Origin of the sequence: Streptomyces sp. SLBN-31 (assembly GCF_006715395.1) — a bacterium.
Classification (GTDB): domain Bacteria; phylum Actinomycetota; class Actinomycetes; order Streptomycetales; family Streptomycetaceae; genus Streptomyces.
The window spans coordinates 3,460,582-3,518,252 of record NZ_VFNC01000002.1; the positions used below are offsets into that span (position 1 = coordinate 3,460,582).

At 70.6% G+C, this 57,671-nt stretch carries 47 protein-coding genes (2 of these 47 only partly in view); 24 read left to right on the plus strand and 23 right to left on the minus strand.

Annotation, left to right across the window (positions count from 1 at the left end; all coding sequences use genetic code 11):
• The 3 genes from FBY22_RS35680 to FBY22_RS35690 form a co-directional block, all read right to left on the minus strand.
• Positions 1–306, minus strand: partial view of a HEAT repeat domain-containing protein gene (locus tag FBY22_RS35680; RefSeq protein WP_142152090.1) — the beginning only. It extends 795 nt beyond the left edge of the window; the window shows 306 of its 1,101 coding nt (coding positions 1–306); its start codon is at positions 304–306; its stop codon lies beyond the left edge, outside the window.
• Positions 303–677, minus strand: a complete 375-nt coding sequence (locus tag FBY22_RS35685) for a response regulator transcription factor (protein ID WP_142152091.1) — start codon at positions 675–677, stop codon at positions 303–305. Before FBY22_RS35685 ends, FBY22_RS35680 begins: the two co-directional genes overlap by 4 nt.
• A gap of 167 nt (positions 678–844) precedes the next feature.
• Positions 845–2,035 carry an MFS transporter gene (locus FBY22_RS35690; RefSeq protein WP_142152092.1) on the minus strand — a complete coding sequence of 397 codons (1,191 nt, stop codon included), beginning with the start codon at positions 2,033–2,035 and terminating at the stop codon, positions 845–847.
• A gap of 387 nt (positions 2,036–2,422) precedes the next feature.
• Between FBY22_RS35690 and FBY22_RS35695 the strand changes: the two genes are divergently transcribed.
• The 3 genes from FBY22_RS35695 (at position 2,423) to FBY22_RS35705 (ending at position 9,742) form a co-directional block, all read left to right on the plus strand.
• On the plus strand, positions 2,423–5,599 hold the full coding sequence (locus FBY22_RS35695; protein ID WP_222127830.1) for a bifunctional diguanylate cyclase/phosphodiesterase: 3,177 nt from the start codon (positions 2,423–2,425) through the stop codon (positions 5,597–5,599).
• A gap of 70 nt (positions 5,600–5,669) precedes the next feature.
• Positions 5,670–8,963: an amino acid adenylation domain-containing protein gene (locus FBY22_RS35700; RefSeq protein WP_142152094.1), complete on the plus strand. Its 3,294-nt coding sequence runs from the start codon at positions 5,670–5,672 to the stop codon at positions 8,961–8,963.
• On the plus strand, positions 8,960–9,742 hold the full coding sequence (locus tag FBY22_RS35705) for a leucyl/phenylalanyl-tRNA--protein transferase (protein ID WP_260845272.1): 783 nt from the start codon (positions 8,960–8,962) through the stop codon (positions 9,740–9,742). Before FBY22_RS35700 ends, FBY22_RS35705 begins: the two co-directional genes overlap by 4 nt.
• Positions 9,743–10,297: 555 nt before the next feature.
• Here the strand turns inward: FBY22_RS35705 and FBY22_RS35710 are convergent.
• The 7 genes from FBY22_RS35710 to iolC all read right to left on the minus strand — a co-directional run bounded on the left by FBY22_RS35710 (position 10,298) and on the right by iolC (position 18,387).
• A complete protein-coding gene (locus FBY22_RS35710) occupies positions 10,298–10,498 on the minus strand; it encodes a hypothetical protein (protein WP_142152096.1) in 201 nt (66 codons plus the stop codon).
• Positions 10,499–10,611: 113 nt separating this feature from the next.
• Positions 10,612–12,012, minus strand: coding sequence for an APC family permease (locus FBY22_RS35715; RefSeq protein ID WP_142152097.1), 1,401 nt, complete (start codon positions 12,010–12,012; stop codon positions 10,612–10,614).
• Between the two features lie 242 nt (positions 12,013–12,254).
• Positions 12,255–13,757 (minus strand): CoA-acylating methylmalonate-semialdehyde dehydrogenase, encoded by a 1,503-nt coding sequence (gene mmsA / locus FBY22_RS35720; protein ID WP_142152098.1) that lies wholly within the window; start codon positions 13,755–13,757, stop codon positions 12,255–12,257.
• Positions 13,758–13,771: 14 nt separating this feature from the next.
• Positions 13,772–15,664, minus strand: coding sequence for a 3D-(3,5/4)-trihydroxycyclohexane-1,2-dione acylhydrolase (decyclizing) (gene iolD, locus FBY22_RS35725; RefSeq protein ID WP_142152099.1), 1,893 nt, complete (start codon positions 15,662–15,664; stop codon positions 13,772–13,774).
• Positions 15,661–16,476 (minus strand): 5-deoxy-glucuronate isomerase, encoded by an 816-nt coding sequence (iolB, locus tag FBY22_RS35730; RefSeq protein WP_142152100.1) that lies wholly within the window; start codon positions 16,474–16,476, stop codon positions 15,661–15,663. The genes iolD and iolB overlap by 4 nt, the downstream gene beginning before the upstream one ends.
• Before the next feature lie 7 nt (positions 16,477–16,483).
• Positions 16,484–17,395, minus strand: coding sequence for a deoxyribose-phosphate aldolase (locus tag FBY22_RS35735; RefSeq protein ID WP_142152630.1), 912 nt, complete (start codon positions 17,393–17,395; stop codon positions 16,484–16,486).
• A 41-nt stretch (positions 17,396–17,436) separates the two neighbouring features.
• On the minus strand, positions 17,437–18,387 hold the full coding sequence (gene iolC, locus FBY22_RS35740) for a 5-dehydro-2-deoxygluconokinase (protein ID WP_142152101.1): 951 nt from the start codon (positions 18,385–18,387) through the stop codon (positions 17,437–17,439).
• Positions 18,388–18,512: 125 nt separating this feature from the next.
• Between iolC and FBY22_RS35745 the strand changes: the two genes are divergently transcribed.
• Together FBY22_RS35745 and FBY22_RS35750 are read left to right on the plus strand one after the other, a co-directional pair.
• Positions 18,513–19,430, plus strand: a complete 918-nt coding sequence (locus FBY22_RS35745; RefSeq protein ID WP_142152102.1) for a sugar phosphate isomerase/epimerase — start codon at positions 18,513–18,515, stop codon at positions 19,428–19,430.
• Between the two features lie 275 nt (positions 19,431–19,705).
• Positions 19,706–19,906: an AlpA family transcriptional regulator gene (locus tag FBY22_RS35750; RefSeq protein ID WP_058925190.1), complete on the plus strand. Its 201-nt coding sequence runs from the start codon at positions 19,706–19,708 to the stop codon at positions 19,904–19,906.
• A 22-nt stretch (positions 19,907–19,928) separates the two neighbouring features.
• On the opposite strand, the gene FBY22_RS35755 is transcribed toward FBY22_RS35750, so the two are convergent.
• Entirely contained in the window at positions 19,929–20,981 is a 1,053-nt protein-coding gene (locus tag FBY22_RS35755) for a zinc-dependent alcohol dehydrogenase family protein (RefSeq protein WP_142152103.1), read from the minus strand.
• Positions 20,982–21,143: 162 nt separating this feature from the next.
• Here FBY22_RS35755 and FBY22_RS44055 point away from each other — a divergent pair, with 162 nt between their 5' ends.
• The 3 genes from FBY22_RS44055 (at position 21,144) to FBY22_RS35765 (ending at position 24,034) form a co-directional block, all read left to right on the plus strand.
• A complete protein-coding gene (locus FBY22_RS44055) occupies positions 21,144–21,311 on the plus strand; it encodes a hypothetical protein (protein ID WP_160159954.1) in 168 nt (55 codons plus the stop codon).
• A gap of 128 nt (positions 21,312–21,439) precedes the next feature.
• Entirely contained in the window at positions 21,440–21,679 is a 240-nt protein-coding gene (locus FBY22_RS35760) for a heavy-metal-associated domain-containing protein (protein WP_142152104.1), read from the plus strand.
• Positions 21,680–21,772: 93 nt separating this feature from the next.
• Positions 21,773–24,034, plus strand: coding sequence for a cation-translocating P-type ATPase (locus FBY22_RS35765; RefSeq protein WP_142152105.1), 2,262 nt, complete (start codon positions 21,773–21,775; stop codon positions 24,032–24,034).
• Between the two features lie 695 nt (positions 24,035–24,729).
• On the opposite strand, the gene FBY22_RS35770 is transcribed toward FBY22_RS35765, so the two are convergent.
• The 4 genes from FBY22_RS35770 to FBY22_RS35785 form a co-directional block, all read right to left on the minus strand.
• Entirely contained in the window at positions 24,730–26,019 is a 1,290-nt protein-coding gene (locus FBY22_RS35770) for a citrate synthase (protein ID WP_058925186.1), read from the minus strand.
• Positions 26,020–26,251: 232 nt separating this feature from the next.
• Positions 26,252–28,483, minus strand: a complete 2,232-nt coding sequence (locus tag FBY22_RS35775; RefSeq protein ID WP_142152106.1) for an ATP-dependent RecD-like DNA helicase — start codon at positions 28,481–28,483, stop codon at positions 26,252–26,254.
• A 29-nt stretch (positions 28,484–28,512) separates the two neighbouring features.
• A complete protein-coding gene (locus FBY22_RS35780) occupies positions 28,513–28,698 on the minus strand; it encodes a DUF397 domain-containing protein (protein WP_142152107.1) in 186 nt (61 codons plus the stop codon).
• Between the two features lie 8 nt (positions 28,699–28,706).
• Entirely contained in the window at positions 28,707–29,543 is an 837-nt protein-coding gene (locus tag FBY22_RS35785; protein ID WP_142152108.1) for a helix-turn-helix transcriptional regulator, read from the minus strand.
• A gap of 176 nt (positions 29,544–29,719) precedes the next feature.
• On the opposite strand from FBY22_RS35785, the gene FBY22_RS35790 reads away from it, so the two are divergent.
• The 8 genes from FBY22_RS35790 (at position 29,720) to rbsD (ending at position 37,496) form a co-directional block, all read left to right on the plus strand.
• Entirely contained in the window at positions 29,720–30,136 is a 417-nt protein-coding gene (locus tag FBY22_RS35790; RefSeq protein WP_142152109.1) for an ATP-binding protein, read from the plus strand.
• 32 nt (positions 30,137–30,168) lie between these two features.
• Positions 30,169–31,065 carry a hypothetical protein gene (locus tag FBY22_RS35795; RefSeq protein WP_142152110.1) on the plus strand — a complete coding sequence of 299 codons (897 nt, stop codon included), beginning with the start codon at positions 30,169–30,171 and terminating at the stop codon, positions 31,063–31,065.
• Between the two features lie 94 nt (positions 31,066–31,159).
• Positions 31,160–31,402 (plus strand): hypothetical protein, encoded by a 243-nt coding sequence (locus tag FBY22_RS35800; RefSeq protein ID WP_142152111.1) that lies wholly within the window; start codon positions 31,160–31,162, stop codon positions 31,400–31,402.
• 139 nt (positions 31,403–31,541) lie between these two features.
• A complete protein-coding gene (locus FBY22_RS35805; RefSeq protein WP_142152112.1) occupies positions 31,542–32,561 on the plus strand; it encodes a LacI family DNA-binding transcriptional regulator in 1,020 nt (339 codons plus the stop codon).
• Positions 32,558–34,087, plus strand: a complete 1,530-nt coding sequence (locus FBY22_RS35810; RefSeq protein WP_142152113.1) for a sugar ABC transporter ATP-binding protein — start codon at positions 32,558–32,560, stop codon at positions 34,085–34,087. The genes FBY22_RS35805 and FBY22_RS35810 overlap by 4 nt, the downstream gene beginning before the upstream one ends.
• A complete protein-coding gene (locus tag FBY22_RS35815) occupies positions 34,077–36,026 on the plus strand; it encodes a substrate-binding domain-containing protein (RefSeq protein ID WP_142152114.1) in 1,950 nt (649 codons plus the stop codon). Before FBY22_RS35810 ends, FBY22_RS35815 begins: the two co-directional genes overlap by 11 nt.
• A 94-nt stretch (positions 36,027–36,120) precedes the next feature.
• Positions 36,121–37,110, plus strand: coding sequence for a ribokinase (locus FBY22_RS35820; RefSeq protein WP_142152115.1), 990 nt, complete (start codon positions 36,121–36,123; stop codon positions 37,108–37,110).
• Positions 37,107–37,496: a D-ribose pyranase gene (gene rbsD, locus FBY22_RS35825; protein ID WP_142152116.1), complete on the plus strand. Its 390-nt coding sequence runs from the start codon at positions 37,107–37,109 to the stop codon at positions 37,494–37,496. The genes FBY22_RS35820 and rbsD overlap by 4 nt, the downstream gene beginning before the upstream one ends.
• Before the next feature lie 175 nt (positions 37,497–37,671).
• Here the strand turns inward: rbsD and FBY22_RS35830 are convergent, their stop codons facing one another.
• Entirely contained in the window at positions 37,672–38,745 is a 1,074-nt protein-coding gene (locus FBY22_RS35830) for an SEFIR domain-containing protein (RefSeq protein WP_160159955.1), read from the minus strand.
• Positions 38,746–39,099: 354 nt separating this feature from the next.
• Between FBY22_RS35830 and FBY22_RS35835 the strand changes: the two genes are divergently transcribed.
• The 4 genes from FBY22_RS35835 (at position 39,100) to FBY22_RS35850 (ending at position 46,756) form a co-directional block, all read left to right on the plus strand.
• A complete protein-coding gene (locus tag FBY22_RS35835; RefSeq protein WP_260845343.1) occupies positions 39,100–40,194 on the plus strand; it encodes an FxsB family cyclophane-forming radical SAM/SPASM peptide maturase in 1,095 nt (364 codons plus the stop codon).
• Positions 40,195–40,460: 266 nt separating this feature from the next.
• On the plus strand, positions 40,461–41,768 hold the full coding sequence (fsxC, locus tag FBY22_RS35840) for an FxsC protein (RefSeq protein WP_160159956.1): 1,308 nt from the start codon (positions 40,461–40,463) through the stop codon (positions 41,766–41,768).
• A 16-nt stretch (positions 41,769–41,784) separates the two neighbouring features.
• The gene (fxsT, locus tag FBY22_RS35845) at positions 41,785–45,765 is read left to right on the plus strand and encodes an FxSxx-COOH system tetratricopeptide repeat protein (protein ID WP_260845275.1); all 3,981 of its coding nucleotides are present in this window, start codon (positions 41,785–41,787) and stop codon (positions 45,763–45,765) included.
• Between the two features lie 46 nt (positions 45,766–45,811).
• Positions 45,812–46,756, plus strand: a complete 945-nt coding sequence (locus tag FBY22_RS35850) for a hypothetical protein (protein ID WP_142152121.1) — start codon at positions 45,812–45,814, stop codon at positions 46,754–46,756.
• A 117-nt stretch (positions 46,757–46,873) separates the two neighbouring features.
• Here the strand turns inward: FBY22_RS35850 and FBY22_RS35855 are convergent, their stop codons facing one another.
• The 3 genes from FBY22_RS35855 to FBY22_RS35865 are packed head-to-tail and all read right to left on the minus strand — an operon-like array spanning position 46,874 to position 50,015.
• A complete protein-coding gene (locus FBY22_RS35855; RefSeq protein ID WP_142152631.1) occupies positions 46,874–47,674 on the minus strand; it encodes a sugar phosphate isomerase/epimerase in 801 nt (266 codons plus the stop codon).
• A 35-nt stretch (positions 47,675–47,709) separates the two neighbouring features.
• A complete protein-coding gene (locus FBY22_RS35860; protein ID WP_142152122.1) occupies positions 47,710–48,861 on the minus strand; it encodes a dihydrodipicolinate synthase family protein in 1,152 nt (383 codons plus the stop codon).
• Positions 48,858–50,015 (minus strand): Gfo/Idh/MocA family protein, encoded by a 1,158-nt coding sequence (locus tag FBY22_RS35865; RefSeq protein WP_142152123.1) that lies wholly within the window; start codon positions 50,013–50,015, stop codon positions 48,858–48,860. The genes FBY22_RS35860 and FBY22_RS35865 overlap by 4 nt, the downstream gene beginning before the upstream one ends.
• Before the next feature lie 276 nt (positions 50,016–50,291).
• Here FBY22_RS35865 and FBY22_RS35870 point away from each other — a divergent pair, with 276 nt between their 5' ends.
• The 3 genes from FBY22_RS35870 to FBY22_RS35880 all read left to right on the plus strand — a co-directional run bounded on the left by FBY22_RS35870 (position 50,292) and on the right by FBY22_RS35880 (position 53,313).
• Positions 50,292–51,341 carry a LacI family DNA-binding transcriptional regulator gene (locus FBY22_RS35870; RefSeq protein ID WP_142152124.1) on the plus strand — a complete coding sequence of 350 codons (1,050 nt, stop codon included), beginning with the start codon at positions 50,292–50,294 and terminating at the stop codon, positions 51,339–51,341.
• Between the two features lie 192 nt (positions 51,342–51,533).
• Positions 51,534–52,469 (plus strand): helix-turn-helix domain-containing GNAT family N-acetyltransferase, encoded by a 936-nt coding sequence (locus tag FBY22_RS35875; protein ID WP_142152125.1) that lies wholly within the window; start codon positions 51,534–51,536, stop codon positions 52,467–52,469.
• 43 nt (positions 52,470–52,512) lie between these two features.
• A complete protein-coding gene (locus FBY22_RS35880) occupies positions 52,513–53,313 on the plus strand; it encodes a sugar phosphate isomerase/epimerase (protein ID WP_142152126.1) in 801 nt (266 codons plus the stop codon).
• Here FBY22_RS35880 and FBY22_RS35885 read toward each other — a convergent pair.
• From FBY22_RS35885 to FBY22_RS35900, 4 genes are all read right to left on the minus strand, one after another.
• Positions 53,297–53,878, minus strand: coding sequence for an alpha/beta hydrolase (locus tag FBY22_RS35885; protein WP_142152127.1), 582 nt, complete (start codon positions 53,876–53,878; stop codon positions 53,297–53,299). The two genes, FBY22_RS35880 and FBY22_RS35885, sit on opposite strands and share 17 nt — an antisense overlap.
• Positions 53,879–53,951: 73 nt before the next feature.
• Positions 53,952–54,581, minus strand: coding sequence for a GNAT family N-acetyltransferase (locus tag FBY22_RS35890; protein WP_142152128.1), 630 nt, complete (start codon positions 54,579–54,581; stop codon positions 53,952–53,954).
• Positions 54,582–54,625: 44 nt separating this feature from the next.
• Positions 54,626–55,879 carry a 3-phosphoshikimate 1-carboxyvinyltransferase gene (gene aroA, locus FBY22_RS35895; RefSeq protein ID WP_142152129.1) on the minus strand — a complete coding sequence of 418 codons (1,254 nt, stop codon included), beginning with the start codon at positions 55,877–55,879 and terminating at the stop codon, positions 54,626–54,628.
• Positions 55,880–55,882: 3 nt separating this feature from the next.
• A complete protein-coding gene (locus FBY22_RS35900; protein WP_142152130.1) occupies positions 55,883–56,797 on the minus strand; it encodes an EamA family transporter in 915 nt (304 codons plus the stop codon).
• Positions 56,798–56,888: 91 nt separating this feature from the next.
• Here FBY22_RS35900 and FBY22_RS35905 point away from each other — a divergent pair, with 91 nt between their 5' ends.
• On the plus strand, positions 56,889–57,671 hold the 5' portion of the coding sequence (locus FBY22_RS35905; protein WP_142152131.1) for a LysR family transcriptional regulator. It continues 135 nt past the right edge of the window; only the first 783 of its 918 coding nucleotides appear in the window; the start codon lies at positions 56,889–56,891; the stop codon falls past the right edge of the window.

Consider the following 57,671-nt stretch of genomic DNA (forward strand, 5'->3'; position numbering starts at 1 on the left):
GTACAGCCGGATCAGCGCGGTGCGGGCTCCTCCGGAGACCTTCTCCAGCAGCGCCGTCAAAGTCGGCTCCAGAGCGATCCAGGTCCTTTTGTCGATCCCCGCCAGCAGGTGCAGCAGCTCGGTCTGCTCGTCCTCCTCGGCGCACAGGAACTGCAGCAGGGGACCGCGCACAGGTGCCACGATCCGCTGGCGTCTGGCCTGCCGGTGCTTGCGGAAGCCGCGGGCACAGACGATCAGCAGGCACATCGTCAGGATGACGGCCGTGAGGCACAGCACCGCTCTGATGACGAAACCCGTGGGGATCATCGCTCAACCCGGCTGAGCACCGCGATGACCCGGCTGGACAGCTCCCGTGGGCTGAACGGCTTGATGATGTAGTCGTCGGCGCCCGCCGCGAATCCGACCTCGACGTCTCCCTCCTGGGACCGGGAGGTGATCATGATGACGGGGAGCGAGGCGGTCTCGGGCGTGGCGCGCAGTTCCCTGCAGACGTCCAGACCTGACATCCCCGGCATGCGTATGTCGAGCAGGGCCAGTTCAACCGGCTGTTCGCGCACCGCGCGGAGCGCGGCCATGCCGTCCTCCACGGCCGTGACCCGGTGACCGTTCTGCGTCAGCTTGAAGGCCACCAGATCCCGGATGTCCGCGTCGTCGTCGGCTATCAGGACATGCGCCATTGTTCTCCCTGGGGCTCCTGGGCCACGGAACTCCGGTACGACCCCCGGGGGGCGCACGGCGGCCGGCAGCCGGAAAGGGTTGGATCAGATCTCCATAGACAAATTAGAGTCAATTGTCCACTTCCACCACATATGCCACATCGTCCGAGCGGCAGTGCCCGGCCTGCTCACCGTGCGCCTGCGCGGGTCAGCCGTGGCAGGGCGAGACAGACCGTCGAGGCGGCGAGCAGAGCCGCCGCGCACGGCACCCGATAGCCCGCCGCCGCCCCCGCGGCGTCGACCACCCACCCGGCCGTGGCGTAGCCCAGCGCCACACCGACGGAGAGCCCGGAGACGATCCAGGTGATGCTCTCGGTGAGTTGGGCGGCAGACGCCAGGTGGTCCACCAGACCCATGGTGGTGATCAGGGTCGGTGCGACGGCCATGCCCGCCACGAAGAGCATCCCCGCCAGGGCCGCGAGACCCGGCGCGAACAGCAGCGGTGCCGTCGCCGCCACCATCGCGCCGACGCTGAGCAGCAGCCGCCGCGTGAGCGCTCCCCGCGGCCCGATCGCGCCGACGACCGCGCCTGCCAGGCCCGAGCCGAGTGCGTACAGGCCCAGCAACAGTCCGGAGAGCGCCTTGTGGTGGTGTGCGCCGGCGAACGCCACCGTCGCGACGTCCACCGCACCGTAGGACGCGCCCACCGATGTAAGCGTCAGCACCAGCAGGCCGAGGCCCGGAGTGCGCAGCGCCGAGCCTCTGGCGTGTCGCGGCCCTGAGCGCACCGGCGGTTCCGTACGCCCCTGGACGGCGAACAGCAGCACGCCGACGCCGAGCAGTACCGCGGCCGCCAGCGGCCCGGCCCCGGCACGGACCTTGGAGGACAGTGCGATCGCCAGGATCGGGCCGACGACGTAGATCAACTCGTCGAGAACCGACTCCAGCGAGTACGCGGTGTGCAGCAGCCACGGCGAGTCCCGGTGCATCTCCGCCCAGCGGGACCTGACGAGCGCGCCCATGCTGGGCATGCAGCCCGCCACCGCCGCCGCCACGAACAGCGTCCAGTCCGGGGCGGCGAAATGGGCGCACAGCAGGAGCGCACAGATGGCGGCGACCGTCACCGCCGTGGCCGGGAGGACGACGCGACGCTGACCATGCCGGTCGACGAGCCTGGAGATCTGAGGCCCGACAGCGGCGGCGGCGAGCGCCTGTGTGGCGGAGACGGAGCCGGCGAGCCAGTACTCACCGCCGAGTTGCGACAGCATGGTGACGATGCCGACGCCGATCATCGACAACGGAAGGCGTGAAATGAAGCCCGCGGCAGAGAAGAGAAGACTGCCCGCAGGAGAGAAGATCCGACGGTAATCGGAGAGCATGAGACTCCACGCTCCGTCAGGAGCCGATCGTCACTGTGGGATCCGGTGCGGTTTCTGCGTCCTCCATCTTCAGGCATGCGGCGGTGACTCGCGACGCGACCCGGAATCCGCCGTCCAGGTGCGTGAGAGTGCGTGAAATGGTGAGCCGGGTTAGCTTGATGGAAGACACGCACATGTGAAGACACGTCGATGTCCCGGCGAGAAGGAGCCCGCACCAACCGGCGCCCGCGATAGGCGCCCGCGATTTCGCAGGCGGCGCGTAGCGATTCCCGGACCCGGAGAATTCTCAATTACCAGCTGGCCCCACGGGTTTCTCCGTCGCAGCCGGGTGCTGTTCGCCCAGCTCCGTCCGCCCCGTCACGTTGCCCTACAGGGAGGTGAGTTGGGGTGAACCCGCGATTGCGAGGCCAGGCCGTGACGGCCGTGGTCTGCGCATCCATCGTCGCGCTGACCGCGTTCTACTACGCATTTCCTGAACAACGGATGATCTTCGTCGCCATTGGTGCGACCGGTGTCATCGGCATTATTCTTGGGATCGCCATCAACGGTCCAGCGCATCGACTCCCGTGGGTGCTGCTCGCCGTGGGAAATCTCGCATTCGCCGCCGGCGAGGCCGCCCAGATCATTCTCATCCAGCTCGAACAGACCGCATTCCCGTCGATCGCCGACGGCTTCTATCTTGCGGCATATCCGCTCTATGCGGCCGGGCTGCTGGGCTTCGTCCACTGGCGCACCGGGCGGCGCGACCGCGGGAGCCTCGTCGACGCGCTGACGCTGACCATCGGCCTGGCACTGCTGTCGTGGCTCTTCCTCATCGAGCCGTACGCCCACGCGGCCGGCCTCACCTGGGTGCAGAAGGCGTTCTCCATGGCCTACCCGCTGGGCGACATCCTCGTCCTGGCGATGCTGCTGCGCCTGCTCGCCAGCCGGGGCGGCAGGAGCCCCTCACTCATGCTCCTGACCGCGGGCACCGTCGGTCTGCTCACCGCGGACGTGCTGTACGGCCTGATTCAGCTGCACGGGACGTGGCGCACGGGTACCGCGGTCGAACTCGGCTGGGTCGTCCTGTACGGCGCCTGGGCGGCCGCCGCGCTCCACCCTTCCATGCGGTCGGTGACGCAGTTCGTGCCATGGCGGGCCGAGACGGGCGCGGGCGGCCGACTCAGCCTGCTCACGCTGGCATCGCTCATCGCGCCGGCCACCCTCATGGTCGAGGCGGTGCGCGAGGGGAGCGCCAACATCGGCGTCATCGGGGTGTTCTCCGCAGTGCTCTTCCTTCTCGTGCTCTACCGTCTGGCAGGCGTGGCGACGACCCACCGGCAGGCGGTCGGCCGGGAGAAGGTACTTCGTATCACGGTGTCGTCGCTGGGCGGCGCGAGCGATCTGGGGGAGGTGGCAGCCGTCGTCCACTCCGCGGTGACGGAACTGGTGCCGCACGGTCCGCCGCGTTCGGCGCTCCTCATCGTGCCGGACGACGCCCTCTGGGTGAACGGGGAGCACGGCGGCGCGGCCGGGCCCGTGTCCGAGCAGGTGACCGCGACCATACGGGAACTGACCGCGCCCGGCGAGAGCCGCCTGGTGGCCCTGGACGGCGTGGGGCCCGATCTCGCCGCCCGCCTCACGGATCTGGGCGAGGAGCCGCCCCACACGGTCCCCGCGCTCGTCTGCCCGCTCGTCTCGCAGGACCACCCTTCGGGAGATCCGCTGATCGGGGCGCTCGTACTGGCCGGGCCCGAGCAGAACCTGCTCATGGTCCGTGAGACGCTGGCCACTCTCGCCGCGCAGGCGGCACTCGCCGTGGCACGGATCTCCCTCGCCGACGAGGTCAACCATCGCAACAGTGAGGCGTACTTCCGCACGCTGGTGCAGAACGCCTCTGACGTCATCCTGATCCTCGACGACGACGACCGGGTCCGCTACGCCAGTCCTTCCGCCGACCAGCTGCTCGGCGTTCCGGAGCTGGAGGGCACCCACCTCATCGGCCTGGTGCCGCCGCAGGACAGCCGCAGGGTGGTCGAGACGCTCGGCCGGATACGCAGCGGCGATTACCAGACCAGGCGCGAGCACTGGCGCATGATCCGCGTCGACCGGGCGACCATCGAGGTCGAGGTGAGGTGGAGCGATCTGCGCGAGGAGGCGACCGTAGGCGGGGTGGTGCTCACCCTGCGGGACGTGACCGAACAGCGCAAACTCGAACGCCAGCTCACCCATCAGGCCTTCCATGACTCGCTCACCGGCCTGGCCAACCGCGTGCTCTTCCAGGAGCGGGTCAACCACGCCCTGGTACAGGCTCAGCGCGACGGCACGGTGGTCGGCGTACTCTTCCTCGACGTGGACGACTTCAAGGTCGTCAACGACATACACGGCCACGGTGTGGGCGACGAGCTCCTGGTCGCGCTGTCGCTCCGGCTGCAGACCGCCGTCCGTGCCTCCGACACCGCCGCACGCATCGGCGGAGACGAGTTCGCACTCCTGGTGGAGGGTTCCGCCACAAAGGACGGCGTGGAGCGGTTCACCGAAAACCTGATGTCCGTGTTCGTCGAGCCCTTCCGGCTCAGCGTGGGGCCGGTGAGCACCTACGCCAGCGTCGGCGTGGCGACGACGGAAGACAGCGTCGACTCGGTCGAACTGCTCACCCACGCCGATCTCGCGCTGTACGCGGCGAAGACAGCAGGCAAACGCCAGTGGCGTCACTACCGCCCTGAACTGCAGAGCGGCATGGCCGAGCGGGCCATGTTGCAGGAAGGGCTGGACAGTTCGTCGATCGAGACGTCGTTCATGGTGCTTTACCAGCCCATCGTGGAACTGACCAGCGGTCGGATCGCCGGCTTCGAGGCGCTCGTTCGCTGGCCGCACTCCCCGCACGGCATGATTTTGCCGGAGCAGTTCATCACGCTGGCCGAGGAGAGCGGGCAGATCGTCCCGCTGGGCGCCTGGGTGCTCGATCAGGCCGCGACCGAGGCTGTCCGGTGGCGGGGCTCCATGCAACGCCAACTGACAGCCGACCGCAAGGATCCCTACGTCAGTGTCAATGTGTCGCCGCGTCAGTTCCGGGACCAGGATTTCTACAACGTGGTCCGGCGCGCCCTGGATCTCTCCGGCATCGCACCGTCGTCCCTGGTACTGGAACTGACCGAGAGTGTGCTGCTGTACAACGACGAACGTATTCTGCGTGAGATGAGTTCGCTCACCGACCTCGGGATCCGCATCGCGATCGACGACTTCGGAACCGGGTACTCGTCGCTGAGCTATCTGCGTGAGTTCCCCATCTCGATCCTCAAGATCGACAAGTCGTTCGTGGACGAACTGGGGCACTCACCCGAACACTACGCCCTGGTCGAGGGCATCACGCATCTCGCGGACTCGCTCGGCCTGACGGTGATCGCCGAAGGAGTGGAGAACGTGAGACAGCAGGAGCTGTTGATCTCCATGGGCTGCCCGCTCGGCCAGGGGTACTTGTTCGCCGAGCCGATCAGCGCCGAGGAGGCGGAACAGCTCGTCCTCGCAGCGCCGCTCGGCCACCTGGCCGCGCTGCCTGCGGTGCCCGAGGAACGGAACCCGTGATGGCGGGGCCACTCCCGCGAGGGGTTCGGGTCGTGCTCAGCAGAACGCCGCGCGAGGCAGGAGACGCAAGGTGTTGAAACCTGAGGACCCGTCGGCAGAGCTGGCTGAGCTGTGCCTCGTGCTGCGCAACGACGAGGACCAGTACGCGATCTGGCCCGCCGGGCGTCGTATTCCGGCCGGATGGTGCCAGATCACCGGACCGGCGTCCACCGCGAGATGTGCGCGCCTGGTCGAGCGCCTGTGGACCGACATGCGGCCCGAAAGCGCCCGCACCGGGCGGCAGCCCCCGGGATCCGGGCCGGCTACGGTGCCCGAGCTGGTCCGGGAGCGGGCGCGACAGGCCCCGTCCGATCTCGCCGTGCTCTCGGACGAGGGTCGGCTCACCTACCTCGAACTGACCGACCGCGCCGACCGACTGGCCCACGAACTGCGGGAGTCCGGCGTCGAGGCGGAGTCCGTCGTCACCGTGTGCCTCGACCGCGTGCCCGAGCTGATCGTCGCGCTGCTGGCGGTGCTGAGCTCCGGCGGCGCGTTCCTGCCCCTCGACCCGGCGACTCCGCGGCAACGGATCGTCGGGCTGGTGGAGGAGACCGGTTCGCGTCTCATCGTCTCGAGCCACGAGCATGCCCCGATGTTCGCCGGCTGCGAGGCCCGGATCCTCGATCCCGGGGCCGCCGGGGAACCGGCCACGCGTACCCCGCCGCGGGGAACCCGAACGGCACACGGTTCCCGCCCGGACGACCTCGCCTACGTGATCTACACCTCCGGATCCACCGGCCCTCCCAAAGGTGTGATGATCACCCACCGGTCGCTTGCCCACTCCCTCACGGCGGTGGCCCGGGCATACCAACTGAGGCCCGGCGACCGGGTGCTGCACGCCGCGGCGCTCGGCTTCGACACCTCCCTGGAGCAGATCTTCGCCACGCTCATCAGCGGCGCGACGCTGGTCCTCGCGGGCACCCGGACGTGGGCGCCCACCGAACTGCTGCACCGCTTCCCGGAGTACGGGATCAGCGTCGCCGACCTCACCCCCGCCTACTGGCAGCAGACCGTCTCCGTGGCGGACCGTGGCGAGAGCCTCGCGTCGCTGAGGCTCGCCATCGTCGGCGGCGAGATCGTCACCGCGAAGGACTGCCGCGCCGTTCTGCGCCGGATCCCCGGCGTGCGGCTCGTCAACGCCTACGGGCTCACCGAGACCACCATCACCTCCACGCTCTGCGAACTGAACGAGGAGGTGCTCGCGGCGCCGGACAGCGCAGTCGCCCCGGTCGGCAGGCCCCTGGAGGGGACTCACATCCATCTGCTCGACGCCGAACTGCACCCTGTGCGGCTGGGCGAGCGCGCCGAGATCTACCTCGGCGGCCCGGGGCTGGCGCGCGGTGTCTGGCGGCAACCCGCCCTGACCGCACAGCAGTTCCTCCCCGACCCGCACGGCTCCGCGCCGGGCGACCGGATGTACAGGACCGGGGACCTGGGCCGCATGCGCTCGGACGGCAACCTGGAAATCCTGGGCCGGGTCGACGACCAGATGAAGATCCGCGGGTTCCGGGTCGACCCGGCCGAGATCGAGGCCGCGCTCGTCTCCCGCCCCGAGATCGGCCAGGCGATGGTGGTGGCCCGGGCGCGCGACCACGGCGAGCCGGAGCTCATCGCGTACTACACCCCGGCCTCGGCGTCGGCCGGCTGCGAGACGACGCTGCCCGCACGGCTGCGGTCGGCACTCGCCGAGGTCCTGCCGGGATACATGATCCCGACAGCCTTCCGCCTGATGGAACGGCTGCCCGTCGCGCCCAGCGGAAAGCTCGACCGCAGGGCCGTGCCGGAACCCGGAACCGCGGCGACCGCAGCCGCCGCGGACATCGAGACCAGCGAGCGTCCGGTGCCGCAGGGAATGGCCCAGTTGTGGTGTCAGATCCTGGGTGTGGACTACGTCCGTCCGCACGACGACTTCTTCGAACTGGGCGGCAACTCACTGCTGGCCATGGAGATGCTCGCCCGGACCCGCGTCATCTTCGGAATCGGCGTCACACAGATCCGCGACCTGACCCGGTCACTGCTACGGCAACCGATGCTCGCAGCGTTCGCCGAGTCGGTGCGCCAGGCGCGCGCCGGCACGCTGGCGCACCCGGACGGCGGGAGTGTCGACTTCGCGGCCGAGACCGATCGGCCCGTTTTGGCGGTCGGCAGCGACGCGCCGACTCCGCATCCTCAGCACCCCGGGGACGTGCTCCTCACGGGGGCGACGGGGTTCTGCGGCGCATACATGATCGACGAACTGCTGCGCACGACGACGGGACGGGTCCTTTGCCTGGTCAGGGCCTCCGACGAGCAGGAAGGAATGAAGAGGATCCGCGCGAGCCACCAGCGGTACGTCCTCAGCGACCTGTCCAGCCCGCGCGTCCAGGCGGTCGTCGGCGACCTGGCCAAGCCCCGACTGGGGCTGTCTGCGGACCGGTTCGAGGAGCTGGCAGCGACCATCGACGCTGTCTACCACTTCGGCGGCCAGGTCAACTTCATCTACCCGTACCACGACTTGCGCGCGTCCAATGTCGACGGCACATACGAGATCATCCGCCTCGCCGCCCGCCGGGCAGTCCCCGTCCATTTCACCTCCAGCATGGCCGTGCTCGCCGGCTTCGGGCCGGCTGGGGTGCGCGAGGTGACGGAGAGCACGCCGTTGCGCTTCCCGGAATACCTGTCGGTGGGATACGTGGAGACCAAATGGGTGGGCGAGGTGCTGCTCAAGAAGGCCTCCGATGCGGGCCTGCCGGTCACCGTCTACCGCTTGATGGACATCACGGGCAGCAGCGGTACCGGCGTGATGAACACCGGAAGCGAGATGGCCGCCCTCATCGACTTCATCGCGCGAACCGGGCTGTGTCCCGACATCCAGCTGCCGCTGGACTTCCTGCCGGCCGACTGCCTCGCCCGCGCCATCGGACACATCTCCACCCGGCATCCCGCGCGCGGCGAGGTCTACCACCTCACCAACCCCCGTCCCACGCTGCTGGCCTCGCTCGCCGAGCGCCTGCGCGGACGGGGTTACCCGATCCAGGAGATCCCGTATGCCGACTGGATCGCCATGCTGGTGAGGTACGCGGCGGGGCACCCCACCGACCCGATGACCGCGTTCGTCCCGCTCTTCGTCGACCGCTGCGCGCACGCCGACATGACCGTGAGCGAGATGTACTTCCATGACGTCTTCCCGAAGTTCACCCGCGACAACGCGGAACGGGAGCTGAAGGACGCCGGCATCTACATTCCTCCGGTGGACGCGGAGATGCTGGACCGCCACGTCGACTTCCTCCAACACGACGACCTCCAGCCGGTGCAGAGGCGAGAACGCGGAGCGCCACGGTGGTGAGCCGATGCGCTGACTGGGAGGCACTGGACATGCTGGAGGCAGCGCCCGAGGGTCCGGTGGCCTTCTCCGCCGACCTCAGTCCCACCGCCCTCCTGGCGGCCTACCGCGCCGGGGCCTATCCGTTCCCGGCGGCCGACGAATACACCCGCGCGCTCAACGAGGCGCTGTTCGACGATCAGGTCCAGGCGGGCCGTATCCGGCTCGTGGGGGCGGATTCGGCCGATCCCTACGCCGTCTCCTGGTGGTCTCCCGACCCCAGGCCACTGCTGCCCGTCTCGGCCACTCACCTCGGTCGCAGCCTCGCCCGACGGCTGCGCAACCGGCTGCCGTGGTCGACCAGCCTGGACCGGAGCTTCGAGCGGGTCGTCCGCGAGTGCCGGGCCGGCCGCGCCCCCCTGTGGCTCACCGACGAGCTGATCGATGGCCTGGTCCGCCTGCACGATCTGGGGCATGCTCACAGCGTCGAGGTGTGGGAGGACGGCGAGCTGATCGGCGGCGTCTTCGGCATCCAGATCGGGACGGTCTTCAGCATGGACTCGATGTTCTTCCACCGTTCCGATGCCTCGAAGGTCGCGGTGGCCGACCTCGCGGCGCGCTTTGCACAGGCCGGCGGTGTACTGCTCGACGCACAGCGGGACAGCCCGCACGTCCGCGACCTGGGCGGCATTCTCGTACCGCGACAGCAGTACGTGCGAAACCTGCGCGGTACGGGGCGCGACAGCCTCCCGATGTCCACGGCCACCTTGCCGGCTCGCCGCCTCGTCCAGCCGACGGAATGACGCTGACCGTCTTCGTCGAGCGGCACGGCGCGGCGCGGCGCGGCGCTTTGTCCGATAGCCGCATGGCCCCGAACGGGGGATGCAATCTCATCCAATACGGGCGATGCCCGTGTACAGGCGTACCACCGGCATACGACGGCGCGTTGCCGATGCATGGATTACACCGTCACCACCGAATGTCTCTTCTTCGAGTGGGAAGAACAGCCGCCGTACCGAGAGCGGCCCCGGGCGGCCCAGGAAGACCCACCCATCTACGCCGCCCTGGTCAGCGAGTGGCGGGCCCGCGGCCAGATGGTCCCGGGCACCTGGGACGCGCGATGGACCGCCCTGGTATCCGCGAGTTCACCGACCGGGCGGCACCGACGCTCGATCTGCGTTCCGCCTCCGGTCCTGTGGGAACGTGTCGCCAAACCACCCCTCGTGAGTCGCGACGAGATGGTGCCCGCTCCCAGAAGCGCACGGTGATGCGCGGACGCCGACGTCAAGCGCCTGCCGCGGGGCCGGTTTCACAGCCGCGGAAGCGAACAGGGTGCCGATGCCGTCGGACGGAACCAGTCAGTGCAGACGCCCCGCCATCCGATCGCGGACACCGTCGATCGCCATGATGCGGTCGGTCTCGTGCACCAGGGGCTTGCTGTCCGAGGCGACAGCCGTCCACGTTCCCGCGCCCGCGAGTACGACGACGGCGACCCCGGCGGCCGGCAGCCGTCGGGGCCTCCGCAGCAGCCCTCGCGGGCGGGGCAGTAGAAGATCCATGCGTCAACCGAAAAGGACACCGCCGGCAAAGGGGGCAGATCCCGGGGTGAACCTCCGGCCATCCCATGGACGTACGGTCCGCCCGGTCCGTACACCGGGTGCGGTAGGAAAAGCTATGCCCGGGCGTCCTCCGGGATCGACACCAGCCACCTCGTGTCCTTGCGGGGGCGGAGGTACAGGGCCCAGTACAGGGTCGCGGCCGCGGTGATGCCGCCCGTCCAGAGCAGGTAGGTCGTCTCCTGCTGGGTGAGGATGTAGGCCAGGACCGCGATGAGGAGGACCGGCATCGCGGGCCACAGGGGCATCCGCCAGGCCGGGGTGTGCTTGTGGGAGCCTCGGCGGGAGAGCAGGGCGGCCACCGCGACCAGGAGGTACATGCCGGTCACCGAGACACCCGTGACGCCGTACAGGGTGTCGAGGTTGACGAAGCAGAGCAGGGCACCGGGGACGCCGACGGCGAGCGTGGCGACCCAGGGGGAGCCGAAGCGGCCGAGCCGGGCGAAGGCGGTGTTGACCGGGGTGGGCCAGGCCTTGTCGCGGGCCGAGGCGAAGAGGACCCGCGAGTTCTGGATGACCATGACGATGCCCGCGTTGATGATCGCGAGGGCGACGCAGAGGCTGACGAAGGTGCCGACGGCGGAGTTCGACCAGGCGGTGACCATGGAGCTGATGTCGCCGCCGCTCAGTTCGGAGATGTTCGACGCGCCCATGGTGATGGCCGCGACCGGGACCAGGATGATCACCGTCGAGATGGCGAGGGTGGCGAGGACCGTGCGGGCGACGTTGCGGCGCGGGTGCTCCAGTTCCTCGGAGAGGTAGACCGCGGTCGAGAAGCCCTGGGTGACGAAGAGGGCGATCGCCAGGCCCGAGACGACCAGCATCGCCGTGACGGTGTCCGGGTGGCCGTGCGCGTCGGCCACCTGCATCGACATCAGGCTGTCCACACCGCGCTCGCTGTGGGCGAAGCCCAGGACCGCCACGACGGCCGCCGCGATGACCTCCAGGACCAGGAAGACGCCGGTGATCCAGGCGTTGGCGCGCAGGTCGAGCAGACCGGCGAGGGTGGCCAGCAGCATCACGCCGGCCCCCGCGATCGACGGGTCTAGGTGGACGACCGGGGCGAGGTAGTCCGCGGTGCCCATGGCGATCACCGGCGGGACGATCATGACCACCAGCAGCGACAGGACGAAGACCAGCCAGCCCGCGAGTCGGCCGGCCATCGTCGAGACCATCGCGTACTCGCCGCCCGCGCTGGGGATGAGGGTGCCCAGCTCGGAGTAGCAGAACGCCACGGCGATACAGAGGAGGGAGCCGATGGCGATCGTCAGGGCGGTGGCGGTGCCGAGGGTCCCGAACAGGTCGGGGACGACCACGAAGAGGGTGGAGGCGGGGGTGACGCAGGAGAGGGTGAGGAGGGTTCCGCCGACGATCCCGATGGAGCGTTTGAGCGCCTTGGGGTTGCTGTCCGTTGCCTCTGGGACGGCGGTGTCGACAGGGCGGAGCGTATCGGTCATGAAGCGGTTCCGATCGGCTGGTGCGGATTCCTCCGGCGGCTGGGGTTGCTGCATGGAACCCCGACGAAAACCAGCCCGTCAATACCCGTTTACCTACGGAATCCGTAGATCGGAAGGCCTTTCGATCCCGTATACGTCACTCCACTCCCCTATTTCTTCGATTTTCACCCGTACGGGAACCGCAGCGCGCTCGCACAAAAAAATGGGGCCGTCCGCAGTGCGGACGGCCCCGGGTGCCTCGGTCAGTGGTTGCGCGGGAAGCCGAGGTCGACGCCGGCGGGGGCGTCGGCCGGGTCGGGCCAGCGGGTGGTGACGACCTTGCCGCGGGTGTAGAAGTGCGTGCCGTCGTTGCCGTAGATGTGGTGGTCGCCGAAGAGGGAGTCCTTCCAGCCACCGAAGGAGTGGTAGCCGACGGGGACCGGGATCGGGACGTTCACGCCGACCATGCCGGCCTCGATCTCCAGCTGGAAGCGGCGGGCGGCGCCGCCGTCCCGGGTGAAGATCGCGGTGCCGTTGCCGAACGGCGAATTGTTGATGAGGGCCACGCCCTCGTCGTAGGTGTCCACGCGCAGGACGCACAGCACCGGGCCGAAGATCTCGTCCTGGTACGCCTTCGCCGAGGTGGGCACCTTGTCCAGCAGGGAGATGCCGATCCAGTGGCCGTCCTCGAAGCCGTCCACGGTGTGGCCGGTGCCGTCCAGGACGACCTCGCAGCCCTCGGCGGCGGCACCGGCGACGTAGGAGGCCACCTTGTCGCGGTGGACCTTGGTGATCAGCGGGCCCATCTCGGAGGCCGGGTCGTTGCCCGGGCCGATCTTGATCTTCTCGGCGCGCTCGCGGATCTTCCCGACGAGCTCGTCGCCGACGGAGCCGACCGCGACGACCGCGGAGATGGCCATGCAGCGCTCGCCCGCGGAGCCGTAGGCGGCGGAGACGGCGGCGTCGGCGGCGGCGTCGAGGTCGGCGTCCGGCAGGACCAGCATGTGGTTCTTGGCGCCGCCCAGGGCCTGGACGCGCTTGCCGTTGGCGGAGGCGGTGGTGTGGATGTAGCGGGCGATGGGGGTCGAGCCGACGAAGGAGACGGCCTTGACGTCCGGGTGCTCCAGGAGGCGGTCGACGGCCACCTTGTCGCCGTGGACGACGTTGAAGACGCCGTCGGGCAGGCCGGCCTCGGCCAGCAGCTCGGCGATCTTGACGGAGGCCGACGGGTCCTTCTCGCTCGGCTTGAGCACGAAGGTGTTGCCGCAGGCGATGGCGATGGGGAACATCCACATCGGCACCATCGCGGGGAAGTTGAACGGCGTGATGCCGGCGACCACGCCCAGCGGCTGGCGGATCGAGGAGACGTCCACGCGGCTGGCGACCTGCGTCGACAGTTCGCCCTTGAGCTGGACGTTGATACCGCACGCGAGGTCGACGATCTCCAGGCCGCGGGCGACCTCGCCGAGCGCGTCGGAGTGGACCTTGCCGTGCTCGGCGGTGATCAGCTCGGCGATCGCGTCCCGGTTGGCGTCCAGGAGCGCCCGGAAACGGAAGAGGATCTCGGTGCGCCTGGCCAGCGAGGACTGGCCCCAGGACAGGTAGGCGTCCTTGGCGGCGGCGACCGCCGCGTCCACCTCGTCGACCGACGCGAACGCGACCTTCGTCGTTACGGCGCCGGTCGCCGGGTCGGTGACCGGACCGTAGTTCCCCGACGTGCCCTCGGCGGACTTGCCGCCGATCCAGTGGTTGACGATCTTCGTCATGCCCAGATACTCCTTCACAGATGGCGGCGTCGGGTGGAGACGTGCCGTTCGTACAGCTCACGTGCCTTGACCGCCGACGGCCGGGTCGCGGTCTCGGCCACAGGAACATCCCACCAGGCCTGCGCCGGGGGCGCGCCCGACACTGTGTCTGCCGTTTCGGTCTCGACGTAGACACATGTGGGAGTGTCGGCGGCCCGGGCCTCGGCGAGCGCGTCCCGCAGGTCGCTCACGGTCTTGGCGCGCAGCACGCGCATGCCCAGGCTGGCCGCGTTGGCGGCGAGGTCGACGGGCAGCGGGGCGCCCGTGCAGGTGCCGTCGTCGGACCGGAAGCGGTAGGCCGTGCCGAAGCGCTCGCCGCCGACCGACTCGGACAGACCGCCGATGGAGGCGTAGCCGTGGTTCTGGATCAGCAGGACCTTGATCGCCACGCCTTCCTGCACGGCCGTCACGATCTCCGTCGGCATCATCAGGTAGGTGCCGTCGCCGACCAGGGCCCAGACGGGACGCTCGGGCGCCGCCATTTTCACGCCGATCGCGGCCGGGATCTCGTAGCCCATGCAGGAGTAGCCGTACTCCAGGTGGTACTGGTCGCTCGAGCGGGCCCGCCACAGTTTGTGCAGGTCGCCGGGGAGGGAGCCGGCCGCGTTGATGACGATGTCCGATTCGTCGACGATCGCGTCCAGCGCGCCCAGCACCTGCGGCTGGGTCGGCCGTACGTCCGGCTCGTCGGCCTCGTAGCAGGCGTCGACGCGCTGCTCCCAGCGCTCCTTGTCCTCGGTGTACTCGGCGACGTAGGAGGCGGCGACCCGGTGGCCGTGCATCTCAAGCGCGGCGGTCAGCTCCTGCAGGCCCGAACGGGCGTCCGCGATCAGCGGCAGGCCGGCGAGCTTGTGGCCGTCGAAGGGCGCGATGTTGAGGTTGAGGAAGCGGACGCCCTCGCCGGTGAAGAGGGTGCCGGAGGCCGTGGTGAAGTCGGTGTAGCGGGTGCCGACGCCGATCACCAGGTCGGCGGTGCGGGCGAGTTCGTCCGCGGTGGCGGTGCCGGTGTGGCCGATCCCGCCGACGTCCTGGGGGTGGTCGTGGCGCAGGGAGCCCTTGCCTGCCTGGGTGGAGGCGACCGGTATGCCGGTGGTCTCGGCGAACTCGGCGAGTGCCGCCTCGGCGCGGCTGTGGTGGACGCCGCCGCCGGCGATCACCAGCGGCCTGCGCGCGTTCCTGATCGCGGTCACGGCCTCGGCGAGCTCGGTGGGATCGGCGCCCGGGCGCCGTACGACCCAGGTGCGCTCGGCGAAGAACTCCTCGGGCCAGTCGTAGGCCTCGGCCTGGACGTCCTGCGGGAGGGCAAGGGTCACGGCGCCGGTCTCGACCGGGTCGGTCAGGACGCGCATGGCGTTCAGGGCCGACGGGATCAGCGCCTCGGGGCGGGTGATCCGGTCGAAGTACTTCGACACCGGGCGCAGGCAGTCGTTGACCGACACATCGCCCGCGTACGGGACTTCGAGCTGTTGCAGCACCGGGTCGGCGGGGCGGCCGGCGAAGACGTCGCCGGGCAGGAGCAGGACCGGGAGGTGGTTGATCGTGGCCAGGGCGGCGCCGGTGACCAGGTTGGTGGCGCCCGGGCCGATGGAGGTCGTCACCGCGTGGGTGGACAGCCGGCCCGACTGGCGGGCGTAGCCGACGGCCGCGTGCACCATGGCCTGTTCGTTGCGGCCCTGGTGGTACGGCATGTGGTCCGCGTACTCGACGAGCGCCTGGCCGATGCCGGCCACGTTTCCGTGGCCGAAGATGCCCCAGGTCGCGCCGATCAGCCGCTGTCGTACGCCGTCGCGCCGGGTGTACTGCGCGGACAGGAAGCGCACCAGCGCCTGGGCGACCGTCAGCCTCGTCGTCGAGGTGGTCGGAGTCATCGGTAACCCTCCGTGTGGTCCGGGTGGAAGCAGATCCGCCACTCCCGTGTCCCGCCCGGCCCCGCCATGACGTTGAGGTAGTACATGTCGTGGCCGGGCTGGGCGATGGACGGGCCGTGCCATCCGTCGGGGACGAGGACGGCGTCGCCGGAGCGGACCTCGGCGAGGACGTCGGATCCGCCCTCACGGGAGGGAGATACGCGCTGATAGCCGAATCCGTTCGGGCCGTCGATCTCGAAGTAGTAGATCTCCTCCAACTCCGCTTCGACGCCCGGCCGGTGCTCGTCGTGCTTGTGCGGCGGGTACGAGGACCAGTTGCCGCCGGGGGTGATCACCTCGACGGCGATGAGCTTGTCGCAGTCGAAGGCGTCGGCGGAGGCGAAGTTACGGACGTGCCGCAACCGGTTGCCGCTGCCGCGCTGTTCGACGGGGACCTCCGGCGCGGGGCCGTAGCGGGCGGGGAGTCGTCGCTCGCACTTCGCTCCTGCCAGGGCGAAGCGGCCTCCCGCGCCGGAGGCGATCTGGGCCCGGGCGTCACGGGGAACGTACGCGAAGTCGGTGACCGACGCGAAAACGCTTCCCCTGCCCAGGAGTTGGAACTGTTCGTCAGCCGTTCGCACGGTACATCCGCCTTCCAGCGGAAGCACGATCCACTCGCTGTCGCCGGTGGCGAACGTGTGTGTCTGCCCCGGCGCCAGTTCGACGACGCGCAGACTGCTGTACTCCCAGCCTGCCCGCTCGGGGCCGATGTCGAGCACGTGATCGGCGTCGGCGGTGGCGCCCCGCGGAACGTACAGCTCCTTGCTGCTCATGCGGCCCTCACAGCAGTCCTACGGCGGTGTCCACGGCGGCGGCCACATCGCCGTCCGCCGGGTACAGCAGTGAGCGGCCGACCACCAGGCCGCGCACGGTGGGCAGTTGCAGGGCGCCGCGCCACTTCTCGTACGCGCCGTCCTGGTCGTCGCCGACCTCGCCGCCCAGCAGCACGGCCGGGAGGGTGGAGGTCTGCATGACCTCGGCCATGTCGTCGGGGTTCTCGGTGACCGGCAGTTTCAGCCAGGTGTAGGCCGAGGTGCCGCCGAGCCCGGAGGCGATGGCGATGGACCTGGTGACCGCCTCGGCGGACAGGTCGTTCCTGAGCCGGCCCTCGTCCGTGCGGCGGCTGATGAACGGCTCGACGAACACGGGCAGCCGGCGCGCCGCCATGTCGTCGACGGCGCGGGCGGTGGACTCCAGGGTGGTCAGGGAGCCCGGGTCGGAGTAGTCGATGCGCAGCAGCAGCTTGCCGGCGTCGAAGCCGAGCCGCTCGATGTCCTCGGCGCGGTGGCCGGTGAAGCGGTCGTCGAGTTCGAAACTGGCGCCCTGCAGTCCGCCGCGGTTCATGGAGCCCATGACGACCTTGCCGTCCAGGGCGCCGAGGAGCAGCAGGTCGTCGAGGATGTCGGCGGTCGCGAGGACGCCGTCGACGCCGGGGCGGGACAGCGCAAGGCAGAGGCGTTCGAGCAGGTCGGCGCGGTTGGCCATGGCGAAGGCGCGGTCGCCGACGCCGAGCGCGCCGCGGGCCGGGTGGTCGGCTGCGACGATCATCAGCCGGCCGGAGTCGTTCAGCAGCGGGCGGCGGGTGCGGCGGGCGGCGGCCTCGGCGATCGCCTCGGGGCGCTGGGCGCGCAGCCGGACCAGTTCGCCGACGTCGACGCTGCGCACGGCCGCCGCCGCGCCGGTCGCGCCCACGTCCGTCGCCTCGCCCTCGGTCCCGCGGACCCGGCCGGCCCTCACAGCACCGCTCCGGCGGTGAGGGCGGCCTCGATCTCGTCCGCCGTCGGCATGGCCGACGAGCACTCCAGCCGGGAGGCGACGATCGCCCCGGCCGCGTTGGCGCGCCGCATGATGGTCTCCAGGTCCCGGCCCGCCAGCAGGCCGTCGCAGAGGGAGCCGCCGAACGCGTCGCCGGCGCCGAGGCCGTTGAGGACGTTCACCGGGAGCGGGGGCACCTCGGCCGAGTCGCCCTTGCTGTCGACGGCGAGGACGCCCTTGGGGCCCTGCTTGACGACCGCGAGTTCCACGCCCGCGTCCAGCAGCGCCTCGGCGGCCGCCCGGGGTTCGCGGACACCGGTGGCGACCTCCACCTCGTCGAGGTTGCCGACCGCGACGGTGGTGTGGCGCAGGGCCTCCTTGTAGAAGGGGCGGGCCGAGGCCGGGTCCGCCCAGAACATGGGGCGCCAGTCGAGGTCGAAGACGGTGGTGCCGGCCTTGGCGCGGTGGGCGAGCGCCGCCAGCGTCGCCGTACGGCTGGGTTCCTCGCTCAGGCCGGTGCCGGTGACCCAGAAGACGCGGGCCTCGCGGATGGCGTCGAGGTCCAGGTCGTGGGCGTCGATCTCCAGGTCGGGGGCCTTGGGCCGCCGGTAGAAGTACAGCGGGAAGTCGTCGGGCGGGAAGACCTCGCAGAAGGTGACCGGCGTGGGCAGGCCCGGCACGGGGGTGACCCAGCGGTCGTCGACGCCGAAGTCCCGCAGCGCTTGATGGAGGTAGGTGCCGAAGGGGTCGTCGCCGGTGCGGGTGATCACCGCGGTCCTGCGGCCGAGGCGGGCGGCGGCCACCGCGACGTTCGTCGCCGAGCCGCCGAGGAACTTGCCGAAGCTCGTCACCTGCGGCAGCGGGACGCCGGTCTGCAGTGGATACAGGTCCACTCCGATCCGCCCCATGGTGATCAGGTCGTACGCCATCGGCATCCCTTCGTCACGGCTCTCCCCGCGTTTGTAGCCCTGTCCGAGCGACCCTGTCAATGTTTTGTCCAGACATTCGGACGAGACCTTGACAGCGCTTACTCGGGCCGCTGAAGCTGACGGGCATGACGCCGTTGTCCTCCCAGTCCTCACTGTCCCGCATCCGGATCGGGTCGGCTCCCGACTCGTGGGGTGTGTGGTTCCCCGACGACCCCCGCCAGGTGCCCTGGCAGCGGTTCCTCGACGAGGTCGCCCAGTCCGGCTACGAGTGGATCGAGCTGGGCCCGTACGGGTACCTGCCGACCGACCCCGCGGTGCTCACCGAGGAGGTGGACCGGCGGGGGCTGAAGGTCTCCGCGGGCACCGTCTTCACCGGGCTGCACCACGGCGAGGCCGTCTGGGACAAGACCTGGGCGCACGTGGCCGACAACGCGGTCCTCGCGCAGGCCATGGGCGCGAGGCACCTGGTCGTGATCCCGTCCTTCTGGCGGGACGACAAGACCGGCGAGGTGCTGGAGTCCTCCGAGCTGACCCCCGAGCAGTGGGGCAACCTGACCTCACTGACCGAGCGGCTGGGGCAGCGGGTGCGGGAGGAGTACGGCCTGCAGATCGTCGTGCACCCCCACGCGGACACGCACATCGACAGCGAGGAGAACGTCGTCCGGTTCCTGGACGGCACCGACTCGTCCCTGGTCTCGCTGTGCCTGGACACCGGGCACTACGCCTACTGCGGCGGCGACAGCGTCAAGCTGATCGAGACCTACGGCGAGCGGATCGGGTACCTGCACCTGAAGCAGGTGGACCCGGAGATCCTGGCGGACGTGCGGGCCAAGGGGACGCCGTTCGGTCCGGCCGTGGCGCAGGGCGTGATGTGCGAGCCGCCGGCCGGAGTGCCCGAGCTGGGGCCCGTGCTGGAGGCGGCCCAGCGGCTGGACGTGGACCTGTTCGCGATCGTCGAGCAGGACATGTACCCCTGCGAGCCGGACAAGCCGCTGCCCATCGCCCAGCGGACCCGGGCGTTCCTGAGGTCCTGCGGGGCCTGAGCCCTGTCGCACCGGGGGCCGCCCTCCGGTCGATGTCAACGCACCGCGCCGAAGCGCCCGCATACGCCCGTGCACCACTCCTGTCACGAACGCCTCTGTCGTGTCACACATGTCGCGGGTACGCGGGTCTTGGGTCACACCCGGCGCACAGACCCTGACCGGCTTTCCTGCCACGTCGTTCACCGGGCGCAGGCTTTGTGATCGCCAGCGCAGCGCCCGGCTCCCCGACGGCCCTCCCCGGCCGCCCCCGCGGTGCGCGCAGGGAGGTGCGACTCGTGTCAGACCGACGGTTGTGGTCCTACAAGGAGATCGCCGCGCACATCCGGGTGCAGCCGGACACCGTGCGCTCCTACCGCAAGCACGGGCTGCTGCCGCCGCCCGACCACGTCGAGGGCGGCAAACCCTTCTGGTACGCCGACACGGTGCGGGCGTGGGTGGCCTCCCGGCCCGGCAACCGGGGCCGCAGGGACGAGTGAGCCGCGGGCGGGCCCGGTGGTCCTACGCGCGCCCGCTCCACGGCTCGATGACCGTCACCCCCGCTCCCGGCGCCGTGCCCAGCGCGGCCAGTGCGGCAGGGGCCGCGTCCAGGCCGATGGTGGCGGTGACGAGGAGGTCGGGGCGCAGGACGCCCGCGCGGACCAGTTCCAGCATCGGCGGGTAGGTGTGCGCCGCCATGCCGTGGCTGCCGAGGAGCTCCAGTTCCAGGGCGACGGCGCGGGCCATGGGAACGGGGGTGGTGCCGTCCGGTGACGGCAGCAGACCCACCTGGACGTGCCGGCCGCGCCGGCGCAGGCCGTTCACGGAGGCCGCGCAGGTGACGGGCGAGCCCAGGGCGTCGAGGGACAAGTGGGCGCCCCCGCCGGTGAGTTCCAGGACGGCGGCGGCCGTGTCCGGTGTACCCGACGCGTCCACGACCTGTGCCGCGCCGAGCCTCCGCGCCAGTTCCAGGGCAGCGGGCGACACGTCGACGGCGACCACGCGCGCCCCGGACGCCGCCGCGATCATCACCGCCGACAGGCCCACTCCCCCGCACCCGTGCACTGCGACCCACTCCCCCGCGGCCACCCGGCCCTGCTGCACCACCGCCCGGAACGCCGTGGCGAACCGGCAGCCCAGGGAGGCGGCCGTGGCGTACGACAGGTCGGCGGGGACGGCGACCAGGTTCACGTCGGCGTGGTCCAGGGCCACGTACTGCGCGAAGGAGCCCCAGTGGGTGAAGCCGGGCTGGGTCTGCCGCTCGCAGACCTGGTGGTCGCCCGCCGCGCAGGACGGGCAGCTCCCGCACGCGCACACGAAGGGCACGGTGACCCGGTCGCCGGGGCGCCAGGCCGTCACCCGGTCGCCGGCCGCCTCGACGACACCGGCGAGTTCATGGCCCGGCACGTGCGGCAGCGTGATGTCCGGGTCGTGGCCCTGCCAGCCGTGCCAGTCACTGCGGCACAGGCCGGTGGCCTCGACCCGGACGACGACCCCGTGGGGGGCCGGACGGGGGTCGGGCAGTTCGCGCACCTCGGCCGGCTCGCCGTACCGCTCGAACACCACAGCCCGCATGCCTGCTCCCGTCGTCGTCCGCGTGTGCGCGTACAGGATGCCCGGCGGGGGCACCCGCGTGGCGAGGGACGTGATCAGAACGGGCGCCCCGAACTGCGCGGCGGGCGGTATCTCAATAAAGTTCCCGTAAATCCGCCCTGTACGAGTATGAGGGGATCCGCCGTGACCCACTCCTCGCCGCCCAGCGCCCCGCGGGCCCGCATCCCCTCCCCACGGGAGCCCCGGCGGCCGGATCCGCGCATCCGCTCGCGACTGCGGGCCCTGTTCCTGTGGGGCGGGCTGACCGTGTCGGCCCTGGCCCTGCTGCTGGCGTACGCGGCGCGGCCGTGAACGTGACGCGGTCCACGTCCTCCGGCGGCGCCGACCCTTGGAGTCATACCCCCTAGGGGTATAGTGTGGAGAGTGCGGGGCCCACCGTGGGTTCCGGCAACCCCATACGCCTCCTTGAGGAGAACGACATGACCGCGCAGAGCGACACCCAGGGCACCGTCACCGCCGTCTACAAGGTGAGCGGGATGAGCTGCGGGCACTGCGAGGGGTCCGTCTCGAGCGAGATCTCCGAGATCGCCGGTGTCACCTCGGTGAAGGCCGTCGCCTCGACCGGCGAGGTCACGGTGGTCTCCGAGGCCCCCCTCGACGAGGCCGCGGTGCGCGCCGCGGTGGACGAGGCCGGCTTCGAGCTCGTCGGCCGGGCCTGAACGCCGGCACTCTCCGTTCCTGTTCTCCGACCGGCCGTACCGACCAGCTGATACTGGCTCCGTACGGACCGGTCCGATGTCTGGAGTCCGGACATGACCAGCACGACAAGCACGACCGACAGCGCAGAGACACCGATAGCCGACGCCTCCGAGGTCGAGCTGCAGATCGGCGGGATGACCTGCGCCTCCTGCGCCGCCCGTGTCGAGAAGAAGCTCAACCGCATGGACGGCGTCACCGCCACGGTGAACTTCGCGACGGAGAAGGCGAAGGTCACCTACCCCGCGGGCATCCAGGTCGCCGATCTGATCGCGACCGTGGTGAAGACGGGGTACACGGCCGAGGAGCCGCCCCCGCCGCAACCCCCCGCCGAGACGGCGCCCGCCACCGGGAAGGACGCGGAGGACCCCGAACTCACCGCCTACCGCGAGCGGTTCACCGTCTCCGCGCTGCTGGCACTCCCGGTCGTGCTGCTGTCGATGATCCCTGCGCTGCAGTTCGACAACTGGCAGTGGCTGTCGCTCACCCTTGCCTCACCCGTGGTCGTCTGGGGTGCGCTGCCCTTCCACCGGGCGGCCTGGACGAACGCCCGGCACGGCGCGGCCACCATGGACACGCTGGTCTCGGTGGGCACGCTGGCCGCGTTCGGCTGGTCGTTGTGGGCGCTGTTCTTCGGTGACGCGGGCATGACCGGCATGCACGACGAGTTCCGGCTGACCGTGTCGCGCATGGACGGCGCCTCCACGATCTACCTCGAAGTGGCCTCGGGAGTCGTGGCGTTCATCCTGCTGGGCCGCTATCTGGAGGCCCGCGCCAAGCGCCGCTCGGGAGCCGCGCTCCGGGCGCTGATGGAGCTGGGCGCCAAGGACGTCTCCGTCCTGCGGGGCGGGCGCGAGGTGCGCATCCCGGTGTCCGAACTGGCGGTCGGCGACCGATTCGTCGTACGCCCCGGGGAGAAGGTCGCCACCGACGGCACCGTCGTCGAGGGCGCGTCCGCTGTGGACGCGTCGATGCTGACCGGCGAGTCGGTGCCGGTGGACGTGGGCGTGGGCTCCGCCGTCACGGGCGCGACCGTGAACGCCGGCGGACGGCTGGTCGTCGAGGCCACGCGCGTGGGCGGCGACACCCAGCTTGCGCGGATGGCGAAGCTGGTGGAGGACGCGCAGAACGGCAAGGCCGAGGTCCAGCGGCTCGCCGACCGCATCTCGGCGGTCTTCGTGCCGGTCGTCATCCTGATCGCGCTCGGCACCTTCGGGGTCTGGCTCGGCGTCACCGGCGACACGGTCGCCGCGTTCACCGCGGCCGTCGCGGTCCTGATCATCGCCTGCCCGTGCGCCCTGGGCCTGGCCACGCCGACCGCGCTGATGGTCGGCACCGGCCGGGGCGCGCAGCTGGGCATCCTCATCAAGGGTCCCGAGGTGCTGGAGTCCACGCGCCGCGTCGACACCGTCGTCCTGGACAAGACCGGCACGGTCACCACCGGCCGGATGACCCTCCAGGAGGTGTACGTCGCCGACGGCACCGACGAGAAGGAGGTGCTGCGGCTGGCGGGTGCCGTCGAGCACGCCTCCGAGCACCCGGTGGCCCGGGCGGTCGCCGTGGGTGCCGAGGAGCGGGCCGGACGGCTGCCCGAGGTCGAGGGCTTCGAGAACGTACCCGGGCGGGGTGTGCGCGGGCGCGTGGAGGGCCGCGAGGTGGCGGTGGGACGGCTCTTCGACGAGCTGCCGCCGGAGCTGGCCCGTGCCAAGGACGAAGCCGAGCGGGGCGGCCGTACGGCCGTCGCGGTCGGCTGGGACGGTGCGGCACGCGGTGTCGTCGCCGTCGCGGACGCCGTGAAGGAGACCAGTGCGGAGGCGGTACGGCGGCTGCGGGCGCTCGGGCTGACGCCGGTGCTGCTGACCGGGGACAACCGGGCCGTGGCCGAGGCGGTGGCGCGGGAGGTCGGGATCGAGCAGGTGATCGCGGAGGTCCTGCCCGAGGACAAGGTGGACGCCGTACGACGGCTGCAGGACGAGGGTCGGGTCGTCGCCATGGTCGGCGACGGCGTGAACGACGCGGCGGCGCTGGCCACCGCCGACCTGGGGCTCGCCATGGGGACGGGGACCGACGCGGCGATCGAGGCCGGCGACCTGACGCTGGTGCGTGGCGACCTGCGGGTGGCCGCGGACGCGATCCGGCTGTCCCGGAAGACCCTGTCGACCATCAAGGGCAACCTCGTGTGGGCCTTCGGCTACAACGTGGCCGCGCTGCCGCTGGCCGCCGCGGGACTGCTGAACCCGATGATCGCCGGAGCCGCGATGGCGTTCTCGTCGGTCTTCGTGGTCACCAACAGTCTCAGGCTGCGGACATTCCGATGAACTCCTGAGAAGTTACTGGTGGTTACTCCGAAGTCGTGACCAGAGGACCTCTGGAGTCCGGCGCCGGGCTCACATAAGCTCTTCACAAGGCTCGCGCATCATCCTTACGCTTGAGTCCCGATCGCTGCATCGGGGCTCTTGCGTATCAAACGGACAAATGCAAGAGACGCAGATCACAGTGATGCGAACGTAACCATCGAAGGGGTTCGAAGGTCTAAGTTGGCGATGTCAGTAAGCGTCTTGGGGGGCGCGAACTGGCATCTGGGGATGTCTTGGGGGACTTCCTCAGAGATGCGTTGCCGGGGCACGCACTTCGGGAAGCTTTGAGCGGCCCTCCCGAGCGTGCGTTGTCCCGGCAGATCGCACACAGGAGTAGTACGGCGAGTTTTGCTCGTTCTGCTCAACGGCAGTACCAGCGGTACCGGAAGAACAGCGATTCAGGCGCTGTCCTCTCAGGCGCCCGGCCGGATCCCGTGGGGGGAATCCGCACCGGGACATGGGAAGGCGCCCTGGACGTCGGCCCGTGGGGGGACCGACGCCAGGGCGCCTTCCGCTTTCGTTCAGCTCTTGAGGGGGCTCAGTGCAACGCCCTCAAGGGGCGCGGGGAACTGCGCGACCAGCCACCACGGGCCCGCAGCCGCCCACCCCCTCCGGGGTACCGACCTACTAGACGATCGGCACCCCCGCCGGAGGCGTCAGCGCTGCTCGACGGGGACGAAGTCCCGCTCCACCACGCCCGTGTAGATCTGGCGCGGGCGCCCGATGCGCGAACCCGGCTCCTTGATCATCTCGTGCCACTGGGCGATCCAGCCCGGAAGGCGGCCGAGGGCGAACAGGACCGTGAACATCTCGGTCGGGAAGCCCATGGCCCGGTAGATCAGACCGGTGTAGAAGTCGACGTTCGGGTAGAGGCTGCGCGAGACGAAGTAGTCGTCGGAAAGCGCGTGCTCCTCCAGCTTCAGCGCGATGTCCAGCAGCTCGTCGGACTTGCCGAGAGCGGAGAGGACGTCGTGCGCGGCGGCCTTGATGATCTTGGCGCGCGGGTCGAAGTTCTTGTAGACCCGGTGGCCGAAGCCCATCAGACGGACGCCGTCCTCCTTGTTCTTCACCTTGCGGATGAAGGAGTCGACGTCGCCGCCGGAGGACTGGATGCCCTCGAGCATCTCCAGCACCGACTGGTTGGCGCCGCCGTGCAGGGGGCCCCACAGGGCGTTGATGCCGGCCGAGATCGACGCGAACATGTTCGCCTGGGACGAGCCCACCAGGCGGACCGTGGACGTCGAACAGTTCTGCTCGTGGTCCGCGTGCAGGATCAGCAGCTTGTCGAGGGCCGCCACGACGACCGGGTCGAGGTCGTACTCCTGCGCCGGCACCGAGAAGGTCATCCGCAGGAAGTTCTCGACGTAGCCGAGGTCGTTGCGCGGGTAGACGAACGGGTGGCCGATCGACTTCTTGTAGGCGTACGCCGCGATCGTCGGGAGCTTGGCGAGCAGGCGGATCGTCGAGAGGTTGCGCTGCTTCTCGTCGAAGGGGTTGTGGCTGTCCTGGTAGAAGGTGGACAGCGCGGAGACGACCGAGGACAGCATGGCCATCGGGTGGGCGTCGCGCGGGAAGCCCTTGTAGAAGTTCTTGACGTCCTCGTGCAGCAGGGTGTGCTGCGTGATGTCGTTCTTGAACACCGAGAGCTCGTCGACGGTCGGCAGCTCGCCGTTGATCAGCAGGTAGGCGACCTCCAGGAACGTCGAGCGCTCGGCCAGCTGCTCGATCGGGTAGCCGCGGTACCGGAGGATGCCCGCCTCGCCGTCGAGGTAGGTGATGGCGGATTTATATGCGGCCGTGTTGCCGTAGCCGCTGTCCAGGGTGACCAGCCCGGTCTGGGCGCGGAGCTTCCCGATGTCGAAGCCCTTGTCGCCGACGGTGCTGTCGATCACCGGGTAGGTGTACTCGCCGTCGCCGTACCGCAGTACTACAGAGTTGTCGCTCACGTCTTCCCTCACCGACGTAGTGCCTCATCTTCGAGGTTGCCCTGACTGTCTCTACCATCCCCCAATTGGCTCAGGAGACTGCACTCGGGGTCGACCATCGGGCCTACTGGCGGCACTGAGTGCCGCCAACTTGCACATCCTGCCCCCTCGGTTCCCCATCCGGAAGGGCTCTGTGACCTTCGCGACTCATTTGATCGATCATTTTTTGTGATGCCTGCCTCAGCGCCCGTTCTCACGGCTCCACGGGGCGGGGTGAGAGCCGGAAGTCGAGCGCGGTGCAGCGGCGTCCCGCCGAGACCGTGCGCACCGCCTGGCCGATCGCCTTGCGCGAGCCGACGAGGACGACCAGCCGCTTTGCCCTGGTCACGGCGGTGTACAGCAGGTTCCGCTGCAGCATCATCCAGGCACCGGTGGTGACCGGGATCACCACCGCGGGATATTCACTCCCCTGCGAGCGGTGAATGGTCACCGCGTACGCGTGTGCCAGCTCATCCAGTTCGTCGAACTCGTACGGCACCTCCTCGTCCTCGTCCGTCAGCACCGTCAGACGCTGGTCGACCGGGTCGAGCGCGGTGACGACGCCCACGGTGCCGTTGAAGACACCGTTCTTTCCCTTCTCGTAATTGTTGCGAATCTGGGTGACCTTGTCGCCGACCCGGAAGACCCTGCCGCCGAATCTCTTCTCCGGCAGGTCGGGACGGCCCGGGGTGATGGCCTGCTGGAGCAGACCGTTGAGGTTGCCGGCGCCCGCGGGGCCCCTGTGCATGGGCGCGAGCACCTGGACGTCCCGGCGCGGGTCGAGTCCGAACCTGGCCGGAATCCGCCGGGCCGCCACGTCCACGGTGAGCCGCCCCGCCTCCTCCGTGTCGTCCTCCACGAACAGGAAGAAGTCCTTCATGCCGTCGGTGACGGGATGCTGCCCGGCGTTGATCCGGTGCGCGTTCGTGACGACCCCCGACTGCTGGGCCTGCCGGAACACGCGGGTGAGGCGTACGGCGGGGATGGGACCGCCGTCGGCGAGCAGGTCACGGAGCACCTCGCCCGCGCCCACGGAGGGGAGCTGGTCCACGTCCCCGACGAAGAGCAGATGAGCACCCGGCGGTACGGCCTTCACCAGCTTGTTGGCGAGCAGCAGGTCCAGCATCGACGCCTCGTCGACGACGACCAGGTCGGCCTCCAGCGGGCGGTCCCGGTCGTACGCCGCGTCGCCACCCGGCTTCAGCTCCAGCAGGCGGTGCACGGTGGAGGCCTCGGCGCCGGTGAGCTCGGCGAGGCGCTTGGCGGCACGGCCGGTGGGGGCCGCGAGCAGGACCCTGGCCCTCTTGGCGCGGGCCAGTTCGACGATCGAGCGGACCGTGAAGGACTTTCCGCAGCCGGGGCCACCCGTCAGCACGGCGACCTTCTTCGTCAGCGCCAGCTTGACGGCGGCCTCCTGCTCGGGGGCGAGGTCGGCGCCGGTCCGGGCCTTGAGCCAGCCGAGCGCCTTGTCCCAGTCGACGTCCCCGAACCCCGGCATCCGGTCCTCCTCGCTGCGCAGCAGCCGCAACAGCTGGCCGGCGAGGGAGAGTTCGGCCCGGTGGAAGGGGACGAGATAGACGGCGGTGACCGGTTCGCCGTCCTCGCCGGGGACCTTCTCCCGTACGACACCGGGGTCCTCGCCCTCCTCGGGCGGCTGGGCCAGCTCCGCGAGGCACTCGATCACGAGGCCGGTGTCGACCTGGAGCAGCTTCACCGCGTCGGCGATCAACCGCTCCTCCGGGAGGTAGCAGTTGCCCTGGTCGGTGGCCTGCGACAGCGCGTACTGAAGGCCCGCCTTCACCCGCTCCGGGCTGTCGTGCGGGATGCCGACGGACTGGGCGATCTTGTCGGCGGTGAGGAAGCCGATGCCCCAGACGTCGGCAGCCAGCCGGTACGGCTGGTTCTTGACGACGGAGATGGAGGCGTCGCCGTACTTCTTGTAGATCCTGACGGCGATGGACGTCGACACCTCGACCGTCTGGAGAAACAGCATCACCTCCTTGATCGCCTTCTGCTCCTCCCAGGCGTCGGCGATCTTCTTCGTCCGCTTCGGACCGAGGCCGGGCACCTCGATCAGCCGCTTCGGCTCCTCCTCGATGATCTGCAGGGTGTCCAGGCCGAAGTGCTGCGTGATGCGGTCGGCGAAGACGGGACCGATGCCCTTGACGAGCCCCGAGCCGAGGTAACGCCGGATGCCCTGGACGGTGGCGGGCAGGACGGTCGTGTAGTTCTCGACGGTGAACTGCTTGCCGTACTGGGGGTGCGACCCCCAGCGCCCCTCCATCCGCAGGGACTCCCCCACCTGGGCGCCGAGCAGCCCGCCCACGACCGTGAGGAGATCGCCGGCGCCCCTGCCGGTGTCGACGCGGGCGACGGTGTAGCCGTTCTCCTCGTTGGCGTAGGTGATGCGTTCCAGGACGCCTTCGATCACCGCCTGATTGGACATGATCCGACGGTACTGGTGAGCACTGACAGTCAGCGAAGGGATGTGGATTTCAGGGCTTCGAGGAAGGTGGTGAAGGCGGGGGTGGGGAAGGTGAGGGTGGCCCGGGCGGGGGTTTTGCTGTCGCGGACGGCGGTGTGGGTGGGGGTGGTGGCTATCTCCACGCACTCGTTGCCGTCGCCGGGGCCCGAGTAGGAGGACTTGCGCCAGTTGTCCATGGGGGTCCTCACAGTTCCTTCATCAGCCTGTGGATGAACTCACGCGACTGTCCGGGGTCGAGTGACGCGTCCTCCACCTTACGAAAGCCCGTTCGGTACGTGTTGAGCTGGGCCTCTGAATCGAAGAACGCCGAGCCGTGCAGCGCGTCGCGCACCACCGTGTCCAGCTTGGGCACCGGGCCGCCCACGTACGTCATCGTGCTCGCGGCGCTGGCGAAGCCGTCCTGATCGAACGGGATGACGCGCACAGTGATGTGGTCCGCTTCGGAGAGCTCGATGAGCCGGGCCAGCTGAGCCCTTGAGGTGGCACGGTCGCTCACTCTGATCCGGAGTGCCGCCTCGTGGATCACCGCCTCGTACGGAACAGTGAACTGCTGGCGGGCCTTCCGATGCCGAATGCGCAACTCCACCTCTTCGGCGGTGAGTTCCGGGAGTCGGCACGAAAAGACGGCACGCGCGTAGTCCTCGGTCTGCAACAGACCCGGCACGTACAGGATCGCCACGTGGCGCTGGAATCGGGCGTGGTATTCCAGCTCGGAGAGGTCCAGGAACGGCGTGGGCAGCAGGCCGCGGTACTCCTCCCACCAGCCGCGTGTGCGATCGGTGGCCATCGCGACCAAGGCGTCGATGAACTCCTCGTCCGTACAGGCGTAGTGAGACGCGAGACGTCGGAGCCGCTGCTCGCTCACCCCCGCGAGCGCGGACTCGATATGAGTGATCTGAGCCGGGCTCACACCGAGAAGTGATGCTGCCTCGCGGGAGTTGAGCCCCGCGGCCTCACGGAGCCTGCGCAGCTCAGTGGCCAGACGCATCTGACGTGCCGTCGGTTCGCGCCGCTTCACCATCGAACGGTCCTCCCTTTCGGCGTCAGATTACGCGATCGGCTTGCCGCGTCCCTATATTTAGATCTACCGTCAGTGACGCGACGAACACTCTGCGGAAGTGCACCGCTCCGTCCTGCCTGCCCTGACGGCCGCGGCGAAGCCACCGCAACCCCCCACCACCGAAACGGAGTTGCCGCATGCCCGAAAACACCCCAGAAGCCTGGGAGTACTGCCTCTCCATCCCCAACGACCCACGCGCCGTCACCGTCAGCCGCCGCACCCTCCGCCTGATCCTCACCGCGCACGGCCTGATCGCCCTCGTCGACGTGGCCGAACTGCTCGCGACCGAGCTGATCACCAACGCCGTACGGCACACGAAGGGTCCCGCCGCCCTACGGGTCCGCTGGGCGCCGCCCGGCACGCTGCGGATCGGCGCGTGGGACGCGGACCCCGAACCTCCCGAGCCACCGGTGCCGTTGGCGCGGCTCGGCGAGGCGGAGGAGGGCCGGGGGTTGCTGCTGGTGCGGGCCTGCGCCCAGGTCTGGGGCTGGCACCCCCTGTCCCGGCACGGCAACCGGGGCAAGTACGTGTGGTGCGAACTCGCGGCGGCGTAGCTCGTTGATCAGCGCGATGGAAAGGAGAGCTGATGGTCGGCTCGTCGCATGAGGCGCTGCACCGGATCTTCCAGAAGGATCCGACGCTGCTGACGAAGGCGTTACAGAAGGTGCTGCACGTGCCCTTCCCAACGCCTCGGGAGATCGCCGCGCTGAACGTGGACCTCACCGAGATCGAACCGGTCGAGCGCCGCGTGGACACCCTGCTGCGGGCGGAGACGGACGAGGGCACATATCTGCTGGTGGTGGAGTCGCAGGGCAAGGTGGACGAGCGCAAGCGAGGCAGCTGGCCCTACTACCTCTCGTACTTGTACGAGAAATACCGCTGCGAGCCGGTGCTCATCGTCATCACCCAGAGCAGCAAGACGGCCGAGTGGGCGTCCAGGCCAATCCGGTTCGGCTTCCGTGACTGGCACTCGCTGACGGTACGACCCCTCGTGCTCGGCCCGGACAACGTGCCGATGATCGCGGACGAGCGGCAGGCCGAGAAGGACGTACCCCTTGCGGTGCTCTCGGCCATGACGCACGGCCGCGGCCCCCAGGCACCGGCCATACTGGAATCCCTGGCCGCCGCCCTGCGGACCATCGACCCGGACAGCGCCGCTGTCTTCGTGCAGTTCGTCGACTCCTGCCTGGCCGACCCCCAGGCAAAGCAGATGTGGAGGGACCTGATGACGGCGATCCAGTACTTCTGGCGACACCCGCTGGCGGAACAAGTGCGCGAGGAGGGGCGGGAGCAAGGCCGGGAGGAAGGCCGTATCGAGGAGCGCCGAGAGACAATCCTGCGCACTCTGGATTGGCGCGGCATCCCCGTGCCCGACTCCGTCCGTGAGCGCGTGGAAGAGTGCACGGACCTCGCCCGGCTGGAGACCTGGGCCCAACGCGCCCTGCGCGTCACGGAGCCGACGGAGCTGTTCAGCGACGAGTAAGCATCGCCGTTCCGCTGCCGGCGGCCATCTTCCCGCCGGCAGCGGGCTCGGCGCGCAAGCGGTTCGGACAGTTCCAAGGCACCGGAGGAACCCCTTGACGAGCATCCAGTACTTCTGGCGACACCCCCTCGCGGAACAGGTGCGCGCGGAGGGCCGGGAGCAGGGCCGACTCCAGGGCCGTCGGGAGATCATCCCGAAGATCCTCGAATGGCGAGGCGTCCCACCCGACTCCGTTCATGAGCGCGTCACGGCCTGTACCGACCTTGATCAGCTCGCTGCCTGGGCCCGGTGCGCCCTGAACGCCACGGACGCCGGAGAACTGTTCGCCGACGAGTAAGAGGCCGGCCTTCTCCGCGCCCGCCTCCATCACGATCCGGTCTCAAGGGCTTGCCAAGCCCTCGTGTAATCGATTCCAATCCATCCTGCACGAAGTCGTGTAATCGATTCCACGAATTCCACGAGGAGGTGGAGCGGCGATGGCGAGCATCAAGGACGTCGCTGCCGAGGCGGGGGTCTCCGTCGCCACGGTGTCGCGTGTCCTGAACGACCATCCGTCGGTCAGCGCCGACGCACGCACGCGCGTGCTGGCCGCCGTCGAGGCGCTGGGCTACCGCCCGAACGCCGTCGCCCGTTCGCTGCGCACCGACCAGACCCACACCCTCGGCCTGGTCATCAGCGACGTGATGAACCCCTACTTCACCGAGCTGGCCCGCTCCGTCGAGGAGGAGGCCCGCGCGCTCGGCTACAGCGTCATCATCGGCAACGCCGACGAGCGGCCCGATCTGCAGGATCATCACGTACGGACGCTGCTCGACCGGCGGATCGACGGTCTGCTCGTCTCCCCCACCGACGGCGGCTCCCCGCTCATGCTGGACGCCGCGCGCAGGGGCACGCCCATGGTGTTCGTCGACCGGTGGATCCCGGGCGTCGACGTGCCGGTGGTGCGGGCCGACGGCCGGGCGGCGGTACGGGACCTCGTCGCGCACCTGCACCGGCTGGGCCACCGGCGGCTCGCGATCATCGCGGGGCCGGCGGCCACCACGACCGGACGTGAGCGCATCGAGGTCTTCCGGGAGGCGCTCGCCGAGTACGGGCTGGAGCTCCCCGACGTCTACATCGGGCAGGGCGACTTCCAGGCCGAGAGCGGGCGGCGGGTCACCGAGGGGTTCCTCGACCTGCCCGTGCCGCCCGAGGTCGTCTTCGCCGCCGACAACCTGATGGCGCTGGGCGCCCTGGACGCCGTACGCGCGCGTGGGCTGCGCGTTCCGCAGGACATCGCGCTGGCCGCGTTCGACGACATCCCGTGGTTCGTGCACACAGATCCGCCGATCACCGCGATCGCCCAGCCCACGGGCGAGCTGGGCCGGGCCGCCGTACGGGCCCTGATCGACCGCATCGAGGGACGGCCTCCCCAGTCCGTCACCCTCCCCGCCCGGCTCGTCGTACGCCGCTCGTGCGGCGAGAACCCCACCGAAGTGCAAAGGAGCACGTCGTGAGCAACCGGGACGAGTTGCTGCGCATCGAGGGCATACGGAAAACCTTCCCCGGCGTGGTCGCGCTCGACGGCGTCGACTTCGATCTGCGCCGGGGCGAGGTGCACGTACTCCTCGGTGAGAACGGCGCAGGCAAGAGCACGCTCATCAAGATGCTGTCCGGCGCCTACCACCCCGACGAGGGCCGGGTCCTGGTGGACGGCGAGGAGGTGCGCATCCGCGGGGCGCAGGACGCCGAACGGCTGGGCATCGCCACCATCTACCAGGAGTTCAACCTCGTACCGGACCTGACCGTCGCCGAGAACATCTTCCTGGGGCGCCAGCCGCGCCGGCTCGGGATGATCGACCGGAAACGGATGGAGGCCGACGCCGAGGTGCTGCTGAAGCGCGTCGGCGTCAGCGTCTCGCCCCGCGCGCGGGTGCGTGAACTCGGTATCGCGCGGCTGCAGATGGTCGAGATCGCCAAGGCGCTCAGCCTGAACGCGCGCGTGCTCGTCATGGACGAGCCGACCGCCGTGCTGACCTCGGAGGAGGTCGAGAAGCTCTTCGCGATCGTGCGGCAACTGCGCGAGGACGGCGTGGGGATCGTCTTCATCACGCATCACCTGGAGGAGATCGGCGCCCTGGGCGACCGGGTGACCGTCATCCGCGACGGGAAGTCCGTCGGGCAGGTGCCCGCCACCACGGCCGAGGACGAGCTCGTACGGCTGATGGTGGGGCGGTCGATCGAGCAGCAGTACCCGCGTCAACAGCCCGAGAGGGGCGCCGCGTTGCTCACCGTCGAAGGGCTCACCCGGGACGGCGTCTTCCACGACGTCGGCTTCGAGGTGCATGCCGGTGAGGTGGTCGGCATCGCGGGGCTCGTCGGAGCCGGACGCACCGAGGTCGTGCGGGCCGTGTTCGGCGCCGACCCGTACGACAGGGGCGCCGTGAAGGTCGCCGGGACCGCGGTGCGGCGCGGTGACGTCAACGCCGCCATGGCCGCCGGGATCGGGCTGGTGCCCGAGGACCGCAAGGGCCAGGGGCTGGTGCTGGACGCGTCCGTCGAGGAGAACCTCGGGCTCGTCACCCTGCGGACCGCCACGCGCGCGGGGCTCGTCGACCTCAAGGGGCAGCACGAGGCCGCCGAACGGATCGCCGGGCAGCTCGGCGTGCGGATGGCCGGACTCGGGCAGCACGTGCGCACCCTGTCGGGTGGCAACCAGCAGAAGGTCGTCATCGGCAAGTGGCTGCTCGCCGACACCAAGGTGCTGATCCTCGACGAGCCCACCCGTGGCATCGACGTCGGCGCCAAGGTCGAGATCTACCAGCTGATCAACGAACTGACCGCGGCCGGGGCCGCCGTACTGATGATCTCCAGTGATCTGCCCGAGGTGCTCGGCATGAGCGACCGGGTGCTGGTAATGGCCCAGGGCCGGATCGCGGGCGAACTCGGGGCCGGCGAGGCCACCCAGGACGCCGTGATGGCCCTCGCGGTCAGCAACCCCAGGAACCAGAAGACCGGAACGGAGGCCAGCCGTGGCCACTGACACGCTCAAGAGCACTACGGGCGCCGGTGGCGCCACCGGCGGCCTGCGCCGCCTGCTCCTCGACAACGGCGCGCTCACCGCGCTGATCGTCCTCCTCATCGCCCTGTCGGCGCTGTCCGGGGACTTCCTGACCACCGACAACCTGCTCAACGTCGGCGTCCAGGCGGCCGTGACCGCCGTCCTCGCCTTCGGCGTCACCTTCGTGATCGTCTCGGCGGGCATCGACCTGTCGGTGGGCTCGGTGGCCGCGCTGTCCGCCACCGTCCTCGCCTGGAGCGCCACTTCGCACGGCGTGCCGGTCGTGCTCGCGGTCGTGCTGTCCGTGGCGACCGGCGTCGTGGCCGGACTGGTCAACGGCTTCCTGATCGCGTACGGGAAACTGCCGCCGTTCATCGCGACGCTCGCCATGCTGTCGGTGGCCCGCGGTCTGTCGCTGGTGATCTCCGAGGGCTCCCCGATCCCCTTCCCCGACTCCGTCTCCCACCTCGGTGACACGCTCGGCGGCTGGCTGCCGGTGCCCGTGCTGGTCATGGTGGTCATGGGGCTGCTGGCGGCGTTCGTGCTCGGGCGGACGTACATCGGCCGTTCGATGTACGCGATCGGCGGCAACGAGGAGGCCGCACGGCTGTCCGGGCTGCGGGTGAAGAAGCAGAAGCTGGCGATCTACGCCTTCTCCGGGCTGTTCGCGGCCGTCGCCGGCATCGTGCTCGCCGCCCGGCTGTCCTCGGCGCAGCCGCAGGCCGCCGACGGCTACGAGCTGGACGCGATCGCCGCGGTCGTCATCGGCGGGGCCTCGCTCGCGGGCGGTACCGGCAAGGCGTCCGGCACGCTGATCGGCGCGCTGATCCTGGCGGTGCTCCGCAACGGGCTGAACCTGCTCAACGTCTCCGCGTTCTGGCAGCAGGTCGTCATCGGCGTCGTCATCGCGCTGGCGGTGCTCCTCGACACGCTGCGGCGCAAGGCGGGTGCCACGCCGGTGGCCGCGGGTACCGGGGGCAACAAGTCCAAGCAGGCGGGGACCTACGCCCTCGCGGCCGTCGTCACCGTCGCGCTGGTCGGCGCGACCTCCTTCCTGCACAACGGCGGCTCGTCCTCGGCCACCCCGAAGGTGGGCCTGTCGCTGTCCACCCTCAACAACCCCTTCTTCGTGCAGATCCGCTCCGGAGCCCAGGCCGAGGCGAAGAGGCTGGGCGTGGACCTGACCGTCACCGACGCACAGAACGACGCCTCACAGCAGGCCAACCAGCTGCAGAACTTCACCAGTTCGAGCCTCGGCGCGATCATCGTCAACCCGGTGGACTCGGACGCGGCGAGCAACTCCGTGAAGGCCGCCGACAAGGCGAAGATCCCGGTCATCGCCGTCGACCGCGGTGTCAACAAGGCGACCGTGGACGCCCTGGTGGCCTCCGACAACGTCAAGGGCGGTGAACTGGCCGCGCGGACGATCGGCGAGAAGCTGGGCGGCAAGGGCAAGATCGTGATCCTGCAGGGCCAGGCGGGCACGTCGGCGGCGCGCGAGCGCGCGGCGGGCTTCGCGGCCGGTCTGAAGGCCTACCCGGGCATTCAGGTGGTCGCCCAGCAGCCGGCCGACTTCGACCGCACCAAGGGACTCGACGTGATGTCGAACCTGCTCCAGGCGCACCCGGACGTCCAGGGCGTCATCGCCGCCAACGACGAGATGGCCCTCGGCGCGATCAAGGCGCTGGGCTCCAAGGCCGGCAAGTCGGTCCAGGTCGTCGGATTCGACGGCACCCCGGACGGTCTGAAGGCCGTCGAAGGGGGGACGCTGTACGCGTCCGTGGCGCAGCAGCCCTCGCAACTGGGCAGGATCGCCGTGGACAACGCGCTCAGGGCCCTGCAGGGCAAGAAGGTCGAGGAGATGGTGAAGGTGCCGGTGAAGGTCGTCACGAAGCAGAACGTGGCCGGCTTCACCGGCTGACGACGGCAACGGCCGGGACGGTCGGGAACGACGGGGAACGGGCGGGCGGCCAGGGGGACCGCCCGCCCCAGGACACTCATCCGGGAGTCTTTTCATGTACGACTACGACCTGCTGGTCGTGGGTTCGGCCAACGCCGACCTGGTCATCGGTGTCGAGCGACGGCCGGAGGCGGGCGAGACCGTGCTCGGCTCCGACCTGGCCGTCCACCCGGGCGGCAAGGGCGCCAACCAGGCCGTCGCCGCCGCTCGCCTCGGGGCCCGTACGGCCCTGCTGGCGCGGGTCGGCGACGACGCGAACGGCAGGCTGCTGCTGGACTCGCAGCGGGCGGCCGGCGTCGACACGGTGGGCGTGCTGGTGGGCGGGGCGCCGACGGGGGTCGCGCTCATCACCGTCGACCCGTCGGGGGACAACAGCATCGTGGTGTCGCCGGGCGCGAACGGCCGGCTGACCCCGGCCGACGTCCGGGCGGCGGCCAGCCTGTTCCAGTGCTCGCGGGTGGTGTCGGCGCAGCTGGAGATCCCGCTGGAGACGGTCGTGGAGGTGGTACGCAGTCTGGCGGAGGGCAGCCGGTTCGTGCTGAACCCGTCGCCGCCCCGGCCGCTGCCGACCGAGGTGCTGGCGGCCTGCGATCCGCTGATCGTCAACGAGCACGAGGCGAAGGTCGTCCTGGGCGAGGCGTGCGTGTCCGAGCGGCCGGAGGACTGGGCGCGGCTGCTGCTGGCGAAGGGACCGCGGTCGGTGGTGATCACCCTGGGCGCGCAAGGTGCGTTGGTGGCCTCCGCGGAAGGGGTGGAGCGGGTGCCGTCGACGAAGGTGGACGCGGTCGACACCACGGGCGCGGGCGACGCGTTCACGGCGGCGCTGGCCTGGCGGCTGGGCACGGGCTCCGGCCTGGCCCAGGCCGCCGCCTACGCGGCCCGCGTCGGGGCGGCCGCCGTCACCAAAGAGGGCGCCCAGGAGTCCTTCCCGACGGCGGAGGAGGTCGAGTCCCTGTGCTGTACCGGCCCGGGGGGCGACCCCCGGACCCCCGGCAGAGAGCCGGACGACGCGTCCGACACCGGCCGACGAGGTGAGTCCCTGTGAAGAAGGCGGGGATCCTCAACCGGCACCTCTCCGGCGCGCTGGCCGAGCTCGGGCACGGGGACGGGGTGCTGGTGTGCGACGCGGGCATGCCGATCCCGGACGGCCCGCGCGTGGTCGACCTGGCCTTCCGTGCCGGGGTGCCGTCCTTCGCGACGGTGCTCGACGGCCTGCTGGCCGAACTCGTGGTGGAGGGGGCCACGGCTGCCGCGGAGGTGCAGGACGCCAATCCCGGGGCCGCCGCCCTGCTGACGGGCGAGTTCCCCCAGCTGGAGCTGGTCTCGCACGAGCGCCTGAAGGAGCTGTCGGCCGGGGCACGGCTGGTGGTCCGCACCGGGGAGGCGCGGCCGTACGCGAACGTGCTGCTGAGGTGCGGGGTGTTCTTCTAGCCGCCCGCACGCCGGACGAAATTCGAGGGGGCCCGATCCGTCGACCGGGCCCCCTCGGCTTTTCCCCTCCTGCATCAGAACCCCCGCGATCCCCCCAGATCCCCCTCCAAGAGTCCTGACACCAAGTACGACCGGGCAGGTGGGGAAAGGGTTGTGCGGCATTTCCATGATTTTTTCAGATGGCCGGTCGGGTGAGGTAGCCGAGGAGCTTGTCGAGGAGGCCCTCCCCCGTCACAGGGTCGATCGTGTAGCGGGTGACCGATGTGCTGCCGGGGAACTTGGGCAGGTCGTCCGCGCTGTGTTCGGGGAAGACGACCCGCAGGATGCGGCGGTGCCAGGTCTTGGGGTTGTCGTGGGCGTAGTCCCAGATGTAGGCCCCCTCCCAGGTCGCGCCGAGTCCCTTGCCCTCGGCCTCCTTCTGCTCGACGCGCCGCTTGTAGGGGGTGGAGGCCACCATGACGATGAAGTCGGCCGCCTCGCACTCCTCGCTGCACCAGCGGGCCCAGTTCTGGGGCTCGTCCTCCGCGTCGAAGTCCGCCCTGACCTCGACGTGGTCGCGCAGCAGCTTGATCAGGGAGCGCACCCGTTCGCGGTGCTCGGGGTCGTCCTCGTCGTGCGCGTACGAAATGAACACCCGCGGTCGTCTCGGGTCCGCCGCCGGCTTCCGCTGAGGCGGCACCTTGGCCACCGGACCGGCCTCACGGCGCGGGAATGGCAGTACCAGATCGCGCAGTTCGTCGGCGGACACCACGGGCGGGCTGCTTTCGTATCCGGCACAGACGGCGGCGGCGATGCCGTCGACGGCCTGACGGTACGCCGCGCCGAAGCCCTCGGCGAAGATGATGCCGTACAGACCCGTGCAGGCGTAGCTGTCCGTGGCCTCGCCGCTCAGGATGGGGGCGAAGGGCACTCCGGGGGGTGCTACGGCGGTTCGCCAGCGCACCAGGACACGGGCCGGTGAGTCAGAGGGGCGGAGCCGGGGGGCCACGAGGTGCAGACGGCGTTCGAAGACCGCCCAGTCGGCGCCGCAGTCCGGGTCCTTGTAGTAGGCCTCCGAGCACAGCGCGACCAGGACACGGGCCTCGGCGACCAGTGGACGGTTGGCCTTGCCCTCTCCACCACGGCACATGGCCGCATGGATCGCGTGCCCCCTGCGCCGCCCCACGGCCGCGGCCAGATCCTGGTGGAATTGCGCCGCATAGGCAAAGTGCTCGACGGCGGCGAAACTCGTGACGAAGTCGTGTGACATGCGCACCCCTTCACTCCCTCTGCCCCGCGCATCCCTGGTCACGCCCAAAAAGGTGCTGACGTTGGCCAGTTGGCTCCTCATCGGGCACCGGTCGTTCCTCGTACGCTGAGCGGGGGGACACACATGGCCGCGCCGCCTGCGCCTCGGCGTGATCCGAACCGCCCCCCGGTGACGAACGGGGGCCGGATGCAGGGAACTTCGCCGAGCCTTGACACTACGTCAATGGTGGCCGTCCCGAACAGACGTGAGGGACCCACGTGGGACGACAGCACCCCACCCGCGAATCATTGGCCAGAACCTCGGATATCCGTCACCGAAGACGGCCGGACAACCCTGCGGGCATTCGACCAATTCATCGTCAAGCTGAGCAGCCGGTGCAATCTTTCCTGCGACTACTGCTACGTATATGAATTGCGTGACTCGGGATGGCGCCACCGCCCCCGGATCATGCCCGCGCCGGTGCGCGAACGGCTCGTATCACGCATCACGGAACACGTACGACGACACCGCCTGGACCGTGTCAGGGTGCTCCTGCACGGTGGGGAGCCGCTGCTCGCCGGAGCCCGAGTGATCGCAGATCTCACCACAGCGCTCCGCCGGGCAGTGCTCGCGGCCGGCGCCGGGGTGGACTTCGCGCTCCAGACCAACGGCGTCCTGCTCACCGAGGCCCTCCTGGACCTGCTGCTGGATCTGGACGTCCAGGTCGGGGTCAGCCTGGACGGCTACGCGGAGGCGCACGACCGGCACCGCCGCGGACCGGCGTCGCGGTCGCGGCCGGGCCCGGGCACCTACGCCCGGGTGACCGCCGCGCTCCGTCTGCTGGGCACCGCGCCCTACCGGCCCCTGTTCGGCGGTCTGCTGTGCACCATCGACCCGGCGAGCGATCCGGTGCGCGTCTTCGACGCCCTCGCCGCCCACCGGCCGCCGGCCGCCGACTTCCTTCTGCCACACGCGACTTGGGACCATCCGCCGATCAGCACCGACGGCGGAACCCCGTACGCGGCGTGGCTGTGCGCCGTCCACGACCGGTGGCGGGAGAGCGGGCGTCCGATGCGGATACGGCTCTTCGAGTCGGTCGACTCCCTGTCCCGGCACGGCGGAAGCAGCAGCGAGGTACTGGGCACCGTTCCGGCGGCGGCCGTGGCGATCGAGACGGACGGGGCGGTGGCGTGGACGGAGTCACTGAACGCCGTGGCAGAGGGAGCGGCCGGCACGGGCGGCTCGGTATTCAGCCACTCGTTCGACGCCCTGCTGGGTCTTGCCTGCGCGCCGCAGTACGGCACGGGCTCCCTGTGCCGTACCTGTCAGGAGTGCCCCTTGGTGCGCGTCTGCGGCGGTGGGCTGCGCGCCCACCGCTTCGGACGCGGCCGGGGTTTCGCCAACCCCTCCGTCTACTGCAAGGACATCTCCGCTCTCATCCGGCACATCGGGCCCCGGCTGGATCGGTGACCGCATTTTCCGGGACACCCGGCCGAAAAACGGAGGCTACCAGCGCAAATGTACGATGCTACACGCCCTTTTGAGCGAGGGAATAGTCGATGTCGGGTTTTCGGGGGCGTCGGGAGGGCAAAACCCCATAGCATAGGGACCAATTGGCGTGGGGGCACGTACAACTGAAACCCACCTGCGTGCTTCACGTCCATGTGAGTCCATGAGCAAGGACCAAGCCGTGGTTGCAGCAGGAGGCAGGCCCTTGGGGGGATGCGATGGGGCCGTTGTTCTTTACCAGCTACGCCAGCTCGACCGGTGACAGAGGACCGGTCCAACGGTTCCACATCGATGTCCAGAACGAGATCTACAGCGTGCTGGGCCGCACGCCGTCCGCCGAGGGTCGGCTGAAGCGCCCGGAGCCCGCCGCGGATCCGGACGACGTCGTTCTGAACTGCCGCGCCCTGCTGGTCCTGTACTCGGCGGAGTACGTCGACGACCTTCAGTGCGCCAGGGAGTGGTCCGTATTCACAGAGCGCATGGACCGCCGTATGCGACGCACCGGTGAGCGACCCGACTCACTGGTCGGTGTCGTGTGGCGCACCGACGCACTGGTGCTGCCCCGTCCCGTCACCGCCATACGGCACATCGTCGACGAGGAGTACCAGGGGCCCGGGGTGCTCGGCCTCCAGCGGGACCGGCACAGCCGGAGCCGCTACCAGGGAATCGTGCGCCGCGTCGCTGCGGAGCTGATGCGGGCCGCCGAGTCACCGCCGCCGGTCATGTCCGAGGCGGAGAGCCGCGGCGTGATCCCGCGGTTCGGCCCGAGCCGGGCGGTGGCCCGCGCCAGGCCGGCCGCAACCGAGCCGGAGTCCTCGCGGGCGCACGCGGCGGAACCGACCGCCGACCTTGCGGGCCGTCACGTGTTCCTGCTCCTGGTGGCCGGCACCCGCAACCGGATGCGGCACCTGCGCGAACAGGTCGGCCATTACGGGCGGTCGGCCGAGGAGTGGCGGCCCTTTCGCCCGTACAGCGAGGAGACCGTGCCCTCCACCGTCGGCCGGGCGGCACGGGCCTGCGGGATCGACCGGCTCGGCGTCGTCACGCCCCGGCCGGACGGCTGCTTACCCGACGAGCTGGACGAGTCGGCGACGGTCCTCGTCGTCATCGATCCCTGGCTGACGGGCGATCCCGCGTTCCCCGCACTGTGGGAGCGGATCGCGCGGTCACCGGCACGCGTCGCCGCCGTCGTCGTCGTACTCACCCGCACGGACGAGGAGAGCACCGCCAACGCGGCCCGGCTGCGCGAGGCGGTCTCCCGGACACCGGCGCGGGTGCTCGGCGCGGCGCACCAGGAGGCGGGCAGCCGGGACGCGCTGGCGCACATCGTGGCGGCCGTACTGGCCGACGCCGCCACACGCCCCGAGGCCGGCAACGGCCGTGCACGCGGCAGAACGGAGGACCTGTCCATCGAGAGTCCGGCCGAAAGACGCGTCCGCAGGCACCGGGAGCGCGCCGGCTGGCTCAGGCACGGGGCGAACCCGTGGCCTTCGATTCTGAGCAGAACGCCCGGCGAGTCGCTGGGCCCGGGCTGAGCGTATGGGGCGGGGGATGAGTACCACAGGTTCAGCAGGTACAGAAGGTTCAACAGGTGCGGCGGGACCGGGGGGTTCGGCGATCGCGGCAGGTCCGGCGAAGATCATCTCCTTCTACTCCTTCAAAGGCGGAGCCGGCCGCACCATGGCGCTGGCCAACGCCGCCTGGATCATGGCCAGCCAGGGGAAGTCGGTGCTGGTCATCGACTGGGACCTGGAGGCGCCCGACCTCCACGTCTACTACGGCACCTTCCTTCCGATCCAGGACCTCACCTCGGCCGACGGAGTGCTGGACATGTTCTCCGCCTTCGCCAAAGCAGCTGCCGCCATGGACGAGGCGGAGGACCCGAGCGCCCTGCACCCCGACCACACCGACGTCGAGCGCTATCAGATCCGCCTCGAACACGACTTCCCGAACGGCGGCCGGCTCCACTACATGGGCCCCGGACGCATGGGCGGCGACTACGCCGACCGCCTGGCCAGGATCGACTGGAACGGCTTCCGCACCAGCGACGACGGCAGCGAGTTCCTGGAGGCGCTGCGCGCGCGACTGCTCGACAGCGACTACGACTACGTCCTCATCGACAGCCGTACCGGCTTCTCCGGCGGTGCTGAGATCTGTACGCTCGCCCTGCCCGACACCGTCGTCATCGCGCTCACCATGAGCCGGCAGGCCATCCAGGGCGCCCGCAAGATCGCCGAACGGATCTGCCGGTCCCTCAGACCCATCGGTCTGCACGTCGTGCCCACGCGGGTCGACAGGGGCGAGCAGGACCGGATGCACCGGCGCCGCGACGAAGCACGCCGGTCCCTCGACCCGTACCTCGGAATCACCGACGCGGATGCCCTGGCCACCTACTGGGGCCAGGTGAAGGTGCCGTACGTGCCCTACTACACGTACGGCGAGGAACTGGCGGTGATGCGGGACGACCCCCGCGACACCGACAGCCTCCTCGCGGCGTACGTCAGCCTCGTCGACCGGGTCACCGACGGTGCCGTACGGGAGTTCCAGCCGGTGCCCAGCGCCAAGTCCCGCGCGTACCGGCAGCAACTCGCCCACCGGGAGCGGCTGGAGGCCGAGCAGGAGGCCGAGCCCTGCACGGTCACCATCCTGCACGCGCCCAACGACCGGCTGTGGGCCGACTGGATCGGCGAACTGCTGGCCCCGACCCGGATCCAGATCGTCCAGCCTGGCGACAAGCCCGCCGACTCCTTACCCGACAGCACCTACGTGCTCGCCCTGCTCTCCCCGCATCTCGCGGGCACGCCGGCCGGTGAGACCGTCGCGCGACTCACCACGGGCGCGCCCGTCGGCGCCGGCCCGGGCGACCAGCAGGTCATCGGTGTGCGCGTGAGCACCGCGCGGCTGGCCCCGCACTTCGAGTTCGACTGGCACGACACGATCACCCTGGACGGCCAGAACGAGGAAGTGGCCCGCCAGGAGTTGCTGGGCCACTTCGGACTGTCCGCGGGGGCCGGGGAACCGGCGGCCGCCTGGGCCGGTCCCCGGTTCCCCGGACGGCAGCCCGAGGTGTGGGACCTGCCCATGCGCAACGCCGAGTTCATCGGGCGGGTGGAGCAACTCAACGCGCTGCGCGAGGGGTTCGACTCCTTCGGCGGGAACTCCTCGCCGCCCCAGGTGCTGTGCGGCCTGGACGGTGTCGGCAAACAGCAGATCGCCCTGGAGTACGCCCACCGGTTCGCCTCGCAGTACGACATGGTGTGGTGGGTGCCCGCCGCGGAGAACGTCCAGGACTCCCTCACCAGGCTGGCCCGCGCGGTCGGCGCCTCCGGCGGTGGCCCGCACACCGGCGAGGACCGCCAGGCGCTGCTGGAGCGGCTGCGGCAGGAGCGGCGCCGGTGGCTGCTGGTCTTCGACGGTGTGAAGGACCAGGAGGCGGTCAAGGACCTCATACCGACCGGCGGCTCGGGCCACGTCCTGATCACCTCGGGCAGCATGGAGTGGGCTCCCGAGTTCACGAGGCATCCCGTCGACCCCTTCACTCCCGAGGAGAGTGTGGCCCTGCTCAGCCGCAGGCTTCCCGGGGCGTCCGACGAGGAACTGCTGCGGCTGGCCGAGCGGCTCGGGCACCTGCCGATCTGGGAGAAGGCCGCGGCCAACGTGCTGCGGGCCTGCCCCCAGGACATCGACCTCTTCATCGAGGAGCTCGACAGCCGCGGCACGGCCTCCCAGGAGGAGGTCTCGACGGAGTACCGAGACTTCACCGAGGTCTGCAAGCTGGCCTACGAGGATCTGCGCTCGCAGTCCCCGGCCGCGGCCCGGCTGCTGGACCTGTGCGCCTTCCTGTCGCCGGACGGGGTCGGCATGAACGTCGTCAAGTCGGACCGGATGCTGGAGCTGCTGAAGCAGTCCGACCCCGAACTGAACGACGCCGACTTCATCATGCACCGCCACCTCAAGCTCCTGGGCGACCAGGCGCTCGCCGTCCAGGACCCCCGGCTGCGTACGCTCAAGGTGCCCCGCGTGGTGCAGGACCTGGTCCGCGGCTGGATGACCGAGGAGGAGCGCGACGGCACCCGCGCCGAGGTGCTGGGCGTCCTCGCCGCCATGGTTCCGAACGACCTGGAACGGCACGAGCCGGAGCACGCGAGGACCTTCGTCGAGCTCGACCGGCACGTCATGGTCTCCGGGGCCGTGGACAGCACCAAGCTGGCCGTGCACCGCTGGCTGGTGAGCCAGGTGTACCACCGCTGGATGTCGGGTGACTGGAAGCGCGCCCGTGAGCTGGGCGAACTCGTCTTGGAGCGCTGGCGGCAGGCGCTGGGACCGGAGCACCTCATGGTGCTGCGCATGGAGTCCCAGCTCGGCGCGGCCTGCCGGCTCCTCGGCGATTACCGCACGGCGCTCGAACTCACCACCCACGCGGCGGGCACCCTGCGCGCGAATCGCAGCAACGAGGCCGACATCCTGCTGGCCCGGCGCGGCTACGCGGCCGACCTGCGGGCCGTGGGCAGGTTCCGGGAGGCGCGCGACGAGGACCAGGGGACCTTCTTGGGGCTGAAGAGGGCTATCGGCGAGGACGCCAACGGAACGCTGGCCGCCTCGCACAACCTCGCCCTGTCGAAGTTCTACGTCGAGTCGGTCCCGGCCGCGATCCGCCAGGAGCAGCAGGCGCACGAGTGGCGCGAGCAGATCGCGACCAAGAAGGACCCCAAGCCGTGGGTGTCGTACGCGCATCTCGGCACGTACCACCGGGAGGCGGGCGACCTGGCCACCTCGGAGCGGTACCTGGACGAGGCCCGCACCAGGCTGAACAGCCTGCTGGGCACCGGTTCCCACCAGACGCTGGGCGCCGTCGCCAGCCTGGGCATGACCATGGTGCGCCGGGGCGAGGTGGAGCACGGCCTGACGCTGGTCAAGGACGCGTACGTCGCCTACCGCGACACCTGGGGCGAGCAGCACCCCCGCACGATGTCCTGCGGGCTGTCCCTCGCCATCGGCCTGCACGCCCAGGGCAGGACCCCGGACGCCGTGGCCTACACCCGGGACATGCTGGGCCACTACGTCGAAGTGTTCGGCGACGACCACCCCTTCACCGGCATCTGCCGCAGCAACCTCGCGCTGTACCTGCTGGACTTCGGGCAGGCGGAGGAGGCGAAGGAGCACGCCGGCGCGGCGCTGGTCCAACTGCGGGACGCGTTCGACCGCAGGCACCGCTACACGTTGGTCGCCCGAATAAACCACAACAACTGCATGGCGGCGCTGGACGAGCTGAGCACCGGGGAGCTGGCCCTCGAGGATCAGGACATCTACGACGGCTGCAAGGAGCAGTCCGCGTGGGGCGAGAGCCACCCGGTCACACTGACCGCGATGGCGAACCTGCTCGCCTCCCGTCCCCCGGCCGACGGAGAACTCGCGGCAAGCCTCGAACGCAAGGTCGCCGAATACTTCCCGAAGGACCACCGGCTCGCCACGGCACTGCTGGCCGAGCCGTATCTGAGGATCGGCGCCGATCTGGAGGTGCAGGGTGTCTGACCCCTACACGGCGCCGGCGTACGCCCCGGCACACGGACTGGACGGAGTGAACAAGAAGATGAGCGAGCTCGATTTACGGCTCCGTCAGTTGCTTCAGTCATGTCAGCTGACGCATCTCGCGTTCTACGACCGGGACCGGGCGAAAATGTTCGCCGCCGAAACTCCGCGGCCGCCCGAGGACTTCCCGGCGGAGCCGGGATCAGAGCGTCTCGAACACGACGGGCGGCAACTCTTCTACATTCTCGAGGAATTGGCGCCTGATTTCGCGGAATTACGCACCGGCGCACTCATACGCACGGTGGTGCGCGTTCCCAGCGGAGCGCTTCTCTACCATTCCGTCGCGGCCGACTTCCATCTCTGCTGCGCCACGCGCCAGGACCGGATAACCGAGCTGATCGCCCGTATGAACGAGGGGATGGACGGCCTCCGGCCGGCCGTCCGTTACAGCATGCTGCACCGCCGCGCGTATGCGAGCAGGTACGCCGCCGCGGGCGCTTCGGCGAAACCGCCCGCAGGCGAGGACGACACCGAGGCGGACGACGTCGCCGAAGGCAACCCGTACATGGTGGACACCGGCGCCGACAGGGCAGCCGGCATCGGCGACCTGCTGCGCGCGGCCCTGGGCATCCATGGCCTGCACTACGTCGCGTACTACGCCGCCGGTGTCCCCGCCTGCACGGCCGACATCTTCCGCCACCCAGCGCTGCGCAGCCACTTCGGCTCCGCCACGCCGCAGCAGCGACGGGACAGGTACGGCCTGCTGGGACAGCTACTCCCCGGCGTCACGGACCGTATGAACACCTCCCTGCACGCACTGCTCGAAGGGGAGATCCAGCAGATCGTGCTGAACGTGGAGCAGGGAGCCGTGTACTTCCAGCAGCTCTACGACCGCCACTACCTGCTGGGCGTCTCCCTGAACCAGGCGCGACTGGCCGAGGCGGACCAGCACATAGAGCGGCTGGGCAGAGAACTGGCTGACGAGGCGGGGTAACTGCCTCCGAGCGGCTGGAACGGAGATCCGTGCGGACGGCCGCTCGGTCCTCCCACCGAACGGCCGTCGGCACACCGGCTCAGCGGAACCGGTGGCGCGCGCGTGTGCCTCCCGCACTCACCGGATCACGTGCTCCACGAAGCGGTGCGCCGTCTCGTTCAGGACCTCGCGGCCGTCCCGTGCCCACAGGACGTCGTTGAACAGCTCGACCTCGATGGCGCCGGTGTAGCCCGCCGCCTCGACGTAGCCCTTCCACTCCCGCATGTCGATCGCGCCGTCGCCGATCTGGCCGCGGCCGTTGAGGACGCCCTCCGGGAGGGGGGTGGTCCAGTCGGCGAGCTGGAAGGTGTGGATGCGGTTGCCCGCCCCGGCGCGGGCGATCTGCGCGGGCGCGTTGTCGTCCCACCAGATGTGGTACGTGTCGACGGTGACGCCGACCTGGTGCGCGGGGAAGCGTTCCGCGAGGTCGAGGGCCTGGGTGAGGGTCGAGACCACGCAGCGGTCGGAGGCGAACATCGGGTGCAGCGGCTCGATGGCCAGGCGGACACCGTGCCGCTCGGCGTACGGGCCGAGTTCCGCGAGCGCGTCGGCGATCCGCTCGCGGGCGCCGTGCAGGTCCTTGGAGCCGGCCGGGAGGCCGCCCGAGACCAGCACGAGGGTGTCGGTGCCCAGGGTCGCCGCCTCGTCGACGGCGCGGCGGTTGTCGGCCAGGGCGGCGGCGCGCTCGGCCGGGTCGATCGCCGTGAGGAAGCCGCCCCGGCACAGGGTGGTGACCGTCAGGCCCGCGTCGCGGACCAGCTTGGCGGTCGCGTCGAGGCCGTACGACTGCACGGGCTCGCGCCACAGGCCGACGTTGCCGATCCCCAGCTCCCGGCAGGCGTCGACCAGTTCGGGCAACGACAGCTGCTTGACCGTCATCTGGTTGATGGAGAAACGCGTCAGGTCGGGGTCGTTCACTGGGGCACTCCGTACAGGGCGAGCAGGTTCCTCATCCGCTCCTCCGCCAGCTTCGGGTCCGGGAACAGGCCCAGTCCGTCGGCGAGTTCGTAGGCGCGGGCGAAGTGCGGCAGGGAGCGGGCCGACTGCAGGCCGCCGACCATGGTGAAGTGCGACTGGTGACCGGCCAGCCAGGCCAGGAAGACCACGCCCGTCTTGTAGAAGCGGGTGGGCGCCTGGAAGAGATGGCGGGACAACTCGACCGTGGGGTCCAGGAGTTCACGGAAGCCGGCGACGTCCCCGGTGTCCAGGACGCGGACCGCCTGCGCCGCCAGGGGCCCCAGCGGGTCGAAGATGCCGAGCAGGGCGTGGCTGAAGCCCTTCTCGTCACCGGCGATCAGCTCGGGGTAGTTGAAGTCGTCGCCCGTGTAGCAGCGCACGCCCTGCGGCAGGCGGCGCCGGATGTCGATCTCCCGCTGGGCGTCCAGCAGGGAGACCTTGATGCCCTCGACCTTGTCGGGGTGGGCGGCGATGACCTCCAGGAAGGTGTCCGTGGCCGCGTCGAGGTCGGCGGAGCCCCAGTAGCCCTCCAGCGCCGGGTCGAACATCGGGCCGAGCCAGTGCAGGACCACCGGCTCGGCGGCCTGGCGCAGCAGATGGCCGTAGACCTCCAGGTAGTCCTCGGGACCGGACGCGGCGGCCGCCAGCGCGCGGGAGGCCATCAGGATCGCCTGGGCGCCGCAGGACTCCACGAGGGCGAGCTGCTCCTCGTAGGCCGCCCGGACCTCGGCGAGGGTTCCGGCGGTGATCTGGTCGGTGCCGACGCCGCAGGCGATCCGGCCGCCGACCGCCCTGGCCTCGGCGGCGCTGCGGCGGACCAGCTCGGCCGCGCCCGTCCAGTCCAGGCCCATGCCGCGCTGGGCGGTGTCCATGGCCTCGGCGACGCCGAGCCCGTGGGACCACAGGTGGCGGCGGAAGGCGAGGGTGGCGTCCCAGTCGACGGCCGCCGGCGAGTCGGGGGTCGTGTCGGCGAACGGGTCGGCGACGACGTGCGCCGCCGAGAAGACCGTACGGCAGGTGAAGGGGGCGCCGGGGCTGACGGCGAACGGTTCGGGGCGGGGCTCGTACGTCCTCAACCCGCCCGTGGAGTCCGGGAGTCGGATGGTCACAGCTGGATCTCCGGTACGTCGATGCGGACGCCCTCGGCCGAGGACTTCAGGCCCAGCTCGGCGAGCTGGACGCCGCGGGCGCCGGCCAGGAGGTCCCAGTGGTAAGGGGCGTCGGCGTAGACGTGCCGCAGGAACAGCTCCCACTGGGCCTTGAAGCCGTTGTCGAAGTCGTCGTTGTCGGGGATCTCCTGCCACTGGTCGCGGAAGGAGTAGGTGGCCGGGAGATCGGGGTTCCAGACCGGCATGGGCGTCATGGAGCGGTGCTGGACGCAGCAGTTGCGCAGGCCCGCGACGGCGGAGCCCTCGGTGCCGTCGACCTGGAACTCGACGAGTTCGTCGCGGTTGACGCGCACCGCCCAGGAGGAGTTGATCTGGGCGATCGCGCCGCCGTCGAGCTCGAAGATGCCGTAGGCGGCGTCGTCGGCGGTGGCGTCGTAGGGCTTGCCGTTCTCGTCCCAGCGCTGCGGGATGTGGGTGGTGGCGATGGCCTGCACGGACTTCACCCGGCCGAACAGCTCGTGCAGGACGTACTCCCAGTGCGGGAACATGTCGACAACGATGCCGCCGCCGTCCTCGGCACGGTAGTTCCACGACGGGCGCTGGGCACTCTGCCAGTCGCCCTCGAAGACCCAGTAGCCGAACTCGCCGCGCACGGACAGGATCCGGCCGAAGAAGCCGCCGTCGATGAGGCGTTTGAGCTTGAGCAGGCCGGGGAGGAAGAGCTTGTCCTGGACGACGCCGTGCTTGATGCCGGCCTGGTTCGCGAGGCGGGCGAGCTCCAGCGCGCCGTCCAGGCCGGTGGCCGTCGGCTTCTCGGTGTAGATGTGCTTGCCCGCCGCGATGGCCTTCTTGATCGCGTCCTCGCGGGCCGAGGTCACCTGGGCGTCGAAGTAGATGTCGACGCCCGGGTCGGCGAGGACCGCGGCGACGTCCGTCGAGATGTTCTCCGGGGCCAGGCCGTGCTGCTCGGCGAGCGCCCTGAGGGCATGCTCGCGGCGGCCGACCAGGATCGGTTCCGGCCACAGCACGGTGCCGTCGCCGAGGTCGAGGCCGCCCTGTTCGCGGATGGCCAGGATCGAGCGGACCAGGTGCTGGCGGTAGCCCATGCGTCCGGTCACGCCGTTCATGGCGATACGCACCGTCTTGCGTGTCACGTCATTCCCTTCGTACGCGGGGACCGCGCCGCGTACGCCCCGTCTTTCACTGATGAGCGTCACAGCAAGCGCTTTCTATGACATAAGAAGCTAGCCTCTGACCAGCGGTCTGGACAAGACCGTAACGAGGTCGAGTTGTTCGAGGGGGCGAACAACCCGGGGGTGTGCCCGTAAGGTCTGGTCGAAAACCATGGCCGGGGTCCCCGCGAAACCGCGGCCGTGTCCTGTGCGTGTACAACGAGGTACGACGATGATGCGCGACCGGAGGACGACGAGATGACGGTGACCCTGGCGGACGTGGCGGCCCGCGCGCAGGTCTCGCCCGCGACGGTGTCGCGCGTGCTGAACGGGAACTATCCCGTGGCCGCCTCCACCCGTGAGCGGGTGCTGAAGGCCGTGGACGAGCTGGACTACGTACTGAACGGGCCGGCGAGTTCGCTGGCCGCCGCCACGTCGGACCTGGTGGGAATCCTCGTCAACGACATCGCGGACCCCTTCTTCGGGATCATGGCGAGCGCCATCCAGTCGGAGATCGGCGGGCCCGGCGGACGGGCCGGCGGTGAGCGGCTGGCGGTGGTCTGCAACACGGGCGGTACGCCGGAGCGCGAGCTGACGTATCTGACACTGCTGCAGCGGCAGCGGGCGGCGGCCGTGGTGCTGACCGGCGGGGCCGTGGAGGACGAGCCGCACGCGACGGCCGTGGCGGCGAAGCTGCGCAAGCTGACGGAGGCCGGGACGCGGGTGGTGCTGTGCGGGCGGCCGCCGGCACCGGAGACCGGGGCGATCGCGCTGACCTTCGACAACCGCGGGGGCGGGCAGCGGCTGACCGAGCACCTCATCGGGCTCGGGCACCGCAGGATGGGGTACATCGCGGGCCCGGAGGAGCGGACGACGACCCGGCACCGGCTGGAGGGCCACCGGGCGGCACTGGCCGCGGCGGGCATCGAGGAGGACCCGCGCTGGACCGTGTGGGGGCGCTACGACCGGCAGTCGGGGTACGAGGCCACGCTGGAACTGCTGCGCCGGGACCCGTCGCTGACGGCCGTGGTCGCCGCGAACGACTCCGTCGCGCTGGGGGCGTGCGCCGCGCTGCGGGAGTCCGGGCTGCGGATTCCCGAGGACGTGTCGGTCGCCGGGTTCGACGATCTGCCGTTCAGCGTGGACGCGGTGCCGGCGCTGACGACGGTGCGGTTGCCGTTGGCCGAGGCGGGGGCTCGGGCGGGGCGGATCGCCATGGGGCGCGAGGAGCCGCCGCCCGGGGGGATCGCGACGGTTCGGGGGGAGTTGATGGTGCGGGGGTCCTCCGGGGGGCCGCGGGTGTCTTGAGGCGCCGGTCGTTGTGAGGAGCCGCTTGTTCGTGCGGGCGTCTGCTGGGGGCTGCCGCCCCCAGACCCCCGCTTCGGCCTGAACGGCCTCGTACTCAAACGCCGGACGGTCTGAAAAGGGCTGGTCGCCCCGGCGTCGGTGACCTAGGCTCGATATCTCTGACTCAGTCAACCATCCGGAAGGTCGACGATCATGACCGTCCAGGACATCCGGGCCTTCAACCGCTTCTACACGAACGTGATCGGCGCGCTCGACTACAGCCGGCAGCTGTACGCGCCGTACACCCTGACCGAGTCCCGTGTGCTGTACGAGCTCGCGCACTCGGCGCGGACCGACGCGGCCGATCTGCGGGGCGAACTGTCGTTGGACGCCGGGTATCTCAGCCGGATCCTGAACAGGTTCGAGGAGGCCGGGCTGATCGAGCGGACCGCCTCCACGTCCGACCCCCGGCGGCGGCGCGTCACCCTCACCGCAAAGGGCAGGGAGACCGCCGCACTGCTGGCCCAGCGGGCCGACGAGTCGGTCGGCGCGCTGCTGGCCACCGTCCCGCCCGACGACCGGCCCCGGCTGTCCGAGGCGATGCTGACCGTGCGGACGCTGCTGTCCGACGGGCGTCCTCCCCATCGCCGGGAGGACGTGCTGCTGCGCGAGCCCGGTCCCGGCGACCTCGGCTGGATCGTGCAGCGCAACGCCGCGCTGTACGCGGCGGAGTACGGCTGGAACGCGGACTACGAGGGGCTGGTCGCCCGCATCGTCGCCGACTTCGCCGAGGACCACGACCCGCATCTGGAGCGGGTGTGGATCGCCGAGCTGGACGGGCGGCCGGTGGGGTGCGTGATGTGCGTGCGCGACGAGGCCCCGGCCACGGCGCGGCTCAGGTTGCTGCTGGTCGAGCCGGAGGCCCGCGGGCTCGGCATCGGCGCCCGGCTGGTGCGGGCCGTGATCGACTTCGCGCGCGGCGTCGGCTACCACGAGCTGGTGCTGTGGACCAACGACGTCCTCGCCGCCGCCCGCAGCATCTACCAGCGCCACGGCTTCGTCCTGGCCGCCGAGAAACCGCACCGGTCCTTCGGGAAGGACCTCAACGGTCAGGACTGGCGGCTGGACCTGCACGGCACACGGGAGTGACACGGCAGGGTTGCTTCGGGGATTCCCGGTGACAATAGGGACCATGCGACTGGCCTTCTCCACCCTCGGCGTCCCCGGCCTGCCCATCCCGGACGTGGTCCGGCTCGCGGCCACCCACGGCTACCACGGCGTGGAACTGCGCGCCCATCCGGAGGAACCCGTCCATCCCGGCATCGGCGCGGGCGAACGGGCCGACGTGGCGGGCGAGTTCAAGGCGGGCGGCATCGAGATCCTGGGCCTCGCGGGATACGCGCGGGTGGCCGCACCCGGCGACGACGGCCCCGTGATCGACGAGATCCGCGAACTCCTCGACCTCGCCCACGACCTCGGCGCCCCGTACGTGCGGGTCTTCCCCGGCGCGGACCGCGAACAGACCCGCGAGCGGGCCGACGCCATCGCCGCCCGCCGGCTGGGCACCGCCGCGGAGTACGCCGGCGACCTCGGCGTACGCATCCTGCTGGAGACCCACGACTCGCACCGCACCGCCGCCGACGCGATCCGGATCCTCGGCCTCGTCGGCCACCGGCACGTCGGCGCCCTCTGGGACGTCATGCACACCTGGCTGGGCGGCGAGCAGCCCGCCGAGACCTACGCGGCCCTCTCTCCCTACCTCGGCTACGTCCAGGTCAAGGACATCGCCTCCGCCGACGACACGACCCCGTTGCCGCTCGGCGCCGGCGTGCTGCCGCTGTCCGACGCCGTGGAGGTGCTCTCCCGCCACGAGTGGGACGGGTGGCTGTGCTGGGAGTACGAGAAGCGCTGGTACGAGGAGGCGGCGCCCCTGGAGGGCCTGCTGGAGGCGGGGAGCGCGCATCTGGGGCGGCTGCTCAACGATTCGGCGTGATGCGGGTGGCCGGGTCCAGGCACCAGTTGAGGACCGCGGGCCAGTCGCCGTAGCCGGCGTCCAGGTCGAGGTGGGCGGCGCCGGGGAGGACGTCGGTGGGGATGCCCAGGGGGTCTCCGTAGAGTGCGCGGGCGCCCTCCGGGCAGTAGGGGTCGTCGTCGCCGGCCACCAGCCGGGTGGGGGCGGGGAGGGTGAAGTCGAGGGCGGGCGGCGCGAACGCGGCGATCTCCGGGTGGCGCAGGAGGACGGAGGCGGCGGGCGGGGCGACCAGGAGTACGCGGTCCACGGCGCCGTCCGGCACCAGCCCGCGCGCGACGGCGTGCAGCCACAGCACCGCGGAGGCGCTGTGCGCGACGACGACACGCTCGGCGTCCGCGCGCAGACCGGCCAGGTGGCCGGTGAGCTCCGACAGCCAGGTCTCGAGGTCCGGGTCGTCGGGGTCGGGGAGCTGGGGGTAGGTCACCGGGTGACCGAGTGCGGTGAGGCGGTCGGCGAGGCGGTGCTGCCAGTGGGCCTCGGGGCGGCGGTTCTGCCAGCCGTGCAGGATCAGGACGTGAGTGGTCATGGGTTCACCTTCGTGATCGGGCACGGGTGATCAGGTCCGAGTGATCAGGTCCGCGTGATCTGGATCGTCGTGCCTATGCCCGGGCCAGGAACCCCGCCACCCGCTGCTCCAGCCGTTGTCGGCACAGCGGCCACTCCCGCTCCGTGATGGAGAAGATCGCCGAGTCCCGCAGCCGGTCCTCCTCCCCCGGCGCCCAGGACCGCGACCAGTTGCGCAGCACGCCCTCGAAGCGGGCGCCCACGCTCTCGATCGCCGCCCTGGAACGGCTGTTGCGGGCGTCCGTCTTCAGGTCGACCCGCGACACGCCCCATACCTCGAAGGCATGGCGGAACAGCAGCAGCTTGGCCTCCGCGTTCACGCCGGTGCCCTGCGCCGAGCGGGCCAGCCAGGTGAAACCGACCTCGACCGCGTCGAGCCGGTCGTCCGTGTGCCAGCACCGCGGCTCCCAGTACGCCGTCGCGCCCACCGCCCGCCCGGTCGCGTGCGACACCTGGGCGTACGGCGCGAGCCGCCCGGTCGACGCCCGCTCCAGCTGCGCTTCGATGTAGCCGGCCACCTCGTCGGCCCTCGGCACCCAGGTGAAGGCGTACGTGTCCCGGTCCTCCTCGGCCGCCGCGGCGAGGTCGGCAGCATGCCGGGCCGTCAGCGGCTCCAGACGCACCGACTCGCCCTCGAGCAAAGGGCCTTGCAGCTTGTATCCCACCGGGTCGAACCCTCCTTCGTCGCGGCACAGGTCGGTGACCGCGGTCAGCCGCCCAGCCCGCTCCGCAACTCCGCCGCGAACTCGGCGAACGCCTCGTGAAAGCCGGGGAAAGTCTTGCGCACGCAGTCGGGGTCGTCGAACGAGATTCCCGGCACGCGCAGCCCGGTGACCGCGAAGGACATGACGATGCGGTGGTCGCCGTACGAGGTGATCTCCGCGGGCGTGGGCCGCGTGCCCGGGCGGATCTCGATCCAGTCCGGGCCGGTGGCCACGTCCACGCCCAGCCGCCGCAGGTTGTGCGCGCAGGCCTCCAGCCGGTCGCACTCCTTGACCCGGGTGTTCGCCACGTCCTCGATGCGCACCGGGCCGGAGGCGAAGGGCGCGATCGCCGCGAGTGTCGGCATGGTGTCGGAGATGTCCCGCATGGCGACCGTCAGGCCGCGCAGCCCGCCCGTGCCGCGGACGGTCGTGGCGTCCGCGCCCACCGTCACGTCCGCGCCCATCCGCCGCAGGACGTCGACGAAGCCCAGGTCGCCCTGGAGGGCGCCCCGGCCCAGGCCCGGTACCGTCACCTCCCCGCCCGGTGTCACCGCGGCCGCCGCGAAGAAGTAGCTCGCGGTGGAGGCGTCGGGCTCGATCGGGTAGGTGGTGGCGCGGTAGCCGCCCGGGGGGACGACGAAGACGTCGCCGTCGCGTGTCACCTCCGCCCCGAACGCCCGCATCATCGCGATGGTGATGTCCACGTACGGGGCGGAGACCAGGTCCGTGACCCGGATGCGCAGGCCGTCGCGGGTCAGTGGGCCGAGCAGCAGCAGCGCCGTCAGGTACTGGGAGGACTGGCCGGCGTCCAGGGTGACCTCACCGCCCGCGACACCGGCCGCCCGGACCGTGAGGGGGTGGTGGCCCTCCGCCCCTTCGTGCCGCAGGTCCACCCCGAGGTCACGCAGCGCGCGGGTGAGCGGCAGCAGGGGGCGGCGGCGCATCTGGGGCGAGGCGTCGAAGCGGTACGTGCCGTGCCCGGTCGCCGCCAGCGCGGGCAGGAAGCGGGCCGTCGTGGCGCCGTCCCGGCAGTACACGTCCGCCTCCCCCGCGGCCGGGCCCTGCGGGCGGCCGTCGACCTGCCAGGCGTCCGGGGTCCTCCCGACCCGGTAGCCGAGCCGCGCCAGGCCTTCGGCGAAGCCCTCGGTGTCGTCCGAGCGCAGCGGTCGTACGAGGGTGGTGACACCGTCGGCCGCGGCGGCCAGGAAGAGGGCGCGGGCGGTGATGGACTTGGAGCCGGGGATGTCGACAGCGGGCATGGTTCATGATCGGCCGAGCACGGGTTCGGGCGCCGGTCCGTCCACGGGATGGACCGCTTCCCGTCGCCGCCCGGTCACCGAAGCGAGCCCCACGCCGCCCACCAGGAGTGCCGCCGCGCACCAGCGCAGGCCGCTCACCGACTCGCCGAGGAACAGCGCCGCCGACGACATGCCGAAGACCGGCACCAGGAGGGAGAAGGGCGCGACCGTCGACGCCGGGTGGCGGCGCAGCAGCCAGCCCCACGCCCCGAAGCCGAAGACCGTCGTGACCCAGGCGACGTAGACGACCGTGCCGGCGCCCTGCCAGTCGAGGGCGCGCAGGGCGTCGTAGTCCCGTGACGGGCCCTCCAGGACGAGGGACAGGGCGAGGAGGGGGAGGACCGGGACCGTGCTGACCCAGACCATGAAGTTCAGCGCGTCGGGCGGGGCCGCCTTGCGGGTGAGGACGTTCGAGACGCCCCAGCAGGCCGCCGCCGCGATGACGAGGGCGAACGCGCCGAGCGGGCCCGAGGTGCCCTCGTCCACCGCGGCGACGGCGATGCCCGCCAGGGCGACGGCCATGCCCACCACCCGTGTGCGCGACGGGCGTTCGCCGAGGGCGACGAAGGCGACGGCGCCGGTGAACACCGCCTGGATCTGCAGCACGAGGGACGACAGGCCCGCCGGCATCCCCACGTCCATGCCGACGAACAGCAGGCCGAACTTCGCCACTCCCAGGACCAGCCCCACCGCCAGTACCCACTTCCAGGCCACCTTCGGGCGGCCCACGAAGAAGACCGCCGGGAGGGCGGCCGCGAAGAAGCGCAGGGCCGAGAAGAGCAGCGGCGGGAAGTGGGCGAGGCCGATCTCGATGACGGTGAAGTTGACGCCCCAGACGGCGGCCACGAGGACGGCGAGGGCGAGGTGCGCGGGTCTCATGCGTCGAGCATCACTTCCCCCGACCGTGAAGCACCAGCGATGATTACTGCATGGTCGGATGAAGCATCGCTGATGAATGAGGGGTTTCGCCGTGCTCGATCTCCAGCGGCTGCGCGCCCTGCACGCCGTGTCCGTCCACGGCACCGTCGGCGCGGCGGCGTCCGCGCTCGGGTACACGCCCTCCGCGGTGTCCCAGCAGATCGCCAAGCTGGAGCGGGAGACCCGGACCGTGCTGCTCGAACGCGAGGGGCGCGGGGTGCGGCTCACCGCCGAGGCGCACCGACTGGTCGACACGGCACAGGAGTTGCTGGCCATCGTCGAGCGGGCCGAGACCGAGCTGGAGGAGCGGCGCGGGATGCCGGCGGGGCGGCTGACGATCGCCGCGTTCGCGTCGGCCGCGCGCGGGCTGATGCCGGCCGTGCTGGCCGACCTCGCCGTCCGGCATCCGGCCCTGGACGCCCGGCTGTCCGAGATCGACCCGCACCTGTCCGTGGACCTGGTCGCCAAGGGCGCGGTGGACCTGGCCGTGGCGCACGACTGGGACATCGCGCCGATGCCCGTGCCGCCCGGCGTCGAGCACGCGGCGATCGGCGACGACCGCAGCACGCTGCTGGTGCCCGAGGGGCATCCCTTCGCCGGGCGGGAGTCGGTGCGGCGCGAGGAGCTGGGCGGGCAGCGGTGGGTGTGCCAGCCGCCGGGCCGGGTCTGCCACGACTGGCTGCTGCGGACGATGCGCGCGGCCGGGCACGAGCCGGAGATCGTGCACCAGGCCGACGAGAACCCCACGCTGGTCGCCCTGGTCGCCGGCGGCCTCGGCATCTGCCTGGTACCACGCCTGGGCCGCGGCCCCCTGCCGCCCGGGGTCGTCGAGGTC

Coding starts and splice junctions, on each gene's coding strand:
- FBY22_RS35685 (WP_142152091.1), bottom strand. CDS start 677: ATGGCGCATGTCCTGATAGCCGACGACGACGCGGACATCCGGGATCTG.
- FBY22_RS35690 (WP_142152092.1), bottom strand. CDS start 2,035: ATGCTCTCCGATTACCGTCGGATCTTCTCTCCTGCGGGCAGTCTTCTC.
- FBY22_RS35710 (WP_142152096.1), bottom strand. CDS start 10,498: ATGGATCTTCTACTGCCCCGCCCGCGAGGGCTGCTGCGGAGGCCCCGA.
- FBY22_RS35715 (WP_142152097.1), bottom strand. CDS start 12,012: ATGACCGATACGCTCCGCCCTGTCGACACCGCCGTCCCAGAGGCAACG.
- mmsA (WP_142152098.1), bottom strand. CDS start 13,757: ATGACGAAGATCGTCAACCACTGGATCGGCGGCAAGTCCGCCGAGGGC.
- iolD (WP_142152099.1), bottom strand. CDS start 15,664: ATGACTCCGACCACCTCGACGACGAGGCTGACGGTCGCCCAGGCGCTG.
- iolB (WP_142152100.1), bottom strand. CDS start 16,476: ATGAGCAGCAAGGAGCTGTACGTTCCGCGGGGCGCCACCGCCGACGCC.
- iolC (WP_142152101.1), bottom strand. CDS start 18,387: ATGGCGTACGACCTGATCACCATGGGGCGGATCGGAGTGGACCTGTAT.
- FBY22_RS35745 (WP_142152102.1), top strand. CDS start 18,513: ATGACGCCGTTGTCCTCCCAGTCCTCACTGTCCCGCATCCGGATCGGG.
- FBY22_RS35755 (WP_142152103.1), bottom strand. CDS start 20,981: ATGCGGGCTGTGGTGTTCGAGCGGTACGGCGAGCCGGCCGAGGTGCGC.
- FBY22_RS35760 (WP_142152104.1), top strand. CDS start 21,440: ATGACCGCGCAGAGCGACACCCAGGGCACCGTCACCGCCGTCTACAAG.
- FBY22_RS35765 (WP_142152105.1), top strand. CDS start 21,773: ATGACCAGCACGACAAGCACGACCGACAGCGCAGAGACACCGATAGCC.
- FBY22_RS35775 (WP_142152106.1), bottom strand. CDS start 28,483: ATGTCCAATCAGGCGGTGATCGAAGGCGTCCTGGAACGCATCACCTAC.
- FBY22_RS35780 (WP_142152107.1), bottom strand. CDS start 28,698: ATGGACAACTGGCGCAAGTCCTCCTACTCGGGCCCCGGCGACGGCAAC.
- FBY22_RS35785 (WP_142152108.1), bottom strand. CDS start 29,543: ATGGTGAAGCGGCGCGAACCGACGGCACGTCAGATGCGTCTGGCCACT.
- FBY22_RS35790 (WP_142152109.1), top strand. CDS start 29,720: ATGCCCGAAAACACCCCAGAAGCCTGGGAGTACTGCCTCTCCATCCCC.
- FBY22_RS35795 (WP_142152110.1), top strand. CDS start 30,169: ATGGTCGGCTCGTCGCATGAGGCGCTGCACCGGATCTTCCAGAAGGAT.
- FBY22_RS35805 (WP_142152112.1), top strand. CDS start 31,542: ATGGCGAGCATCAAGGACGTCGCTGCCGAGGCGGGGGTCTCCGTCGCC.
- FBY22_RS35820 (WP_142152115.1), top strand. CDS start 36,121: ATGTACGACTACGACCTGCTGGTCGTGGGTTCGGCCAACGCCGACCTG.
- FBY22_RS35830 (WP_160159955.1), bottom strand. CDS start 38,745: ATGTCACACGACTTCGTCACGAGTTTCGCCGCCGTCGAGCACTTTGCC.
- fxsT (WP_260845275.1), top strand. CDS start 41,785: ATGAGTACCACAGGTTCAGCAGGTACAGAAGGTTCAACAGGTGCGGCG.
- FBY22_RS35855 (WP_142152631.1), bottom strand. CDS start 47,674: ATGACGGTCAAGCAGCTGTCGTTGCCCGAACTGGTCGACGCCTGCCGG.
- FBY22_RS35870 (WP_142152124.1), top strand. CDS start 50,292: ATGACGGTGACCCTGGCGGACGTGGCGGCCCGCGCGCAGGTCTCGCCC.
- FBY22_RS35875 (WP_142152125.1), top strand. CDS start 51,534: ATGACCGTCCAGGACATCCGGGCCTTCAACCGCTTCTACACGAACGTG.
- FBY22_RS35880 (WP_142152126.1), top strand. CDS start 52,513: ATGCGACTGGCCTTCTCCACCCTCGGCGTCCCCGGCCTGCCCATCCCG.
- FBY22_RS35885 (WP_142152127.1), bottom strand. CDS start 53,878: ATGACCACTCACGTCCTGATCCTGCACGGCTGGCAGAACCGCCGCCCC.
- aroA (WP_142152129.1), bottom strand. CDS start 55,879: ATGCCCGCTGTCGACATCCCCGGCTCCAAGTCCATCACCGCCCGCGCC.
- FBY22_RS35900 (WP_142152130.1), bottom strand. CDS start 56,797: ATGAGACCCGCGCACCTCGCCCTCGCCGTCCTCGTGGCCGCCGTCTGG.